Source organism: Shewanella pneumatophori (genome assembly GCF_023283895.1).
GTDB lineage: Bacteria > Pseudomonadota > Gammaproteobacteria > Enterobacterales > Shewanellaceae > Shewanella > Shewanella pneumatophori.
In genome coordinates this window covers 1-57,671 of the sequence record NZ_JAKILB010000002.1, presented here as the reverse complement: position 1 = coordinate 57,671, position 57,671 = coordinate 1, and the positions used below count along the sequence as shown (strand labels likewise).

Sequence of the window (57,671 nt, the reverse complement as noted above, 5' to 3'; positions counted from 1 at the left end):
AAAAAACTGACAAATTCAAATAAAAGCCACAGGCTTTCTTTTGCAGCTTTAGCCATTTAGTAAGTTTTTTTTCTACTGTTTTATCCATGTTATTCCAGACTAACGACAACAAGAGGGTGAGTTTGCAACTGCGCAGCGGCTTAAGCAAAAGTCCATGCTTTAAAGACTTTAATGGCTGATGTAAGTTCAATCTCTTTCACTTACCCAAGACGAATACAGCTCAATATCATTGCAGTATCGCAGGCATTAATCGCAGAATAAAACAACAATGTTGTAAATGTTATCGGACTCACAAAAATTGAGCTAGATCAATAAATCGCAGCCTACTAATCAAACAGCATGGTAAATCGTAGACATAAAAAAACCGCAATAAGCTAGGCTCACTGCGGTTTATCAATATGTTTAGCGCTTACTAAAACAAATTCTCTTGATTTAAGAGATTAACCCTCTGAGTCAGACTCATAATCTAGGTTATCTTCATCAAAATCTGATGACTTGCTTGGACGTGCATTGCGCCATGCATCAGCAGCAAGCTCTTTAGCGTCAGCAGCTTCGTTACGCTCTTCACGTGCCTTGGCTTTACGCTCGTTGCGCTTAATCAAGTTCTCTAAGAATGATTTAAGCTCAGTTTCGCCCCAAGCTTGTGCTTCAGCTTCAGTGGCAAAGCCTTTCTTCGCTTTAGAAACAACAATCTTTCTTGCAGTTTGGCGACGAGTAATTTGGCCAGTCCAAGTTGCGCCATCAGCAACTACGCGAAAATCATACTTCTTAGTTTGTGTCATGTTACTTTTTATCCTAACAATAATGCTAATACTTGAGCTAAACCGGCTATCAACATAAGGCCGCTATTAATAAATAGCCAACTCGATATCGTTATAGCAAAGCTCAATCGATACGCAAGACCAACACCCTAAGTATCACTCTCACGTTCATAATTCTGTTTCTAAATCGCTCAGCAATGATCACCTGAATCACTACGCAACTTATTCCACTTCCAAATCTCGTTCACACAGTTTGCAGTCCAGATTATAACCCAGCATGGCGTCTCTGCCTTGCTGGCTGGTTACCCAATTTCGTATCTCCCAAGGGGGACGATGACGAACATGCTGCGAGTGACCGCAAGACAAATTAGCAACCCAATGATCTTCATCATCTTTATGATAACTAACGATAGGTTGTTGCATGGCAAACCGCCGAAATAGGTAGCAATTTACCCAAATTTTGCTGGTGAAAATTGGAAGATGAACTTTCAGGGGCGCGAGATTAACACGTGCAGCGCTGAAACAACATCTTTTAATCGACCAAAAATCACACAATCGACAGGTTTTTGCAAAATTAGTCAATTTATCTCGGTAATAATTATCAATCAGGCCTGTTTCTTCTGCATCCAATCAATGTGCTTACCTTGGTTAACTGCCATACTCAATACAGTCAACAGTCCATTGGATATGCGGTTTATTTAGCAACTGATTGTTTATTAATTAGCGCTTTCTAAGCAGATCCTGTAAGCTGCACGGCCGCCAGCATCAGCAGGCCCCCTTAAACCGCTGCCAGTCGTACTTTAACGCCTATTTCGCAGCCGAAATGAGACCTATCTATGAGTTTTGCCTCACTGGGCCTATCAGCCCAAATTTTGAAAGCAGTTGCCAATAAAGGTTATGACACTCCTTCTCCTATCCAAGCACAAGCTATTCCGGCCGTGTTAGAAGGTAAAGATGTTATGGCTGCTGCGCAAACTGGCACCGGTAAAACAGCTGGCTTTACCTTGCCACTGTTAGAACTTCTTTCAAAAGGCAATAAAGCATCTGCAAAACAAGTACGCGCCTTGGTATTAACACCAACACGTGAACTTGCAGCTCAAGTAGGTGAAAGCGTAGAAACTTATGGTAAGAATTTACCATTAAAATCAGCAGTAGTTTTTGGTGGTGTCGGTATTGGTCCGCAAATTACTAAGCTTAATCGCGGTGTTGATATTTTAGTGGCAACCCCTGGTCGTTTGCTTGACCTATACAATCAACGTGCATTGAGCTTTAGCCAGCTTGAGGTACTAGTACTTGATGAAGCTGACCGTATGCTAGATATGGGCTTTATTCACGACATTAAAAAGATTTTGGCGGTATTGCCAGCCAAACGTCAAAACCTAATGTTCTCTGCAACTTTCTCTGACGAGATCCGTCAGTTAGCAAAAGGGCTTGTGAATAACCCAGTAGAGATCTCAGTGACTCCGCGTAACGCAACCGCCAATACGGTTCAACAGTGGATCTGCCCTGTTGATAAAGGCCAAAAAGCTGCGGTACTAGTTAAACTGGTTAAGCAAAATAACTGGCAACAAGTACTGGTATTTAGCCGCACTAAGCATGGTGCAAACCGTCTTGCTAAAAACCTTGAAGCTAAAGATATTACTGCTGCAGCAATTCACGGCAACAAGAGCCAAGGTGCAAGAACCAAAGCCTTGGCTGACTTTAAAAGTGGTGCTGTTCGTGTGCTAGTCGCGACTGACATTGCCGCACGCGGTCTTGATATCGACCAACTACCACAAGTGGTTAACTTTGATCTACCAAACGTGCCAGAGGATTATGTACATCGTATTGGCCGTACTGGTCGTGCGGGCGCATCAGGTCATGCTGTATCACTTGTTGGTGATGAAGAAATTAAACTATTGCGCGACATTGAGCTACTGATCAAGCAGAACTTAGAGCGCCGCGTAATTGAAGGTTTTGAGCCGACTTATCACCTGCCAGAGACCGATCTTACTGGTAAATCTCATGGGCAAAACAAAGGTCCACGTAATGGCGGTGGCCAAGGTCGTGGCAATGGCCGCTCACGTAGCCCTAATAAAGGTGCTAACTCTGGTGGAGCTAGCAATAAGTCAGCGAACCCACGTCGCCAAGGTAATAACCAAGGCGGTCAAAATGCTGCAGCTAAAACAGAGCACAGAGATGGTCAACGGAGCGGTGAAATGGCACGTGGCCACCAGGCAAGCGCAGACTCGCAGCCAAGTAAACCTAGACGCCAACGTCGACCGAATGCAGGCAATAACTCAGCTTCAACTCAAGGTAAGCCTTCAGGCCAACGCCGCCCTAATCCCAATAGAGCGAGTAATGGTAACCGAGCGACCAACAAGCCAAGCAATAACAGCTAAGCATTGAGTATCAACTAGATATCAAGGTCTCAACTGACCTTGATATAAGTGTTCCAGGCACAAATACCAAGGCTAACCATCCATGGGCCTTGGCATAAGTGTTCCAGACACAAATACCAAGGCTAACCATCCATGGGCCTTGGCATAAGTGTTCCAGACACAAATACCAAGGCTAACCATCCATGGGCCTTGGCATAAATGCTCCGGGCATTAAAAAGCAGCGCTTTAGCGCTGCTTTTTAATGCCTAATTGTTATTTAGGAAACTCAATCTCGTTGAGCCTCCACGCTAACAAAACCGGCTTAACGTAATTCCCAAGCGCGGTATGAACGGCCTTTTAACTTACCGTTGGTAATTTTATGCAGAGCTTTTTTAGCCACTTTACGGTTAACCGCCACATAAGATCGCATATCAGTGATCTTGATCTTACCCACTTCACAACCTTGAATGCCGTCTTCACCTGTTAGCGCGCCTAAGATGTCTCCTGGACGTAACTTCTGCTTTTTACCGCCATCAATTTGTAGCGTTGTCATTACAGGCTGCACCGGGAAAGTATCCAGTAAATGCTCAGACGGCAGTGCTTCGTTAACGATATCACGCTCTAGATAATCTTCTAGTAACGCAATTTTGTAGCCATCTTCATCATTATAGAAAGTATGCGCAGAACCTTTACTACCAGCACGACCAGTACGACCGATACGGTGAATATGTACTTCAGTATCGTAAGCCACGTGGTAGTTAATTACCGCGTCTAAGGCATCAATATCCAGACCACGGGCGGCAACATCGGTTGCGACCATAATAGACACACTCTTGTTAGCAAACTGCAATAAGGTTTGATCGCGATCGCGCTGCTCAAGATCGCCATGCAGTGCAACGACGCTAAAGCCATCGTTCTTCAACTGCGCTGCAACATCTTTAGTTTCACGCTTAGTATTACAAAACACTACCGCACTTTCAGGGCGGTATTGCAGTAACAATAATTTAAGCGCACGCATGCGATCGTTATTGTTACCTACTTCGTAAAAGTGCTGCTCAATACTGCTCGTTGCATGGGTTGAAGCCACTTTAACCATTACCGGCTTAAACATGATCTTGTCGGCAATCGACTGGATCTGCTCAGGGAAGGTCGCGCTAAATAGCAACGTCTGACGCTCTATTGGCATACGATCCATAATGCCTTCAAGTTCAACTTGAAAGCCCATCTCTAACATACGATCGGCTTCATCAAGTACTAGCGTATGTACGTTTTCTAAATCTAAACGGCCGCGATCTAAGTGATCGATAATACGCCCTGGTGTACCAACAATAATGTGCGCACCGTGTTCTAGAGAACCAATTTGTGGCCCCATTGGCACACCGCCACAAAGGGTTAGCACTTTAATATTGTGAATACCGCGCGCAAGGGTGCGGATCTCTTTGGCAACTTGATCAGCAAGCTCTCGAGTTGGACATAAAACCAAAGACTGAATACGGAAACGTTTAACGTCTAATTTGTGCAATAAGCCCAAGCCAAACGCAGCAGTCTTGCCTGAGCCAGTCTTACCTTGACCAATCACATCTTCGCCATTAAGAATCGCCGGTAAGCTTTGCGCTTGAATAGGGGTCATCGAGTCATAACCCATGGTTTTTAGGTTATCTAGCAGCTCAGTCTTAAGGTTAAGGCTTGAGAACGGCACTTGGTCATCGGTATTTGGGACTGTTTGAGTCAAAGTATCTTTCCTAAGTATGCACTGCTGGTTAGGGCGGTTTTCCCTATAGGACTCGATACCTTACTAAGGCTCATCAAATCTTGCGTTGCAGTGATAAAATCATGGTGACAAGACTCCAAATCATCTGGAGTAAAAGTTGTCGTTTGCTATCGCTATAAATTATAGCGCGCTATTGTAGCAGTTATTCTTTTAGTTGCAGCATGCTCAATAAAGGATAACTGATAAATATATTGCTACCGTTAAATTTTCGCTATTTCTAATCCGGCCTATCTTTCACTAAGCGCTATTATCCTTAGATAACTGAGTCACTAACTAGCACCTAAAGCCGAGCATAAAAAAGCTGACCGTATTATACCAATCAGTATAAACATTTAGTCACTCAGCGAGAGTTTAGCGGTTTTGAGGCAAGGCAACGAGTGAAGAGCATAGTTGTTCTACGTTCGAGCTCGTTAACACAGAATCTGAATCGCTAAAACTCGCCATTCTGGAACGTTTTTGGCTGCCTACTTCTGCGTTGAATAGCTTTATAAGGGAATAACCATTATTGCAGCTATTCGTCTTGAATTAGTTTGCCAAAAATCGTTCTGAGTTGATCAAATTCTTATACTGATTGGTATTGGTCAGCTTTTATGCTTTTCGATATAAACCTGCTGTTTAAGCGCTTACAAATTCTCGCCTCGTAGAGTGGCACCTAAACGCTCAACCCACCAGTCAACGGCATCTTTTGCGTCATCGGTTGAATCAATCATAGTGCCAAGATCTTTACTGCCCGCTTTACGGTCTATCACAGCCACAATAGGTTGGCCGCTATTGGCGTCACTTATCATCAGCTCAATAGTCGCACTGCCCACATTAGTGTGCTCACCGGTTACTACTTTTGAAATGCTAGAGATCCCCAGACCAAAAGGCAGAATACTACTGGTAACCGCAAGGATCGGATTTGGGGTTTCAATATTGGTTAAAGCAACACTCACTCTAAGTGTTTTTTCGCTTGGTTGCTTAAGTTCAATCAGCTTAAAGCGTTTACCGGCTTTAAGCTTAATTTGGCTCACTAGATAGCGCGATACTTCAACAATGTCTTCTTGATCTAGATTGTCGTAGCGGGTTTTATCATCTAAAACTAACCAAGCTTGGTCGACAATTACATTATCGTATTCACTTAGAATGGCATTAAGATCATTAACACTTTTAATTTTTGGCTGCGCCCAAACTAAATCACTACCGCCTGCAGGACCTGGGCGAAAATCTTCAAACGTACTAAACATTTGCGAATTTCGGTAATCTTGAATGGTGCCACAGCCGGTTAGTAGCAGGGTTAAACTCAGCAAAAAGATACGTGTTGCAGTCATGGTCGTTACTCACTTGTGGCAGTGCTAGCCTTACCGCCAGCAAATAATGAGCAAATTTTACACTAACATCTAAATTAAATACAGCAAAATACACAACTGTATACAAACTAATATTCAGATGGGTGATTTAATCAGGTGTAAACACACCAATTACTGCGCCAGAAGCTTTTTTAGCGACTTTCGCTTCAGTTTGTTGCTCACGATAATCACAATCAACGCACTCTACGGTTTCGATACCATTTTCTTTAAACAATACGATTGACTCTTTAGCGTGACACTTTGGACATTTAGCGCCAGCAACAAATCGCTTTTTCACTTTTTTAGTTGTTATTGTCATGATTTAAATTCCTATCCTTATTTGGTCAACATTTTGCCATAAAAGTCGGCTTATGACCGCACTTTTATGGCCTACGCCATAGAAGTAACTATGGGATCTGGGCTATCATCTCTCCCCAATATTTGCTACTTCTCTGACTTAAAGCCGACTTAAATGATCACCATCACTCAAGCTCAACTCGTTCGTGGCTCGAAAACCTTGCTCGATGAAACCTCATTAACTGTTTATCCGGGGCATAAAGTCGGTCTAGTCGGCGCTAATGGCAGCGGCAAATCTTCTTTGCTGGCCTTAATTATGGGCAAAATTAGCCTAGATAAAGGCGATTTTAGTATGCCGAGCGGCTGGCAAATTGCCACTGTTGCTCAGGAAACACCTGCGTTAGAAGTCTCTGCCATTGAATACGTTATTGATGGCGATAACGAATATCGCGAACTTGAAGCTCAGCTGCATGCAGCTCAAGACGCAGATGATGGTCACAACATTGCTTTGCTTCACGGCAAAATTGATGCCATTGGCGGCTATGCGATTCATTCTCGCGCTGCAAGTTTGTTAGCCGGTTTAGGTTTTAGTGAGCAAGAGCAAAGCAACCCAGTTAAGAGCTTTTCTGGTGGTTGGCGTATGCGCCTTAACTTAGCCCAAGCACTGCTTTGCCGCTCAGATCTATTGCTTCTCGATGAACCAACCAACCACTTAGACTTAGATACCATGTACTGGTTAGAAGGTTGGATTAAGGCTTATCAAGGCACACTGATCCTTATCAGTCACGACCGCGACTTTATTGATGGCATTGTCGACGAAATTGTTCATGTAGAAAACACTAAGCTCAACTACTACAAAGGTAACTACACCTCGTTTGAGCGTGTACGCGCCGAGCGCATGGCTCAGCAACAAGTGGCCTTTGAGCGCCAACAAAAAGAACGTGCACATATGCAGTCTTTTGTTGACCGCTTCCGCTATAAAGCCAGCAAAGCTAAACAAGCACAAAGCCGCTTAAAAGCCCTTGAACGTATGACAGAGCTATTGCCGTCTCAAGCTGATAGCCCATTTCACATGGCCTTTAGAGAGCCTGCAGCACTGCCAAACCCACTTGTTACTATGGAGCAAGTGTCGATTGGTTATGGCGAAACCGAAATTCTAAAAAAGGTGCACCTAAACTTAGTCCCTGGTGCACGCATTGGTTTGCTTGGCCGTAATGGCGCAGGTAAATCAACATTAGTAAAGCTGCTTTCTGGTGAGCTATCACCAATGAAAGGTAAGTATGAAACCAACCCTGGACTCAACATTGGCTATTTTGCTCAGCACCAACTTGAGTTTCTCAGCTTAGATGACTCACCGTTGCAGCATTTAGTGCGTCTAGCACCTAATGCAAGAGAGCAGGAGCTACGTAATTTCTTAGGCGGTTATGGCTTTAACGGTGATATGGCTCTTGCACCAGTGAGACCATTCTCTGGTGGTGAAAAAGCCCGTTTAGTATTGGCGTTACTTGTATGGCAACGCCCTAACCTATTACTACTCGATGAGCCAACCAACCACTTAGACCTAGAGATGCGTCATGCGTTAACCATGGCTTTGCAAACCTTTGAGGGTGCGATGATTATCGTATCGCACGATAGACACCTATTGCGTTTAAGCTGTAGCGATTACTATCTTGTCGATCAAGGTGAAGTGAATAGCTTTGAAGGTGATCTTGATGATTATCATCAGTGGTTACTCGATGCTGCCAAAGCTGCAGGCAAAGTCGAAGAAGACCCAGATACCAGCAAGCCGGTGCAAGATAAGAAATTGCAAAAGCGCTTAGAGGCTGAACTTAGACAAAAGCTGTCGCCACTTAAAAAAGTGCAAACTAAGCTTGAAAAAGAACAGCAAAAAGCCAATGACCGCCTAAAAGAGCTAGAAGAAATGCTAGCAGATACCAGCCTTTATGATGCTGATAACAAGGCTAAATTGACGCAAGTGCTTGCTGAGCGCACCACCTTGACTCAAGGACTAGAAGAAAGCGAAATGGAATGGCTTGAGATCCAAGAAGAGATCGAAAATATTGAACAAAGCGTGCGCGCTGAAGTCTTATAAAAATCTATTAAGGGAAGCATTGCTTCCCTTTTTGTTAGCTTGATTACCCTCTAAAGAGCAGTATTTCAATATATAGGACCGCTAACCTATGACATTACCGGGTCGTTTTAATGCCAATTTTTATCACAGCCTTTGGCAAGATTGTGATGCCATTTATATGCAGCAACAAGCAAGCTTGTTAGCACTGCAAGATGACCACCAGCTCAATATAAATCTATTATTGTTAGCCATTTGGCTCGATAGCCATCATCAATTACTCGCCTCATCAGATTGGCAGCAGCTACAACAAAGCCTGTTAGACTGGGAGCAAAAACTATTATTGCCCTACCGCAAGCTAAGACGATTAAGTAAAGCCGTGCTTGAACAAGCTGAATATCAACAAATGTTAGATGTGGAGCTGATGCTCGAGCGTAAGTCGCAAGCTAAAATCCTTGCAGCGCTAAGAACCATGATTTTAGACGAGGTAAATCCAGCTAAGCCCGATAGTAATGTTAGCCGTTACTTAGCTTTATTTAACCTCAATAGCCAAGATTATTACGAACTAACTAGCGAGTAGCAAAAACGAATAAAGAAATGTTTTCAGCGTGAAAAGCACCAATCATTATAAAAAGGCGAGCTATGCTCGCCTTTTAGCTAATATCAAACTCTACAACAACTTAAGCCGTTAACTTTTCAGCAAGACGAGTAGCGTTTCTAGCGGTAATACCGTAAATCGATAATTGCGGATTTGCCCCTAAACTGGTTGGAAATATTGAACCATCCATTACAGATAAATTTTCAAAGTAATGGGATTCACCATAGCTATTTACCATAGATAACTTAAGATCTTCCCCCATTGGGCAGCCGCCCATTACATGCGCTGAGGCCACAACGGTTTTTAACGGCGCTAAATCCATTTCTGCAATGACTTTTTTGGCTTCATTCCAGCTTGATAAATAAGGCATGCCCTCACTAATAGGCAACACCTGCTGAGCACCTGCGGCAAATTGCAATTCAGCCATACTGGCGTATGCACGTCTTGCCGCGCGCCAAAATGCATCGGTTAACGGATAATCTAAGGTACTAGCGTTATCCGTCAGTCTAACTTGACCACCTTGGCTGTTTTCATGGTAGCCATCACGTACTAAGGCAATAGTCACTTGTAACTGATTAAACTTCTCCATCAGCTCTGCATGACTTTTGCCATAACCTATGGTTTTTGAAGCGATCAAGATTGGGTGAATAGGTGGAACTTCAAGCTTATAACCGAGTTCGCCATCGGCGCCATCTTGCCACACAAACTGATCAGAATAGATAGACTGCGGCGCACCGCTATGACCATTAATCGGGTCGGCAAAAACAGCACCACTCAATAATGTAGGATGCAAAAAGGTGCGCTTACCGATTATTTCATGTGGATCTGGTAGTTTAGATCGCAACATAATTGTCGGTGTATGGATTGCACCTGCAGCCAAAATGTAATGCTTAGCTTTAAACATAAGCTCAATACCAACAGGCTTCATGTTACCATCGACAGCTTCAGCCTTAACCGCAAAGATTTTATCCTTGTGGTGCTCAAGCTTTATCACTTTTGCTTGGCTCACAAGGGTTGCACCCGCTGCAAGCGCTGTCGGAATCGTTGTCACTAACATAGATTGCTTGGCATTAACCGGACAGCCCATGCCGCAGTATCCCGTATTCCAACAGCCTTTTACGTTACGTTTAATAACTGTATATTGCCAACCTAGCTGCTCACAGCCTTGCTTTAACGCCTGATTATTACGGTTAGGTGCATAGGCCCACTCACTAATATTCAGCCGCTGCTCCATTTTCTCAAACCAAGGCTCGAGTTCAGCTTTTGATAAGCCTTGTACCGATTTAGCTTGCGCCCAATACGCTAATGCTGGTTCGGGAGTGCGAATAGAAGTGGTCCAATTAACGGTTGTTGAACCACCGACCGCGCGACCTTGAAAGATCCCTATCGCTTTGTCTGTAGTTTTCATGCCTGCGGCTTGCTGATATAAATCAGGGTAGGCGCGACGCTCTTCCATATTGAAGTCACTAGAGGATTTTAACGGCCCACCTTCAACGATAATCACTGACAGACCTGCTTGGGTGAGGATTTCTGCCGCCACTCCACCACCAGCGCCACTGCCCACAATCACAACGTCGGCTTCTAAAGTTTGGCTTTCGGTGAGCTTAGCCGCATTAATATGTGCCCAGCCAGAGTCGACACCAGCTTTAACCGGATCCTTAATAGCCATAGTCGATTGCCTTATTGCTCATCTCGTTTGCTCTGATATGCATTATTTCATGTCCTCGAGAAAGCTTGGCTTAGCATAATGTAAACGGCTCCAGTGCTCAGGGCTTGAGTAGTAGCTTGCCATTACCAGCTCTCGTAAGCCTTGGTAGGCTGTGACCATAAGATCAAGATAACTTGTGCGCCAACTTTGTAGCATATCAACCAGCTCAGATTGATTGCGCATCATTAATGGAGTCACGCTACCCGTTAAGATCAGCAAACCTAAACGTCCTTCAAGCATTTCAAATAACTGCTCAAGCTCTGCTTTGGTATCGAGTGGGAGAATGGAGATAGTGTGCTCAATAGCATCTAAGGTTCGATGAAGCGCATCACGCTTAAGTGCGGCGACATCAGGTAGAGCCCCGTCTAAAAATACAGGCAATAACACACTCAACAACAACCTATGATTGTTATCGAGATCCTTATTCACGCCAATATCATCTGCAGAGTAATAATTTACTCCCAGTGCTAAACAGGCCGTTCCCGCTATAGCGGTTGTGATAAAAGTACGTCGTTCCATCGCGTCCTCTATTGCTTATCGTTGCACGATTGAGCTGCGCAACCTTGTCTCTCATCATACCGTTTTTACGGCACTTACAACTGGAAACAATCTCAACAAAATTCAAGATTTCATTCTATGTTACACTCTGCAGACAATAACAATTAAACACACGTTTTAATTTTCAGCAATAGCCAATTATTATGAGCCAACAATTTTCACCACCTTGGTGGGCTAAAAACCCCCACGTGCAAACGATTCTTCCAGTACTGACTAAAGTGGACAGACCTGTCCTGCAACGTGAGCGTTTAGAGCTTGCTGATGGCGACTTTATTGATCTAGATTGGCAGGGCAGCCCACAAGCAAACCAAGCTATTTTGGTGATTATTCACGGCTTAGAAGGCAGCGCTGAATCCCACTATGCCAGGCGGATTTTAGCAGCCAGCAAAGCGTTAGGTTTATGCAGTGTTGTACACCATCACCGTAGCTGCTCTGGTGAGTTAAATCGCCTTGCTCGAGGTTATCACAGCGGCGACACTCAAGATCTTCAAACCACTCTTGAGCACATAAAAACTAAATACCCTAATAATCGTTTGCTCGCTGTTGGCTACAGTCTTGGCGGCAATGTATTAGTTAAATACCAAGGTGAGCAGCAAGATTTGAGCTTAGTTGATAAAGCCGTTGCCATTTCAGCGCCGCTGCAGCTTGGCTCTTGTGCAAATCGTCTTGAAAAAGGCTTTTCGAAGGTCTATCAAAGCTATTTGATTAAGCAGCTGCAGCAAAAAATGCGCGGCAAAGTCGCTAAACCTGATTTACAGCCATTAATGCCAATAAATCATGGCGATATTGACGGCCTGACAACCTTTTATGCGTTTGATGACAAAGTCACTGCACCACTGCACGGCTTTAGTGGTGTGGATGATTATTACACTCGCGCCAGTGGCATGCCTTACCTAAGTCGCATAGCTAAACCAACACTGGTGATCCACGCCAAAGATGATCCCTTTATGACTCCTGCGGTTATCCCTGCTCGAGACCAGCTCTCAGAGCATGTACAATACGAACTTCATGAGAATGGTGGCCATGTAGGTTTTATTAATGGCGGCAGTCCATGGCGACCTAAGTATTATCTAGAGCAACGTATTTTATCTTTTTTAACTTCATTGGAAGCACCAGTATGTTAGTCCCCTATGAGTCGCTTGCGCAGCTCCCTAGTGACACGTTTGACAACCTTATTAAAGAGTACCTTATTAGCCAAGTAGAAGATGGCAGCTTTTCTGGTGAAGGCGAGCACAGTATGGAACGTGCTATTTTGCAATGTAAAGCCGCGCTAAAGCAGGGTATTTTAGTGGTTGAGTTCAGCGAGGAAGATGAGTCGATTGGTATTCGACGTAAAGAAGATATTGTTATTCAAGAATATCAGCAGGACCAATGGTAATCGATATAAAGCAGCTCTTGGCTTAGGCGCAGATTGACCTAAGCCGAGTGAAGCCGTATAAATGAACATTATTAGCACACGCTTCTTACCTGAATCACTTTAATGCGTCATTAACAGACCTGTGTACAGGTGATAGTTAACTATCTTTTGGGTAAATACATGTCAGCGAAACATCCGATTATTGCAGTCACTGGCTCCTCTGGAGCGGGCACAACCACGACAACGACTGCATTCAACCATATTTTCAGACAGCTTGGTATCAACGCTGCAATCGTTGAAGGTGATAGCTTTCACCACTATACCCGCCCTGAAATGGCTGTGATGATCCGTAAGGAAAAGACTGAGAATCGTAACATCAGTTATTTTGGCCCAGAAGCGAATGACTTTAACCGTCTCGAACAGTGCTTTAGTGATTATGGTAATACCGGCCAAGGGGAAACCCGCGCCTATTTACACACGTTTGATGAAGCGGTGCCATTTAACCAAATGCCGGGCACTTTTACTCAGTGGCATCCATTACCTGAAAACACCGACATGCTTTATTATGAAGGCTTGCATGGCGGCGTAGTCACTGATGACTGCAACGTGGCTCAACATGTCGACTTGCTTATTGGCATGGTACCAATTGTAAACCTAGAGTGGATCCAGAAGATTATTCGTGACACTTCAGAGCGTGGCCATAGCCGTGAAAAAGTGATGGATTCAATTGTGCGAAGTATGGACGACTATATCAACCATATGACGCCGCAGTTCTCACGCACTCACATCAACTTTCAGCGTGTACCCACAGTAGATACCTCTAACCCTTTCAGTGCTAAAAGTATCCCCAGTTTAGATGAAAGCTTTGTGGTCATTCGCTTTCGTGGCATCAACAATGTCGACTTTCCGTATTACCTCAGCATGATCCAAGGCTCGTTTATGTCTCGAGTGAATACCATGGTGGTGCCGGGCGGCAAGATGTCATTAGCAATGGAATTAATTTTAACGCCTTTGGTAAAAGACTTGATGGATAAACGTATTCAGCTGCTTTCACCAGAAAATGAATAAAACAGGGTTAATTTAGCCTAGCTTAAGATTAGTTTAAGCCTATATAGGTAGACTTCAGTCATCGGGATTTCAGGCGAAAGAACGATAAGTTAGCATTCCCTTGGGAGTGAATTCCCCCATCTTGATCTGTTTGTTTCCTTGGGATTGCTAGCTGACCTAATCATAAAAACTGCAACATCACGCTGTTTGTCTATCTTACTGACTAAATCACTGCATTCCCAAAAGTGAATTCCGCATCCACGCTTGCTCTGTTTGTTTCCTTGGGATTGCTAGCTGACCTGATCTACGTTTAAAAAGCAATAAAGTGAATTCCACATCCACGCTTGATCTGTTTGTTTCCTTGGGATTGCTAACTGACCTAATCTACGTGTAAAAAGCAATAAAGTGAATTCCACATCCATGCTTAATTTTCTATTCTTTTAAGCGTTCACGCCCGCTATATACCTCGTTAACCTTAACAATCACACACCTTCTAAATGAGCTCTATCTTAGAACTGTCTAGCGGGCTAGACATAAAAAAAGCCCCTACGTATGAGGAGCTTTGTTCTGTGATGCTAATCGCTCTTTAGATTGCGAGCGCTATTAGCCATCAAGTTTGTTTAATAAAACTAGTTAGGCGCTAATGGCAAAATTTCACGATAAGGTTCTGAGTTCTGATACCTTTTTAAACGCTGTTTAAATTCAGCTGATTTACTTTTATCTGCACTTAGCTTTAACGCTTTAATCGCTTTTAGCTGGGTCGATATTGCGGCATCGAAGTTGCCAATTTCAGCATAGGCAGCTGCTAGGTTATCTAAGTTAGTTGGATCTTGCTTATCACTTTCAAGCAAAGTTAAAGACAACTCTAATGCTTTATCACCGTTACGGTATTGCGCTTCAGGACAAGTCGCTAGAATCCAGGCTACGTTCCCTAATGAAACTTCATCACCTACAGCATTAAATTGCTCAACGGCTTTACCGCAATTACGCTCGACACCTTCTCCACCCGCAGCGTAAATAAAGCCAAGTCTGAAATTAGCCCACTTATGACCTTGCTTGCTAAGCTCGCTATACCATTGCTCTGCAGTTGATAAATTACGCTCAATCAGGCTACCTTCAAACGATAAGTCAGCCATTGTTTGCTGCGCTTTAACATGCCCAGCACTCGCAGCTGCAGTTACCCATTTTGCGCCAAGCTCTCGATTTTGTTCAATATAACGACCTGATAGATACATAAGGCCTAGTAAATATTGAGCATCTGCATCACCCTGCGCAGCTTTAAGTTGAATATGAGCAGAGCGGCTCGCTTCTTCAGCACCTTTTGGCTGTGGAATCGAAAACGCGCTAGCAGCTTGGCTAAATGCCAAACAAAAGACCACTACAGTATTTAAAATCCAAGGTCTATTACTCACAACTGCCTCCAAGTACTCAAAAGTAACTCAAATCTAGGGTACGGCTACTTCACGTATTATTTTAGTTTTACCCAAGTTAGCCAGAAAACACTCAAAATGTCGAGTGTAAATCACTCGCCTTCGCTAATGAGAATCATTATTATTGACTAACTTCAAATTTCTGCATATTTAATGCACGTATAATTAAGCTGCTGTAATCACCAAAACTAACAGCACTTTAAACAAGATGTGATACACGCCTAATTGTGAGTGCAACAATGACCCTTAGTGGCGGATTCAGTTGACTTATATCACTAATGTATCAGAATACACTATATAAATGGTTATTCGCCTTTAGACTTGAGTCGAACGAAAGTAAGACTCTTATCAAGGTTTTAATAGCTTAATTGACGTAAGATACTTAATTAGCATATTCTTACTTTTAATGTAAATCAGCCGAGGAACATAGGCATGGCTCTGATTGGAAAGCCAAAACCAGATCCGACTTTGGAATGGTTTTTATCACACTGTCACATTCATAAATATCCAGCCAAAAGTACTTTGATCCACGCTGGTGAAGATTCAGATACCCTTTACTACATCGTTAAAGGCTCTGTAGCAGTCTTGATTAAAGACGAAGAAGGTAAAGAGATGATTCTTTCTTACCTTAACCAAGGCGACTTTATTGGTGAGCTTGGCCTGTTCGAAGAACAAGCTGAACGTACTGCGTGGGTTCGTGCTAAACAAGCTTGTGAAATTGCAGAAATTTCTTACAAGAAGTTCAAGCAGCTAATCCAAGTAAACCCTGAAATTCTGATGAAGCTTTCTTCTCAGATGGCGTACCGTCTGCACAGCACAAGTCAAAAAGTGGGCGACCTAGCCTTCCTAGACGTTGCTGGAAGAATTGCACAAACATTGCTTCACCTTGCTAAGCAACCAGATGCGATGACACATCCAGATGGCATGCAAATCAAGATCACTCGTCAAGAGATTGGCCAAATCGTTGGTTGTTCTCGTGAAACAGTTGGCCGTATCTTAAAAATGCTTGAAGAACAAAATCTTATTCAAGCTCACGGTAAAACAATTGTAGTTTACGGAACCCGATAAGCCAGTATTAAGCTCGGTTTAAGACAGCTTCTATAAAGTGGCCTGAGATTATCTCAGGCCATTTTTTTTATTAGGAGTTCAGCGTGAAAATAGCATTTTACTTATGCCTTTTGACTGCGATGCTACACCTGCCTACAGCATTTGCTAATCAAAAAATTGAAATTCAGCATTACGAAGCCCAAAGCTTAGTAAGTAGCGGTAAAATTCTATCTCTCGATGTAACCCTGACAAGCATTCAAGCTATGTGTCATGGCAAGCTAATTGACGCTCATTTATATCAAGACCAAGGCGACTGGCGCTACGAGATCCAGATCCGCACTAATAGTGGCCTGCTAGTGGAGCTATTACTTGACGCCAGCACAGGGCAACTTGCCCAACCTACTCGACTCCCGGCCAGCTGTAATCCCGAAACGCTGTAATAATAACGTTAAAAATCAAATCTAGTTGCACCGCAAAGCCATTTTTGAGTTAACATGAATTTATGATGTAAATCGCCAGTCAGTTTACACAGCAACATTGAGAGCATTCTATGAAATTACTTCTTGTTGAAGACAACACTTTATTAGTCGAAGAACTCGTTAAACAGCTTAAGCAAGCCGGTTATGTTACTGATACGACTGACAAGGTCAGCGAAGCTGATTACCTCATTAAAGAAACCAATTATGATTGCGTTATCTTAGATATTGGCCTGCCTGACGGTAACGGCTTAGAGTTGCTAGAAAAGTGGCGTGAGCAAGGTATCCATACGCCAGTCATCATGCTAACCGCCCGCAGCCAATGGCATGAAAAGGTCGAAGGTTTTAACTCAGGTGCAGATGATTATCTAGGTAAGCCATTCCACACTCAAGAGCTACTCGTACGCATTCAAGCGCTTATTCAGCGCGCCCACGGTAAAGCTAACACGCCTAATAAGCAGTTAACTTATGCCGGTGTTGCACTCGATGAAAGCCAGCAATCTGTTACCGTTGGCGAACAAACATTTGAACTCACTGCGATGGAATTTAGATTACTCAAAATCTTCTTAATGTCGCCTAAAAAACTATTATCAAAAGCCCAGCTTACCGATAAGCTATACCAGTTTGATGATGAAAAAGAGAGTAATGTCGTCGAAGTTTACGTGACTCATCTGCGTAAAAAGCTTGGTAAAACAGCCATTGAAACTCGCCGCGGACAAGGATATATCTTTCACGGTTTAGCACAATGATATCCATCCGCACCAAGCTAAGCCTGTGGTTAACAGGCTTAGTAGTGATCTCTACCGCTATCGGCATTATCTTTTTCGAATCAATGTTACGCCAAGCGTTTCACGACTCAATTATTGCCAGGCTTCAAGAAGACTTACAGCAAGTCCTGCTCGCCACCCATTTAGATGATGGCACATTCAGAATTGATGAAAATCAGCTCTCTAGCTTCTATCGCCCAGTTTATTCAGGCCGTTACTATCAACTAGACCTACCGGAGCAAGAGCTAAGATCACGCTCACTGTGGGATCAACGCCTTGAAGTTGTCGATTTAGAAAAAGGCGAAACGCGCGCTTGGCAAACTAAAGGCCCGCAAAATCACGATATTCAATTATTATCGATTGGCCTTAAATCTGAGACCTCAGGCCTTAGCGCCACATTAACCGTTGCTCAAGACTTAAGTATTGGCCGTAAAGTATTTACTGAAGTTTACGGTACTAAGTTTCTGGTTAATCTGGCCATGTTACTCGCCATGATTATGGGGATTTTCTTAGTCTTACGGCAATCGTTTAAGCCCGTAAATCAAATGAAGGATACCTTGGCGAAACTGCGTGAAGGCGAGATTTCATCATTCGATTTAAACTCTATTCCACTTGAATTGCAGCCGCTGGCTAAAAATTACAATGAGTTACTCACCTACTCAAGTAAACAAATTGAGCGTAGTCGTAATAACTTGGGTAATTTAAGTCACGGCCTTAAAACACCATTGGCAGTGATGCAGCAACAAGTTGAAGCGCTTTACTTAAAAGAACCTGAGTCAGCAGAAGCACTGCAAAAACAGCTCGATTTAGTACATAAGATGATTGAGCGCAAACTCGCTGCGGCACGCATAACAGGCGATATGCTGCCAGCTGCACAAATGCAGTTGCCAAAGGATATCGAAGACTTATCGCAAACACTCAACAAGGTGCATCGCACTAAATCAATTCACTGCCGCTTTGATATTCCTAGTGGCATCACTCGCCTGCCGATGCATCGTGAAGACGGTATGGAGCTACTAGGTAACTTACTTGATAACGCTTATAAGTGGGCAAGCTCTGAAATACGCGTATGTATTAGCCAGCATGAGCAGCAGCTAAAGCTAAGTATCGAAGATGATGGCCCCGGTGTTGAAACAGAGCAATTGGCGATGCTAACTCACAGGGGGAAACGCCTAGATGAGGCGACTATGGGGCATGGTTTAGGCTTATCGATTGTGAAAGACATTGCCGAGCAGTACAAAATCGAACTTAAGTTTGAACACAGTCAAAGCCTTCCCGGCTTAAAAGTAACGCTATTGTTCTAAAAATAAAAAACCGGAATTGCTTCCGGTTTTTTATTTCCAAGATTAACCTGTGACTAGTTAACGTTGGTGCTTTCAAAAATCTTATCCGCAGAGGCTGCGACAAAACCTGTATAAAGCTCACCGTCTGGTTTGGCATAACGTAAAGCAAACTCATAAAAACAGCTTGGGATCTCAACCACTGCGTCTGAGAAGCTAACGGGGATCTTATCTGCCATAGTTGATGATTGCTCTAGTAATACTTCAGGTGTGCCTTTCACTTCACCACCAGAGGCATTCAACACAAAGCCAGCCGCCTTTAGTGCATCGTTAACTTCAAAAATCGTCTCATAACCCGGTAAATGGTTAATTGAAACTGTAAAATGGTTAGCACGATAACCAAATGCTGCAACCCAAGCTGCATATTCACTTTCAGCTAAAAGCGCTTGATAAGTGTTACTGTCTAACTGCCAATGACGACCTGAGTATAGGAAGTTATCTGCAGTCGTTGCCTCGCTATCAATTTGCTCAATTAAGCCGTTAACCGTTGCTTGCAGCTCGTCACTGAACTCTTCAACTAATAACTCAGAGATAAACACTTTTGGTTGCGTGCTGTCTGGGTGCTCAAAGTGCTTAGCATTGAGCTTTTTAGCTTCAAACTTATAGTCGCCACATGCAACGTAGCCGATAGACTCGAAATGTGCGGCTAATACTTCAAGATTAACCTTGGCAATATTAAAGGTACGCAGTGCAATATGATCATTGATAATTGCATCGCCTTTCGACAATAACTGATGAACTTTTGCCGCCGATGGCGTCATTTCAATATAGTCTTGCCAAAGTGCTTCAAATAGCGCGTTTACATTCGTGTGCATGATTAACTCCTTTAAGCCTACGTGCTTACCTAGATATTTTGTTGGTTGGCTGAGCGCACGTGGCGGTACACGTTTTAAAATTACTGCTTGCTTGTTGGATACAACTTTTATAAAAAGGGGAAGCGCCCCCGAGCGCTTCCCCTTTGAATTAACGACCCGAGCTTAAATACTCAAGCCAGGACTTAATGTTGCTGGCAGGCTAACTGTGTCAGCCTCAACCGATGCGACTGGGTAAGCACAGTAATCCGCAGCATAAAATGCGCTTGCTCTGTGGTTACCTGATGCACCTACACCACCAAATGGTGCGGCGCCTGAAGCACCAGTGATCTGCTTATTCCAGTTAACAATACCTGCACGGATCCGTGCTAGGAAGTAGTCATAGTCTTCACGGCTATCAGCTAGAATCCCTGCAGATAAACCATAGCGAGTGGCGTTAGCTAGCTTAATGGCTTGATCAAAATCGCTGTAACGTACTACCTGCAGTAACGGGCCAAAGTACTCTTCATCAGGTAGTTCAATCACATCAGTTACATCAACAAGGCCTGGCGATACTAAACCCGTGCCAGTTTCAATATGAGTTAGTTCAACTAAAACGTTAGCCCCAAGGTTAACTAAGTTACGCTGCGCTTCAACCATACCTTTTGCAGCCGCTTCTGAGATCATTGAGCCCATAAATGGTTGCGGTTGTGCGTTCCATGGTCCAACTTGAATTTGCTTAACAGCGGCGACCAGTTGCTCGAGTAGTGCATCACCTGCTGCGCCTTTTTCTACATATAAACGACGAGCACAAGTACAGCGCTGGCCAGCAGAAATATAAGCAGATTGAATAATATCGTGTACCGCAGCTTTGGTATCCGCCACATCTTTGATGATAAGAGGGTTATTCCCCCCCATCTCCAGAGCCAAAATCTTACCTGGGTCGCCTGCATATTGCTGATGCAATATATGACCAGTGCGCGAGCTACCGGTAAAGAAAAGACCGTCGATTTGTGGGTGTGCTGCGAGTGCTTTACCTGTTTCAACTTCACCTTGCACTAGGTTAATTACACCTGCTGGCAAACCAGCTTGCTCCCATAGCTTAAGCATTAGCTCTGCCACTTTAGGTGTAAGCTCTGATGGCTTAAATACAACAGTGTTACCCGCAAGTAATGCTGGAACAATGTGACCATTTGGTAGGTGGCCTGGAAAGTTATAAGGGCCAAATACTGCAACAACACCATGCGGCTTATGACGCAGAACGGCACGCCCTGCTGGCGTGTCGTTTTCAGTCGTGCCAGTACGCTTATTATAAGCGGCTACTGACAAGCCAATTTTACCTATCATCGCGCCCGCTTCAGTGGCTGTTTCCCACTGTGGTTTACCGGTTTCTTGAGCAATAACTTCGGCCATTTCAGCTTTGTTAGCTTCAAGCTGGTCGCGGTATGCTTCGACTATAGCTAGACGCGCTTCAAAGCCCAGCATAAACCAATCAAACTGTGCATTACGCGCAGCATCTACTGCGTTAGACACCTGCTCTGGTGTTGCAGTCTTGCTGCTCCAAATCACTTCTTGGTTTGCAGGGTTAATTGATGTCACTTCGTGACCTAAACCTGCTACCCATTTACCTTCAATAAATTGTGTCATTTTCTATTCCTACATTGGCAATACGCGGATCTGACCACCGTCTTTAACCATTAAGGCTGCTGCGGTTTGGGCATCTAAGATCACGTCATCGCTATCGTCAGTGACAGCTAAATTCACAGCTGTTGCGCGGTAATTTTCTAGTTCAGTATTGGAAACAATATGGCTTGTGGCATCGCTTGGTGTGTCACCAATAGTGACAGTTAACAAGCGGCTTTCACGTACCGAGCGGATATCGTTTAAGTGACATTCAACGGTTGGGCCGGCATCAAAAATATCCACATAGCCGCGACATCTAAAGCCTTCGGCTTGCAGTAGATTAAGTGCTGGACGAGTATTTGTGTGTACTTCACCAATCACCTTCTGCGCCTCTTTAGGTAACAAGCACACATAAACTGCATTTTTAGGCATCATCTCAGCCATAAATGCTTTTTGGCTTAAACCTGACAGGTAATCAGCTCGAACAAAATCAATACCTAAGAAGTGCTCTTGTAGCCAACCATAAAATGGCGAGTTACCTTCTTCATCGCTTTCACCGCGCATTTCAGCAATCACAGTTTCGCCAAAGCGTTTAGCGTGCTGAGCTAAAAACAGAAAACGGCTTCTTGACAGCATGCGACCATTATTATTTTTACGGTAGCTGCTGCGTAAAAACAGCGTACAAAGCTCTGCTGCGCCGGTGTAGTCGTGACATAAGGTTAAGGTTTCTACTTCATTACGAACATCAATCTGCTCTGAATGATAAACCTCTGTGCCTAATCGATAATGATAAAAAGCATCAACCATGCCTACCGCAGCTTCAATACCACAAGTACCGACAACCTCACCGGTTTCGGTATCTTCTAGCACCATCAGGTAGCCTTCATCGAATGGAGTATCGACTTGCTTAGTAAATGATTCTTCTACTCGAGCAATTTTACTTCTGAGCAGTTCCTCATTCACTGGTAAAGATGTAAATCCGTGCCCTGACTCTTGGGCGATTTGATAAAGCGCTTCATAGTCAGTTGAGCGGATTGGACGTATAACTAGCATCTAGGAGTCTCCTCGCTATCACTTGTTGTTTTAGTTTGCCAGCCAAAGGCCAGCAATCTAAACGTTCAAGCTTTCCTAAAGACAAAAAAGGAGCGCTACCGACGGTAACACTCCGTTTGCCATTTAGGCTTCGACTACTTTCGCTACGGCGCGCTCAAAGCGTGCTAGACCTTCAGCAATATCTGCTTCAGGAATAACTAGAGATGGCGTAAAGCGAACAACATTAGCGCCAGCAACTAGGCTCATTACGCCTTCGCTAATACCCGCAACCAAAAACTCTTTAGCACGGCCTTGGAATTTTTCATTCATTACCGCACCAATCAATAGACCTTGACCGCGAACTTCAGAGAACACGTCATATTTATCATTGATCTTAGTTAAGCCGTCACGCAGTAGCTGCTCACGTACTTTCACACCGTTAAGTACTTCAGGAGTGTTCACCACATCAAGTACTGCATTGCCGATAGCACAAGCAAGTGGGTTACCACCGTAAGTAGAACCATGAGTACCAATCTTAAGGTGATCGGCAATCTCTTTAGTGGTTAGCATAGCTGCAATAGGGAAGCCACCGCCTAGTGCTTTTGCAGTAGTAAGTACATCAGGCACAACATCGCCACGCATATAAGCATAAAGCTCACCTAGACGACCAACACCAGTTTGCACTTCATCAAATACCAACAGGGCGTTGTGCTTATCACACAGTGCGCGTACCGCTTTTAGGAACTCAGGATCGGCATCGATAATGCCCCCCTCACCTTGCAGTGGCTCCATCATAATTGCGCAAGTTTTATCTGAAATGACCGCTTCTAACGCAGCGATGTCATTGAAAGGAACATGAGTGATGCTTTGTGGTTTAGGACCAAAACCATCTGAATAGGCTGCTTGGCCACCAACACTTACGGTGAAAAAGGTACGACCATGGAAGGCTTTGTCAAAAGCGATAATTTGATCTTTTTCAGCACCAAACTTATCCATTGCATAACGACGAACAAGCTTTAGTGCCGCTTCGTTAGCTTCTGCACCTGAGTTAGCAAAATAAACACGGTCAGCAAACGTTGCATCAACTAGCTTAGTCGCTAGCTCAAGTGCTGGCTCGTTAGTCATAACGTTAGCAAGGTGCCAAAGCTTCTCGCCTTGGGCCTTTAGTGCGCCAACAAGGGCTGGATGACAATGACCTAAACAGTTAACCGCAATACCACCAGCGAAGTCGATGTACTCTTTACCTTCTTGATCCCAAACTCGGCTACCTTCGCCACGAACTGGAATAACCGCTGAAGGCGCATAGTTAGGCACCATTACTTCGTCAAATTGGGCACGTGTAAGATTCATATTAACGCTCATTGCTTCTCATCCTTCTAAAAATCGGCTTTTTAAAAGCCGTATTCCCGCGTAATGTTTTTATGTTTCTGTAGGTAACATGGCGGTTGTTTGTCTAATCAAGAAGACATTATTAGCTAAAATGTGATCAAAATACCAGTTTTTAACAACCTTCAAGTGAGCTAGATCTGTAAACAGTGCATAAAGATTTGAGTTTTAGAATTAACAAAGCGTATATAGCGGGGCTTTAAGCATAAATAGTCATAAAAAAGTTATTCAACGCCTAGTTACACTAGTTATTCACAGTTATTGAATAACTAAATGCAATAAAAGTGTCTTTTTTAGCTAAGTTTTGTGCAGTAAATATAGAAAAATACAGTGAGAGAGTTAGATAGTTCAAGCGAACAAGAATTGTATATTATTTAGCTGTAGCGTTATCAGCTAACTATCAACATAGCCGTTTCTGCATAAAACCATCAAAGATGAGCCAAAACGGCTGGCAAACAATTAATCAATATTGATAAAAACCGTCAGATTTATGGGCAACAAATACGCATTCACCAACAAACTAATTACATACTTATATGTACGTTACTGCATTATCGATGACAAATACCTTAAAAGCGCTCATAGAAAAACCGTTATGCACCTATAAGGCGGATTTTAAAATAATGGCAATTTACGGAAGTTTTGCCCACTCAACCTGATTAACTCTTGCTCTGACAATTGATAATAATCAAACATCACTCGGCTTTCAGCTGTGGTTATCTTACCAACCTCTTGCAACAGGTAAACTTTGGCATAACAGTTCGCACGCTCAATCAAAGCTGAGTCTTCATCAAGATCTGCATATTTAAGGTGGGTGTCTATCGCCTTAAAGGTTTTAGCTAAGCGGCTATTTTTAAACTCAAGCAAGTAAAGTAATTGCCAATTGAGTGCATGACTATGAGCAAGCACTTGTTGATAGACATCGTTTGCAGGAAACTCTGTCGCCATCACCGCATCATAAAGGGCTTTATCACCACTGGCGCTAGCCTCTCTGAGCCAATTGCCCCACATATCATCAAACTCTTTACCACATTGATTGATAACACTCACAGTGCCAAGCTGACTCATCAAACTACAGCTATAAATAAAAGCCATAGGCTTGTTATGTAATTTAGCTAAGGTTTGCGCTGCAATGGCGGCCACCACGGTATAACGCCAAAGTTTTCGACTTAACCACAGCATTTGTGTTTGGCCACTAGGCATTAAGTTACGCAGACAAAAATAGGGAATTAATGCTTGTAAGTTCTCGACACCAATATAGTTGAGTACCAACTTAATATCAGTAACTTGGACATCTGATGATTTAGGGCGACGATGCCTAAAACTTGAACTGTTCAGCATGTTTATCAAGTCACGCTTTAGCCAAGGTAACGACTCCACCAGCGGCCTAATACGCGCTAAATCAACTTGGTCAGCGTAGAGGAACTCTAATAGCGCAACCTGTTTTTCATCAAGTTTGGATGCGGCTAATACTTGTTCTGGAGATGATAATTGATGTTCGATATTAGCATTAACGCTAGCGATAAGCTGGCTTGAAACAGCCTCAAACACTGCTTTGGCTTCATTTTGCTTTGCTAATCGCGCACGAATAGCTTCGCGCTCAACCGCAAGCTTATTGGCATCCATTTCTAGCTCTGAGTTGATATCGTCAGCCATCGCGGCCACTTTTTCCTTACCGATAATCAACCGCTTTAGCAGCCGCTGCTCTACTTCGATTATTTGCGCCGGCTTAACTCCACCAGCAACTGAAATTGCCACTAATTAATCTTCTCCTAACTGACCTAGACTCAGTTTACCTATTATAGGCCTAGGTATAAATCGTTAATTTTCCTTAGTCATTGCAATAAAAAAGGCTTCATCATGAAGCCTTTTTAAGCGAGTAGTTACTTAAGCTCTTGCTCAAATAACTTATGAATACGACGATATTCATCCAACCAGCTCGAAGGCTGACGGAAACCATGAGGTTCCACAGGATAAATGGCAGTTTCAAACATTGGTTTCTCAAGCTCGATTAGACGCTGTACTAAACGCACACTATCTTGGAAGAATACGTTATCGTCTAACACACCACTCATGATAAGCAATGGTTTTTGCAAGCCGTCTGCATGTTCAATCGGCGAGCTACGCTCATAAGCGATTGGATCGACATCTGGCGTATTGAGGATATTCGACGTATAAGGCGCATTATAATGTGCCCAATCCGTTACTGGACGCAGCGCTGCGCCAGCTTGGAATAACTCAGGCTCATTAAACAGTGCCATAAAGGTCAAGAAGCCGCCGTAAGAGCCACCATAAGTACCGACTTTACCCGCATCTACATTAACGTTAGCCGCCATCCAGTTTACGCCATCTTTTAGATCCTGCACTTCAGGCGTCCCCATTTGACGGTACACTGCTGTACGCCAATCTCGGCCGTAACCTTTTGAACCACGGAAATCCATATCCATCACCACATAGCCTTGCTGAGCCAGTAAGTTATGGAACATAAACTCTCTAAAGTAACCTGAGAAGCCGTAATGTGCATTTTGCAGATAACCTGCGCCGTGGTTAAAGATCACTGCAGGATATTTATCAGCGTTGTCTTTACTGTAACCTTGCGGCACATAGACTCGAGCGTAAACGTCACCCGCGCCATGGGTTGAAGGCACGGCGACAACTTCTGGTGCTTGCCACGCATAGTTTTTAAATGAATCGCTAGTGTAGTTAGTTAGCTGCTTTAACTCACCACCAATTGGTTGCACAAATAGTTCTGCAGGCTGAATACGGGTCGATGCATTTAATAATAGCGCGCTGCCATCTGGGCTTAAGCTGTAATCAAGTTGACCTTGCCATTGGGTTAATTGCTCATCTTTACCTGTGGCAATTTCAACGCGATAGACGTTATCAATACCTGGATGGGTCTTGTTAGCCTTGTAGTAAATATACTGAGCTTTAGGGCCTAAGGTGATATCGCTGACCACAAACTGACCTTGAGTAAGCGCCTTTGGCTTTTTACCTTGTTGCTTTAAGTAAAGCTGAGAAAAGCCCGTTTCTTCAGATAGGAAATAGATGCTGTCGCTATTCGGTAGCCAGCCATATTGATTAAAGGTGTAGTTGATCCAAGCGTCGTCATGTAGGCGATGCTGAGTAGTTAAGCTGCCCTTATCTAAATTAACGGTAGCAATCCAACGGTCTTTGTTATCAACCGCTTCAAGCATTACCGCAACACTATCACCTGCTTCTGACCATTGAATCGCACTTTGTGTCCAGCCCCAGTCTTGCATTAACTGGATGTTACGCGGAGCTTTTTCACTCTTATAACTTTCACCTTTAGCTTTGGCATTCTCAGCTTTTACCGCAGCTAATACATCTTCATCAAAGCCTGTTAAGCCCTCAATGGTGATATCTTTTTTACTATGGTTAGTTAAATCGAGTAGTACTAAACGCTCGCCGGGGTTGTTATCTTCAGCTACGCGAGCACGTGCAGGTACCGCATCAACATAACCATCTTTACCTAAGTAATTTGGCATAATGTCGTGCTCACCACGCCAGCTGTAGCTCTTATCTTTAAGTGCCACAATCACATAGCGACCATTAGGAGACAGGCTTAGATTAGTCACGACCTCTTTATCGCCCAAATACCATGTCTTAGCCGACATAGTTGGATCTGCTTTGGCAAGCTCAGCCTTATAGTCTTGTTTGGCTTTAGCATTATCATGTTGCATCGCAACATACTGGATGAGTCGGTGCTGCTGCTTAGCAAGATAGCTTGATGGATCTTTTACACCTGCAGGCTCAGCCGCCATTTTGATGTTAGCGATCTCTTCAACCAACCCTGAGTCTTGGTGAATTTTAAAAATATTATCACCCTGCCAATATGCAATATCACCATTAGTTAAAAAGCGTACCCCATCTACAGCAGTATTAAGACGAGTAAGCTGAGTTATCTTGCCGTTGTTTAAATCTTTAACAAACAGGTTGCCTTGATAGATATAAGCTTTGCGTGTTTTGTCATTGTTTAATACGCCACGGCGCTGATCAGCCGTATGAAGCTGATTTAGTGCTAACTCACTCGCTGCCGTGCTAGTTATCGCTTGCTGATAATAGGTTTTAGTTGGCGCACCATGGGCTTGCCTAGCAAAGTAGATCGATTGACCATCATCACTCCAGTAGGCACCTTGAGCAAATAAGCCCATCCAATCCGGATTGGCCATAATTTGGTTTAAGGTTAATGCTTGATCGACTTGTGGTGGTGCCGATAGAGCTACTTGAGTGGTTTGACTCGCTACCTGATTAGTAGCCAGAGCTTGATCTGTAGAGTTATTGGTTGTGCTACAACCGGCTAAAACTGCCAATGAAAGTGCACTTAAGCTGACATGACGAATCACGCTTTTCATATCCATCCCTATTATTATTGGTATTTTTGCGGACTTTTATACCACACTTTGGCAACGGGATTATCTGAAAAAGCGGTAAAATTTGTAACAGATGATAGGTTTTTCGCTGATATTGCTAAAACTTGCTAACAGTTCAAGCAACAAGATTAACTGTATTAAGGCGGTTAAGCTTGAGCCTAGGCAGATTCATCGCCATGCACTCATGGCCATATACTGCAGCTAGAATCGTCAAACCATTATATTTACTATAAAGCAGCAGAACCCTAGCCCATCACACATTGAGCAATTAGCATATCTTAATGAAATTTGCTAATAAATCATGACCTTGCTGAGTCAAAATAGATTCTGGGTGAAACTGCACGCCGTAGATCTTTTTCGCAGGCATACTCATCGCCATGATCTCACTGCCATGTAACGCGTCGTCATACCATGCATCAAGTACAAAGCCCTCAGGTACCTTATCCACCAGCAGAGAGTGATAGCGTGTGACAGTAAGTGGGTTCGCTAAACCACTAAATAAACCGCTATTGTTATGGGTTATTGCGCTAGTTTTGCCATGCATTACCCGCTTGGCGCGGATCACATTAGCACCAAACACTTGGGCAATCGCTTGATGACCTAAACAAACGCCGAGGATCGGCAACTTACCAGCAAAATGGTTAATTATCGCCAACGACAGACCGGCCTCATTAGGTGAGCAGGGGCCGGGGGAAATAACTAAATGATCTGGTGCCAGAGACTCTATCTCTGCGAGGGTGATTTCATCATTGCGCTTAACCAGAATATCTTGGCCAAGCTGCTGAAAATACTGCACCAAATTAAAAGTAAATGAGTCGTAATTGTCGATCATTAAGATCATAAAGATCTAAAAACCTATGCTGCTGGCGTTATTTTTCTAACGAATAGCTTATTGCCTTGCTAGACCAATAACACTCAATATGGATGATTTGGGCGCAGATGCTATCACAGCCATCCGCTTTGATCATCTGAGTTTCTCGTCAAACAGCACTAAGCTAGATAACCTTTGATTAAAAGCATCTGCAATCGTGGCAAACCCTGGTGTTTGCGCAAGCTTTCTGTAGCTCGCCTGCGCCTCAGGCCACAAGCCATCTAGCCAGTAACTTTGCCCTATTAATAATAAAGCCTGCCCTTGGAGTTGATTTCGGTGCTGACGAGCATGTTTTATCTGCGCGGCACTGCCTAATGGTAACGCTTGCAAACCTACTTTAGCCCACGCAAGACGCGCCTTGTCGCCCTGCTTTAATCCTGCAAACAACTGCCCTTGAAGTAGGTAAAAGTCATCATGCAGCTGGTTTTGGCTTGTGATATCAAAGCCCGCTAACATATCTAACGCTTGTTGATAGCGCCCTGACAGCCAAGTATATTGCGCGCAAGCAAAATTCGCTGCGCTAAACTCTGCGTGACTTGCTTTAGGATTAACTAACCTGCTGCAGCTTGCAGCTAAGTTGTAAGCTTTAATCTGCGCCAATAGCCCGGTGCTATCTGCTGCACCGCCGGTATTATCTACCAGCAAGCTTTCCGCAATATCATTGGCTACAGCAGCTTCAACAAGCTGGTTGAGTCCAAGCTCACTGCGCATTAATACTTGCCAAGCAGTGCGATTCACAGACTCTAATGTTAGCCATTGCTCAGCACTAGCTTTAGCTGCTTGCCACTGCTCTAAACCCAATTGACTGTAACTAATCAGCGGCCACCAATGTGGCTTAACCTGTTTGATGTCCTGGCGAAGCAGCTCTGTTAATACCGCTTTATATTGCGCGAGTTGATAATACGCGTAGCCGCGCATATAGCGCACCTGTGCCGCAATAGGTTGGTCAACATTTGCAAGGTTAACGCCTGCTAAACTGGTTATTGCAGCTTCAAATTGTTCAAACTGTAATTGTGCATGGGCGAGATTAATCGCGATATTGTCATTATTTGGGTAAAGCTTATACCCGCGTTGCCAGCAACCAAGCGACTCTGCTTCAGCTTCGGTATCAGCAATGGTTTTACAGGCATATTGAAATACCGTCGGGTGCGGGGTTGCTTGCTCAAGTAGCGGCTGCATTATCGTTAACGCAGCTCTATAGTCGTGACGATCTAATAAGCCACTCGCTTTATTAAGTAAATTTGATTCAAAGCGATTTAAGGCTCGTTCTTGCTTAGCAGCCCGCTCTTGTGCGTGACAGTTTAAGCTAACGAAAGCGCCTGTGAACGTAAGCAATAATGCTATTTTTTGAATGCACTTCATGGCTAACTCACCTTGAAATTAATCGGTACATCAACAAACACCTTAACCGCCTCACCTGCTAATACCGCAGGCTTAAAGCGCCATTTACGCGCCGCCTCTATCGCAGATTGATCAAATACTTGTTTGGGCTCAGCCTCTAACACCTCAGCCTGACTCACTACGCCATCGGCCTCCACAATCAGCCGCAGTAAGACTTTACCGCCTTGTTTAAATTTACGACCAGCTACAGGCATTTTTGGCTGAATAAAACGTAGCAATTCAGGCGCTTTATCAACATCTTTAATCCCAGCAATTACTGGTGCAATGCTAGGTAAACTTAAGCCGTTTAATGTAGGAGTTGCCATAACAGGCACTTGCAGCGGCATATCGGCAACGGTTGGCATAATCGGCATACTGGTTGCGACTGGTGTTACCGCACTTGAGGTTACTGGTTTTGACTGCACTTTTTCAGGTTCTGATTGACGCGGTTTATCTGGCGGTAACAAGGGCAGTGGTTGTGGCTCAAGCTGCTGACTCAGCAGCCCTACTGTTTGGCTTTGATTTAAACTATTGGGTAAATAGTAGCAAAGTAAAATCGTTGCCATTACCGATAAAATAAACCTTACGGACTTAACCCCAACCGCTTTCAATTGCACCGTAGCCATTATTGGATCTCTGACGCGACAGAGCTAAAACTAATGCCAGCTTGTTTGGCGATATCGAGTACTTTAATCGTTACCCCTGTTGGGCAGTTGGTATCCGCAACAACCAAGAGTTTAGCCTTTGGTGTTTGAGTCGCAATTTGCTGTAGCTTGCCCGGCAGATAGTAAATATCGATCTCTTTCGACTCAAAGTATACCCGGCCGGTGGTATCGAGCGTGACCACAATAGGACTACCATCAACACTAGTTGCCATGCTGGCTTGAGGACGCTTGATCTCAACTGACGCTTGCTGCACAAAGTTAGTCGATACAATAAAGAAGATCAGCAAAATAAACACCACATCCAGCATAGGTGTCATATTGATTTCAGGATCTTTATCTTGTCTAAATCGATCGCTAAGCATTAGCGCCTCCTGCTAATAAATTAGTATCGACACGATTTAATTTTCGTTGCCAGAAAAAGGCCAATATGGCGCCAGTTAACCCAACAAATAAACCTGTTTGTGTGGTCACCATTGCCATGGAGATCCCCGCAGAGATCACCGCTGGATCGTGAAAGCCATAATGAGCTCCCGCATCAAACATAGCGATCATTCCGCTCACTGTACCGAGTAAACCAAGTAGCGGTGCCACCATAGCAAGCAATTTAACCCCTTGAAGATCGCCATACTGCTGAGCCTGTGCCTGCCGTAGTGCTAACAAGCGCAAGCGCTGATTAAGCCAATCATACTCGGTTGTTCGGCCTGCTTTATCCAAACCTGAGCTAGGCTCTTTAAATAAAGCGCGACTCACTAACCACAACATCCATAAACAGCAGATAAATAGCGGCCACATCACTATGCCACCAAGCTCAATAAAGCCTAAAACAGCATTAAGAAAATGCGCTAGTGATGCTATAACACTACTTTGAACCATGGCCTGCCCCTTGCTCAAGATTGAGTGCTAGTAACAAGGCTGATTGCTGCTCCATATTCAAACTTAACGCTTGAGCGCGGCGCTTTAGCGGGTAATGCAGCAACAATAAAGGCAGTGCCACCAGCAAGCCTGCTTGAGTAGTAATCAGTGCTTTACTGATCCCTTGCGACAGCAATTTTGGATCGCTATTACCAAATTCAGTAAGTGATTGGAAAGTTTCAATCATGCCGGAAACCGTTCCCAACAAACCCAGCATCGGCGCCATTGCAGCAAGTAGCGCAATAAAGCCAAGACCTCGTTCAAATTGCGTCATCTGTCTCAACATCAACTGCTTGAGTCGCTGATCCATTGCGTCAACACTACTCCCCTCAACAATGGCATCGGCTAGTACTTTCGCTGCGGGAGCTCGAGACACACTCTGTAGTTGCTGCTTAATTTGTTGCAGATCTGCTTTAGTACTAGCATCGTTTTCAAGCTGAGCTAATGGGCGCCAATACAGTAAGACAACCGCACGCCAGAGGGCTATCAGTAAGCCAAACGCTGCCAAAATAAGAATAGGCCACAAAACTTCGCCACCATCTTTTACCCATTGGCCAAGACTTTGCTTTTGCGCCAAGCTTGGCAACATGCGACCTTGACTTAAATCCATTGCCAATAGTTGAGTTTCACCATCTATCCACGTTTTGAGTCGCTGGCTAACATCACTATCAACAGGTGCAATAGCGGTTGGCAGTTTGTCAGTAAAAGCAATGAAGCTCGGTAAATCAGTGTCTGTTATCGCCATTAAGCCACCAATGACAAATAGCTCTTTGGTGCTAACACTGCCATCTGCTTGACTTATTGCTGCTGAAGTACGGGCAACTTGTGCGGTCATTTGCATATCGTCAACAGCGTAATCTACAAGCTCATTAAGCTGCTTCAGGCTTGGAAAGCTTGAGTTAGCCTTAGCAACAGTTAAGCTTTGCTGTCGTTGGTCTTCAATTAAGCTGGTAGGACTTTGCTGCCATTGCTGCGATAAGCTACTCAGCGCTTTTTGATAAGCCCCTTGAACCAGCTGCATATCATCAACAGCGAGTTGATAACTGCTAGTCAATTGCTGCTTTTGCTGATTAAGCTCGACTAATTGCTCATTTAATGCTGCCAGTTGTGCGCGTTTACTGGCTAACCTTGTGCTTAACGCTTGTTGGTTAGATTTGACCTCATCGATCTCTTGCTTTAATTGAAGCTCCCAAGCGCTATTTTGCTGACGGATATCAGCCACTCGGTTATCGATTTGAGTCTTTTGCAGCTGATAATGACCAGCAGTTTTGTTCACTGTAGTGTCTGCAACAACTGGGCCTTGGGCAAAAACCTGAGCAGAAGCACTTAAAAGTAAAATGGCGATCACAGCTCTCATTGCTCTTGTCCTCCTAGTGGAAGATTGACAATCTGCGCCACCTGTTTATTAGCAGTAATTGCCATTGCTACTTTAATGTCACCTTGTTGATCAACAGGTAAGGGCCGCCACTGGCGAGACTCATTATCAAACCAACCTAGATGTTGCTCATCAGGGGTGATATAAAACCAAGATAAACGTCCTAGTCGCAATAAGTTCACCTGCACAGGTTGCTCATCGATTGCGATAACCTCCTGGGTTAACTGCTGGCCATAACCATAAGCAACCTCTATGGTCATCACATCAAGTAAGCGCCTAAAACGCTCGGCCAATGGCAGATCATGGCTATCCATTGCAGTGCGTAAAAATGCTAGGCGACGCTTACGCTCATCAAAGTCAAACGGAAGATCGCTGCTCACTTGACGCTCTAACATGGCATACCAGATCTCAAGCTGTGGCTCGAGCTCCTGCTTTAATGCCGTTATTGTGGCAATGTCTTGCTGCAACTGAGCAACCTCTGCTTGCAAGGAGGCTAAATATCTTTGTTGTTTTTGCAGCTGATACTCAGTCCAGTAAAGCTCACCTAAGTCTTGCTGCTGCTGCGACAAAGACTGTGCTTTTTGTTGTTGCCATGCCGCCGCCTCTTCACCAAGCTGCACTGCTTGCATAACAGGTTGTTGTATTTGTTCTCGCCAGCGCTCTGCTAAATTGCTGCTTGAATCAATCGCACCTGCCGTCGCATTCGCGTTGAAAGGCAATACACTACATGCGACCAATAAACTGATAGAAACTCGAGCTAGCATTTGCGGCCCCCTTTTTTGATTGAACGACGCCAAAACACCAACCCTTGTAACAGTAAACTCAGCAGCAATAGGCAGTAACAGATAAAGAAATAGTTAATGAGTGGGTTATGTACCGCTAGCACCTTAACTTGCACGCCTTTTGCCTGCTGTTGATACGGCACACGAAAATCCGTCACCGTGATATACAGATCGCCCCAATTGAATGGACGCAGGAAACCAGCATGACCACTGACGGTTTGCTCGCCATTGCTTACCTTAAAATAAGCATTGTTTATGCGCGGATCGAATACCTCTACGCTACGACGAGTGATACGGCCTGCAGGGCTAAAACCTTTTTCATCTTCAGTGATTTGGCTGGCATCGTTACGATAATCAACTTTGACTAACTCAATTTGATAGCGTCCACTGTTAAAGCGCTCTCCTTGATGCAGTACAACGCTGTCGTGACCATGAATAAACACTAAGTCGACACCATGAAAGATGAATACTAACAAGGTCAGAATATGGATCGGCAGCATCATGATCCGTGGGCTGCGCCAGCGCTTATGACGCCAAGTTGGTAACAGATCGCGCCAAGAACAAAGTGCAGTGTTTAACCCAAGTAGAAACATCAAACCAAATAGGCCAGCAAGCCAACTTGCCACAATAGGCGCGTTCACTAAACTCTGCATCCACTGCGACATAGGCAGATCATTAAGTGAGCGTAATACTTGTCGATAGGCATCTTGCTCACTCATGGAAACGCCTAGCGCAAACCACACAGATAGCAGCACGAGTAATACAAAGGCTAACCGCATTGAAAACAACCAATTCATCGTCATGACAGGCGATACCCCAACATCAATACACAAATAAAGCCAAGCACCGCAGCCTTGCCTAATGCCAGCGCTTTGCCATTAGCAAACCAAGCTTTGGGTAGGTGAAACACTAAGATAAATAACAGGTAAGTCAGCGCCGAGAAAAAGAAGTGGCCACTCCAACTCCAACTGCGCCCCCAGCCGATAAACGCCCAATAGCTCCCTGCAATTTCGCCGCCAAGAAACGCCGTACCCGCAAGTAAACTGAGAAGATGGCTATGACTTTCTAAGCGCAGATCACGAGCAAAAGCATGGATTAAGTAACCGACACAAGCAGCGATAGCTAAACCAAGTGCAATGGGTCTAGAAAGGAAAAACAGCTGCGCCCAAAGGGAGGTCAGCATGGCACTATCGCCCATTGGCGGCTCAAGGGTTTTACTATAGATAAGTAACAATAACGCAAAGCCGCTTACTATCCATGCATAGCGAGCCTGCAAAACATTACGGATAGGTAAAATGCACGCCGCTAACGAGCCAACAATGGCTGTGACCACTAAATATGTAGTCACGCTGCTACCAGGAAATAGCAAGCTATTAGCATTAATTAAGGTCAGTGCCGTCACCGCCAACGCGAACACGACCACACTAGCAAGACGCGCAGCGATAAAGCGCTGTTCAAGTGTAGTCGTTTGATTCAAGCTGACATCTTTCATTGGCTTTGCTCACTTACAAAGGCTGCAGTCTCTGCGTTGATAAACTGCATAAGCTTTTGAGGTAAATGCGCATCTTCGATATCGATAACTTCAGGGTTATGCAGCGACCAATGGCGACAAACTTGCTCAATCAAGTTTGGCCGCACCACCCAGATATGGCGGCTATTGGCCACTGCAAGTAGTGGCGCAATTTGCTTACCAAAGCCTTGACCACCAAGCTCCATCGGGCCAATTTCATCGACTATACAGATATCGCCTTGGTTAAAATTATTATGATCAAGGGCTTGTAAACCAAGGGCCAACCCTGCTTCAGTAAAACTAAAACGAGTGCCGGTTTTCTTATCCAACACGCCAGTGCGATGGCCAAATAGACAACGCTCACCTGTGGCGATATCAACAATGTCGCTACTAAAACGGCGACCATCTTTCATTACACCGGGGCAAAGCATGCCTTTTAATTTGATCTGTTGCTGTTGGCACTGCTCAATGAGTGCTGCTAAAGCGGTGGTTTTTCCGCTACCGCTTTCACCAGTTACAATCAGCACTTTGCTGAGGCTCAAGCCCAATACGTTTTGCGGCATAAAAAACTCCTGCGAGGCAACTGTATAGCTGGCAGTAGCCAAACCATATAGTCGACTGATATTTTTACTGGTCATTACAGCGCTGCGCTCGCCGTAATCCAATACCTTGCCGTGCTCCAACAGCAGTACTTTGTCTGCGTATAACTGAGCCAGATTTGGATCATGCAAAATCGCAATCACTGCGGTGTTAGATTCAACACAACTGCGTTTGACCTGAGAAAGAATTTGAAATTTATTGCGATAATCAAGATGATTAGTCGGCTCATCAAGTAGCAATAGCTGCTCACTCTGAAACAAGGCTCTGGCGAGCAAAACCAGTTGACGCTCTCCACCTGATAAGCGGTTATAGTCCGCCTTAGCTAAACCGCCGACATCAAGCAACTGCATAACTCTTTTAGCTTCATGAATGTCTTGCTCTGATGGTGATTCAAAAGTTGATAAAAACGGCGTCCGCCCCATTACCACCATTTCAAGCGCAGTAAAAGCAAAGGCGGTCTCTTGTTGCTGCGGCACTAAAGCCATCTGCTGTGCTATTTCTGCACGAGTCATATTGTTTAACGGCTTGCCATTGAGCTTAACTCGCCCTTGGCTTGGTTGATTTAAACCACACAGACAATTCATTAGTGTCGTTTTACCCGCACCATTAGCGCCTAGAACGGCTAAAAACTCGCCAGCAGCCAGCTCAAAGCTGACATCTTGTAATAGTTGCTTACCCGCAACAGCAAAGCTCACATACTCAACCGCTAGCATTAGTACGCGCCTCCCTGACGAAAACGAAACAGTAAGAAGGCAAATAAAGGCGCACCAACCAATGAAGTGACAATGCCAATGGGGATCTCCATGCTAAAGCTCGCCCTAGCAACACTATCTGCTAGTAGCAAAAACATCGCGCCCACAGCAGTCGATAACGGGATTAAGCGCATATTGTTAGCGCCTGTGAAGGTGCGCACCATATGTGGCACTACTAGGCCTATCCATGCGACAGAGCCTACAGTTGCAACACATGAAGCCACAATAAATGAACTAATTACTATCAGCACCATACGCAGCCTTGCAGGCTCAACACCAAGGCTACGGCATTGATGGTCACCTAAGCAGAGCACGTTGAGTCGATAACGTAGTGTATGGATAAGTCCATAACCTACAGCCACAGGCACGATAAGTTGCGCGACCGTACTCCAACTGCTTACCGACAAAGAGCCCATTAACCAAAATACAATCGCAGGTAACTCGCCATAGGGATCGGCTAAGGCTTTTAACATGGTCAGGCCTGCGCCAAATATCGAACCAACAATAATACCGGTCATAATCATTAGTAGCAGGCTGTTGCTACCAAAGCGCTTTGCCATGAACATAGCTGCACAAGCAGCGGCGAGTCCGCAAGCAAAAGCTAATAACTGCACCATCAACCAACTGCTTCCAGGCGAGATCAAGCCCATAGCTGCACCAAACATGCAGCCTGAAGCTACGCCTAAAATATCTGGTGATACCAGCGGGTTACGAAATACCCCTTGATACACGGCGCCAGATACGGCAAGGCCAGCACCTACTATCAGAGCTGTCAATAAACGCGGAAAACGAATAAGCAGAATAACTCGTTCTTCTTGGGTTAAATTATCTGGCACTTGCCCTGTAAGTATTAAGCTACTTAATACAGACGGCAGCTTTTGAATAGCGCTGAATAAATCGCTAGGGTTAATCGAAAAGCGCCCAGCACAAAGACCCACCAGACCAACTACAATGGCCACGCCAAGCCATTGCACTGGTTGTAGCGTGCGTTTTTTAGCTACAAACATTGGTTTATCTCTTGTAGCGGAGACAGGCAAGCATCACCAAAGGCGACTTGATAGTAGTGAGCTATTTCGGCATCTACATCGATGTTTTTAAATCGTTCAGGGTAAGCGTTAACTGCAATATAAAGTGCCCCTGCCATTGCCATCGGTGACGGCATATCCCAGAAACTGCCTTTAGGTATTTTGATCTGCGGTAGCTCAGCAATTTGTGCCATCAACGACTTTTTAAGTTGCTCATCAACTTTGGTTGAATCATTGGATTCGCGTACAAGCAATTGCGGCTGCCAAAGGAGTAACTGCTCTGCATTCACTTTAGGGTAAAAGCCCGGTACCCCGGTTGCGACATTTTTAAGACCAGCAACAGCCATTAGCTGATGTTGAAACATCTGCTCACTGGCGGTGCGGTATAGATCTGAACTATTGGCGTAATATGCTCGCAGACGCTGCTCATCACTAAGACCTTTAAGTCCAGTTTGAATAATCTCAGCTAAACGTTGATTTTCAGCCGCGATCTTAGCCGCCTTGTCTTCTGTGCCTGTTGCTTTTGCTAATAACGACAGCACAACTTCACTGTCTTTAAAGCTTTCAGGCTGAATAACTAAGCAAGCAATACCTAATGAGGTCAGACGGTCTGCCAATCTATAGCCATCTTTTTTACCAAAAACTAAAACCAGATCCGGCTTTAATGCGACGATAGTTTCTAAGCTAGTTCCAGCTGAGCGGCTGCCGATCACTAAAGGATCTCGTTCACCTAAAATACGATTAATAAATGGTGAATGCTTGGTACTACCACCAATACCGACCAATTGATCTTCAAGGCCAAGGCTTAGAGAGAAAAGGTTTGCAGGGGTAAACGTCGTCACAATGCGTGAGGCCGGCTTTGACAGCACGACCTCACGGCCTTGTTGATCAACCAAGTGTATCGGCGCCGCCGATACACTTGAAAGACCACAAAGGAGAATGACAACAGCACTAAATAGTCTGTTTAACATTCTAATTCCTTAGAAGCGGTACTTTACGCCAACTTCATAAGAACGACCTTCGTTTGGCTGGCCGTATCCTTCGTAGTGCGACTCATCGAGTAGGTTATTAAGGTTCACATAAGCAGAAAGCTGCGGTGTGATTGCCTTTTTAATACCCATATCGATAGTTAAAGTATCAGACTCCCACTCTTGTGAGCGTTCATCGATTAGGATATCAGTGCGGTAACGAACACGTAGGTTGCTATCAATATCTAACCAAGGCTGATACCAGTTGACGATCGCAGTAACTGAATCTTTTGGAATATCACGGAAGTAATCAGAGTCGCGGTTTTCGCTCTTATTACGTGCGTGAGTATAAGTGTAATCAAGTGATAAACTGATGTTTTCGGTCAGCTGACTTAAGGTGCTGATCTCAATACCGTAAAACTCTGACTTACCAATGTTTTGGTAAACTTCAAGATCCCAACCTGGATCATTCGGATCCGGTAGATAGGTTTCAACAATTTTGTCACTGATATCGTGATAGAACAGACCCACATCTATGCTATTTAACAAACTATGGCTAAAGTCATTTTTCCAGCCTAAGGTGTAACTCGTATTACGTTCAGGCTTTAGATCGTGACGTGCACCAGTATCGTCAAACATCTCGGTGAAAGTGGCAAAACGTGTTTTTTGCGCGATAGAACCGTAAACAAGCCCAGCATTATCAAAGGTGTAGCTCATACCTAGCATAGGATCTAAGGTATCTGAGCCATCTTCACCCGGTGTTGCATCATTACCACGGTCTTCAACAATCGTTTGCTTATGCCAAGCAATACCTGCCACTACATTTAGCGCACCAAAGGTCATAGTATCTTCGGCTGCAACACTGATGGTATCAAGCTGAGAGCGCTCATAACCGTGAGAACGGTCTACATCTACGTAGGCAACATTCTTCTTTTTGTGCACATCATTTTTGTAGTTAACAGACAGGCTTAAGCTATTCCAGTCTGCTAATGCCATATCAGTGAATAAAGCGCCACCGGCAGTGTAGTCACTGTAGCTACTGGTTGCTAATTTAAGGTCTTTGTCAGGATTATCATATGAATCGTAGCTGTCGTTATGCATGTGGTAATAACCTAATGCACGCACTGTTAGCCAATCATTTACGCGGTGTAAACCACTTAGATCCATACCGGTATCTTTGTACTCTGAAATATCAGCAAAGCTACTAAAATCACTAAACACTTTGTTATAGCGAGTGTTGTATGGCAGCTCACGATCAGAGTCTAGGCTAAATACGCTGGCAAAAAGTTCTGTACTTTCATTAACATAGCCACCACGTACCCAAATATTAGTCGATTCGTAAGCTGAATTTTCGCGCTCCCCACCATCTTCAACAACCATCTGCTTAGGTAGATCGCCAAACTTGTCTTTAATATCAGAAAGAACTGGTTCAAAGTCATTCGACATACGCATCGCATCACGACCGCGGTGATCAACTGAAGCAAATAAGCTAAAACCATTTTTACCTAGACTGATTGAACCAGCCTGGTGGTTTTGCCCCATTTGACCAAATGAAGCGTTAATGTCACCACTAACACCTTCTTGGCCTTTCTTAGTGATAATGTTAACCACACCGCCCATGCCATTTGGGCCGTAAAGCACTGAAGATGCGCCTTTTACCACATCAATTTTAGCAATGATGTTAGCTGGAATTTGGTTAAGATCTAACTGACCATAGTTAGTTTCGTAATATGGCACACCGTCAAGTAAAATAAGCACTTTATCTTGCTCAAAGCCCTGAATAGTTAGGAACTTCTCACCTTTACTTGACTGAGCAACATGTACACCAGGTACATAATCCAAAGCATCGGCCGCAGTTTTTGCGCCAATCAGTTCGATCTGCTCTGCAGTCATAGTGTTATTGATAGCGATATCTTTAACACCGGTTTGCTCTGATACGACAATTTCACCAAGTGAAAACACGTCATTAGCTTCGTTAGCCAGTACAGCTTGGCTTGATAGTAGGCCGCTGATGATAATTGCGATTTTAGTATTTCTTGTTCTGATCACCTAAGACTCCGATCTGCTCGTTGTAGTGGCCAAGCTAACTTCTGTGGAATGTTATTTAGCCAAAAATTCGCGCGTATCTTAGACTTATTCTGCGGTTGCGAGTTATTACAAAGCTGAACTCTAGACAGTCATCACCTAATAAAAAACCAATTACGACATGACGACTTATTATTACATGACAGAAAGGACAAATAGTCACAAGTGGACAGATTGGGAGCATAGTTTGTCTACAAAACCTAAGAGCTCAGAGATGATTAATTTTTAGCTGCAATCAAGTGCGATAAATAATCCCTAATTTACAGGCACAAAAAAAGCCAGTCGATAGACTGGCTTTTAAATATCTTAAACCTAATAAACTAGATTTACTTCACCAAAGTAAGGTGACCGCGACGCTTAGGCTCTTTCGCCTCTGCAGTTTCGGCTTCAGGTTCGCTGGTTTCAACGACCGGCTCTTTCACTACTGAAAGTCCCGATTCTTCTTCGATGTCATCGTCAAGCTGATAAGCTTCTTCTAACTCAAAGACTGTACCTGCACCATTCTCTCTGGCATAGATAGCTACAATAGAAGCCATCGGCAATAGTACCTGCTGAGGAACTCCACCAAAACGCGCGCTGAACTCAATAAACTCATTAGTGATCTGTAGGCCACCTACAGCACTTTCAGTAATATTCAGTACAATTTGACCATCTTTAACATATTGCTGCGGAACTTGCGTGCCAGGCACATAAGCGTCTACAACAACATGGGGCGTTAACTGGTTATCCATCAACCAATCATAATAAGCCCGCAGCAAGTATGGACGGTTCGGGGTTAGCTCTTTCATTAGATACCCATGCGCATTTCGCGCTCAGTCTCAGTCAAAGATGCTTTAAATGATTCACGGTCGAATAAACGTGTCATGTAAGCTTTGATATCTTTAGCTGTACGGCTATCTAGCTCAATACCTAGAACAGGTAAACGCCATAATAGTGGGCCAAGGTAGCAATCAGCTAAACCAAACTCTTCGCTCATGAAGTAAGGCACTTCACCGAAAATTGGTGCAATAGCTGTTAAGCCTTCTTGAAGCTCTTTACGAGCTGCGTCAGCACGGTCGCCTTTACGGATACGCTCTACAAGTGCGTACCAGTCTTCCTCGATGCGGTGCATCCATAGGCGTGTTTGACCACGTGAAACCGGATAAACAGGCATTAGTGGAGGATGAGGGAAACGCTCATCTAGGTATTCCATAATGATACGAGAGTTATAAAGTACTAGCTCTCTGTCTACCAAAGTTGGCACTGTGTTGTACGGGTTAAGCTCGATCAAGTCTTCAGGGATCTCATTTGGATCAACTTGCAGAACGTCAACTGTTACACCTTTTTCAGCAAGCACGATACGTACTTGGTGGCTATAAAGGTCGTCTGCACCTGAATACAGGGTCATGATTGAGCGTTTATTGGCAGCAACAGCCATTGATACCCTCCGGGATTCACAAGTAAAAAGCAAAAAATGCAAACGTAAACGAGGAGCAAGGCTCCCCGTTTACAATTTGCGGATAATACATTCTAACCTTTATTTTAGGTTAGTGTACATCTTTCCAGTACTCTTTCTTTAAGAGGTAGGCCACAATAAAGAAAATAAATAAGAAGCCTAACACCCACCAACCTAGTCTTTCGCGCTCTAGCTTAATAGGGTCACCTGAGTAAACCAAAAATCCTGTGATATCACGAACCACTTGGTCATACTCTTCGGCAGATAATGCTCCACCGCTAGCGACGATTGTTCCATCTTCTTGTTTAACCGGAAGACCTTGAAGATCTTCTAGTACATGCGGCATACCAACCATAGGGAAAATTGTATTATTTACGCCAAATGGACGGCTTTCATCTTTATAAAAACCATGCAGATAAGAGTAAATCCAATCTTCACCACGCACTCGAGCAACTAAAGTTAGATCCGGTGGCGCCGCACCAAACCATTTAGCCGCGTCAGCGTCAGGAATGGCATTTTCCATTAGCTCGCCAATTTTAGCGCCTTCAGGAAGGTACTTAGCACGCATCTCATCAATCGGGATATTTAAATCCTCAGCAACGCGGCCATAGCGTTGATATTGAGTACTGTGACAACCTGCGCAGTTTTCTTGGAATAACTCCAACCCACGTTGCAGTGACTCAGTATCATTAAGATCGATATTAGCTTTATCAAGTGGGGCGCCACCACCAGCGGCAACCGCTAGTGTTGGAACCAATGCAACTAATGCTATAAGTAGTTTTTTCATTAGTGTGTCAACCTCTCTGGTACAGGCTTAGTCTTTTCGTTCTTACTGTAAATCCATAGGAACAAGAAGAAACCAAAGTAAGTTATCGTGAAGATACGCGCAGCGATTGTTAGAGCTGGAGTCGCTGGTACTGCACCTAAGTAACCTAATACTAAGAATGAAACTGCAAACTGACTGATGTTCAATTTGTGCGTCAAGCTACGGTAACGGATTGACTTAACGTTACAACGATCTAGCCATGGCAATATAAACAGCACGCCAATTGCCAAGCCCATACCGATAACACCCATCAGCTTATCTGGGATAGCACGTAAGATTGCGTAGAAAGGTGTGAAATACCAAACCGGTGCAATATGCTCTGGTGTCTTCATCGGGTTAGCCGCTTCAAAGTTCGGCTTTTCAAGGAAGTAACCACCACCTTCAGGCATAAAGAACAACACATAACAGAAAACAATTAGGAAGCCTGCGACGCCCATGATGTCTTTAACTGTGTAGTAAGGGTGGAATGGAATGCCATCTTTTGGCCAGCCATTTTCATCTTTGTTCTTTTTAATTTCGATACCGTCTGGGTTATTTGAACCCACTTCATGCAGTGCAATTAGGTGTAAGAACACCAACACAACAAGCACTAGTGGCAATGCAATTACATGCAAGGCGAAGAAACGGTTTAGGGTTGCGCCAGAGACAACAAAGTCACCGCGGATCCACAATGTTAGGTCATCGCCAATAACTGGGATTGCGCCAAACAATGAAATAATTACCTGTGCACCCCAGTAAGACATTTGTCCCCAAGGTAGCAAGTAACCCATAAATGCTTCAGCCATCAACACTAGGAAGATAAGCATACCGAATAGCCACAGAAGTTCTCTTGGCTTTTGGTATGAACCATAGATAAGACCACGGAACATATGCAGATAAATCACCACAAAGAAAGCGGAGGCCCCCGTGGAATGCATATATCTGAGTAACCAACCGTATTCAACATCACGCATGATGTATTCGATAGATGCGAATGCACCTTCGGCTGTTGGTACGTAGTTCATAGTTAACCAAATACCGGTCAGCAATTGGTTAACAAGTACTAACATGGCTAATGAACCAAAGAAGTACCAAAAATTAAAATTTGATGGTGTCGCATATTGGCCAACATGACGGTTGTAGGTTGCAGTCATGGGGATGCGTTCATCAATCCAGCTAACAATGTTCTTAACCATTACGCTGCTCCTTTATCAACACCAATTAGCACAGTGCTATCATCAAGATACTGATGCGGTGGGATAACCAAGTTCAACGGCGCTGGTACACCTTGGAATACACGACCAGCCATATCGAACTTAGAACCATGACAAGGACAGAAGAAGCCTGAAGCGACACCCTCTACTTGCTCACCAAATGTGTCTGGTAGGTAAGTTGGAGAACAACCAAGATGAGTACATAGGCCAACGGCTATGAAAAACTCAGCCTTAATTGAACGAACAGTATTCTGTGCATATGCAGGCTGCTGTGGTTCTACAGAGTCTGGATCGCGAAGTTGACCATCGATTGCTGGAAGACCATCCAAGATCTCCTGCGTACGGCGAACAACCCATACAGGTTTACCACGCCATTCAACTCGAATAAGTTGACCTGGCTCTACTTTACTAATGTTTACTTCTACCGGCGCACCTGCTGCTTTCGCTTTGGCACTCGGATTCCATGACTTTATAAACGGAACCGCTACAGCAGCGGCACCAGCACCACCAACTACGGCGGTGGCTGCGGTCAGAAATCTGCGACGTCCGGTATCGACTGGCGCATTGCTCATCCACTTGTCTCCAGAGAGTGTTGGAATTTTTGTTTTATCTGTCTTCTTCTAAGTTGAATCGAACTTAAATCGGATCCTAAACTTGAAGCGCGGCTCATTATAGCCAAAAATTAGAACCAGATCATAGTTAAAACGCTCAACTTAGTTAACTATGTTGCTTTTAGTGCTACTTCTGCATAAAAAGACCGCATCTGAACCAACATAATCGCTAAAAATTCGTAGCAGAACATTGCAAAATATTTCATTCATAGTCCACTAAATTAGCAACTTAGCTCATATTAGTGATTTTTTTACTGGCTATAATGCAATAGTTGACTCAATAGGTAGGAATTAACGCTAGCAAATAATATGGCGATTTTAAGACACAAAAAAGGCCTAACTAAGCGTTAGGCCTTTTAATTAACTATAAAGCTGACTATTTGCCAGTTGAGCTATTCATATATCTAAAGAACTCGCTGTTAGGCTCAAGCACCATGACGTCATTTTCGCCAGAGAAACTTGCTTTGTAAGCATCTAAGCTACGCATGAAGCTAAAGAACTCAGGGTCTTTAGTATATGCATCAGCATAAATCTTAGCAGCTTCAGCATCACCTTCACCACGAGTAGTCAGTGCTTTACGCTCTGCTTCTGCAGTTTGAATGGTTACACTTGCATCAGTCTTAGCACGAATGATTTCTGCTTGCTCTTGACCTTGAGCGCGGTGCTCTTTAGCCACAGCTTGACGTTCTGCACGCATACGCTGGTAGATACTAGTACTCACGTTTGCAGGTAAGTTAATTTGCTTAACTCGCACATCTACAACTTCAACACCTAAGTCTTCAGCACTCTCTGCTGCATTTTTAAGTGCGTCAGATTGCAGCTCATCACGGCTACCAGATACGATTTCTTTAATCGTACGACGACCGAACTCTGTGCGAAGGTCGTTGTTGATTTTACGCTGTAGCAACGTTTCTGCGTTCGCCTTAATACCGCCATTGGTAGAAAGATAGTAACGTTCGAAATCTTTAATACGCCATTTCACGTATGAATCGACCATTAAATCTTTCTTTTCAGAGGTAACAAAGCGATCTGCTGCGCCATCTAATGTCTGCACCCTTGCATCCATAAACTTGATCTTATCAAGCATAGGGATCTTAAAGTGAAGACCAGGGCTATAAACGCGCGTTACACCGTCATCTTTAAGTACTTTACCAAATCGAGAAACAATCGCTCTTTCGCCTTCGTTTACCACTAAAATTGAAGTCAAAGAGATAGCAATAAGTATTGCTACTATAATCGCTGTAAATCTACCCATTGCTTAGTTCCTCCCCGACGAGCGTTCACCACGTGATGGACGACCATCTAGTGGCATGCTGCTGTTATTATGAGTTGTACTATTAACTGACATAACAGGCGTAGCCGGTTTGCTCTTAGCACTTGCAGACTTATTAGACTGACTATTTTGCATCAACTTATCTAACGGCAGATACATTAAGTTGCCGCTATTTTTAGCATCAATAAGCACTTTGTTTGTACCACTCATAACATCTTGCATCGTATCGAAATACATACGTTCACGAGTGACTTCAGGTGCATCTTGATACTCAGGCAATAGCTGCTCAAAACGAGCCACTTTACCTTTAGCTTCTAGAATGACTCTTTGCTTATAAGCAATAGCTTGTTGGTCCATACGCTGTACAGTACCGCGAACCTTTGGCTCTAACTGACGAGAGTATGCTTCAGCCTCACGAATGAAACGTTGCTCATCCTCTTGCGCGGCAATCGCGTCATCAAAGGCATCTTTTACCTCTTCTGGTGGACGAGCTGGCAAGAAGTTAACGTCAACAACCGTAATACCTAGCTCGTATGGCTTGATAATACGTTCAATTTCATCCCAAGTATCACGACGAATTTTATCTCGACCTGTAGTCAAAATATCATCCATAGTGTTGTGACCAATAACATAACGTAACGCACTGTCTGTCGCTTCACGCAAACTCGCATCCGCATCAACTACGCTATAAAGGTAATCTTTTGCCTTACTAACACGATACTGAACGTCAAGTTGTACTAAAACCACGTTCTCATCGGCTGTTAGCATGCTGCCAGATGCAGGGATAGAGCGTACTGTTTGTACGTTTACCGGTGTCACTTCATCTATAAAAGTGGCTTTCCACTGAAGACCTGGATCGACTTCACCGATATATTCACCGAAACGTAGCGCAACACCTTTTTCAGCTTCTTTTACTGTATAGAAACCCGAAAGGCCCCACACAACAACCGCGATCACCAAAACAATAACTAAGCTAGCACCGCTTACGCTGCCACCAGAGCCATTGCCTTTGCCGCCAAAGCGCTTTGAAAGGTTACGAAAAACTTCATCTAAATCCGGTGGTCCTTTATCGTTACCACCTTTATTGCCATTTCCCCAAGGGTCTTGACCCTTGTTACCGGGCTCGTTCCAAGCCATTTAGTACTCCATAAGTGTATGAAATAAACGAGATTACTAAAATACTTAATTATGCGACGACTGGGTCGACCACAAAAGTCTCTATTTCACCTTGGCTCTGTTTTACCAATCGGCGCCAATCGGCATCCAATAAGCGAACAGAGATCATACAGTTCCCCAGATCGTCATACGCTTTCTGCTGTATTACATCCAGTTTATAAAACTGGCCGAGATAATGCCCTGCCGAAGCTGGGATTTGCAAGGTTAGCTCTTGAACCGCTTTACCAACGAGTTGATTAATCGCTTCTTCAACTAATTCCAAGCCTTTTTGCTGCTGAGCAGAAACCCAGACTCTAATCGGTGTCCCCTCATCATCGTAGTCGATGCGAGGTTTTACCTCATCCAATAGATCGATTTTATTGCAAACGATCAACTGTGGAATGTCATTAGCATCGATTTCTTTGAGCACTTTTTGCACTTGCTCAAAGTTATCCCCCATGTTTTCATCTGCGCTATCAACCACATGCAAAAGTAAATCTGCTTGTCGTGTCTCTTGCAGTGTTGCTTTAAAGGCCGCAACTAAATCATGGGGCAAATGCCGGATAAATCCAACGGTATCAGCTAAAACCACATCACCGTCAGGTAAATCTAATTTACGTAACGTTGGGTCTAACGTCGCAAAAAGTTGATCTGCAGCGTAAACATCTGACGAAGTTAAGCCATTAAACAGTGTCGATTTACCAGCATTGGTATAACCAACTAACGACACTGTCGACATCTCACTACGTTGTCTGGCTCTGCGACTCTGGTCGCGTTGCTTATCAACTTTTGCTAAACGACGGTTAATGGTGCTGATCCGGCCTCTCAACAAACGTCTATCCGTTTCTAGTTGAGTTTCACCGGGTCCTCGCAGACCAATACCACCTTTTTGACGTTCTAAGTGCGTCCAACCTCTGATTAGGCGTGTCGACATGTGGCGCAATTGCGCTAGCTCCACCTGTAACTTACCTTCAAATGTTCGCGCTCGTTGAGCGAAAATATCCAAGATCAAAGTCGTTCTGTCGAGTACCCTGCACTGACACAACTGCTCAAGATTTCGTTCTTGAGCTGGACTTAATGCGTGATTAAAAATCACCACATTGGCATCAGTAGCCGCAACCATCGCAGCCAATTCTTCTGCCTTACCTGAACCAACAAAAAACTTGCGGTCAGGTGAACGACGACTTGCTGAGATCACTCCAATTGACTGAGCACCTGCCGAGTCGACGAGCAACTTTAGTTCGTCTAAATCTTCTCGGTTGTTATCATCAGTAAAGTCGATATGGACAAGTACCGCTTTCTCTCCCGCCTCATAACGATCAAACAAAAAGCAATCTCCTTAACAAGTTACTTATCGTCGCCATCGTCATGCTGTGCGTTATAGCCAGCTTGAGCGTTTGTCGCTTGGTGGTTGCTCACGTTAAATGGACGTGAAGGCACCACTGTAGAAATGGCATGCTTGTAAACCATTTGGCTCACAGTGTTTTTAAGCAAAATAACAAACTGATCAAAAGACTCAACTTGTCCTTGTAGCTTAATGCCGTTAACAAGATAAATAGATACTGGAACGCGTTCACGACGCAATGCGTTCAAAAACGGGTCTTGTAAAGATTGCCCCTTTGCCATTTTCTAATTTCCTTTTTAATTAAAATTAATAGTTATTCTAAGCATACTAAAACTTTTATCTTTGGTTTTAGTATTATACAGCTACAGCTAATAAGCTAGCGACTATGTCGCATTACTGTAGCAAGATTATTTTCAGCCCCGCTTTCTAGCCAGATTAAATCAGGCCAACCGCGTAACCATGTTAATTGACGCTTAGCCAATTGCCTAGTAGCAACAATAGCTTTTTCGACCATAGTTTCATAGTCAATTTCACCATCAAGATACTGCCAACACTGACGATATCCTACACAACGCATAGAGGGCAGATCCAAATGCAAATCACCGCGAGCCTTTAATTGCTCAACCTCGCTAGTAAACCCTTGTGCTAACATGGTGTTAAATCGTTTCTCTATAGCCCTATGTAACACCTTTCTATCACTTGGTGCAATCGCAAATTGCACTGCTTGATAAGGGAATGCATCAGATTTTATTTTTGTTAGCTCAGTTAAAGACTGACCAGAAATACGATAAACCTCTAATGCTCGTGCTAAACGCTGCGGATCATTAGGGTGAATTCGCTCAGCAGAAACAGGATCAATTTCTCTTAACTGGTCGTGCATTACCTGCCAGCCAAGCTCCTCTGCTTCTTCTGCAATTTGTTTTCGAACGTCTTCATCTGCCGCTGGTAAAGGCGACAAACCTTCTAACAACGCTTTGAAATACATCATGGTACCGCCAACAAGTAGCGGCGTTTTACCACGACTAAGAATATCTTCTATTTGCGCTAACGCATCGCGTCTAAAGTCTGCGGCAGAATAGCTCTGCTGTGGATCAATTATATCGATCAGTTTATGCGGCGCAGCAGCTTGCTCAGCAGCATCAGGCTTTGCGGTGCCAATATCCATCTCTTTGTAGATCAACGCTGAGTCTACTGAGATAATTTCACAGTCGTACTGCTTTACAAGCTCAATCGCTAATGCGGTTTTCCCTGAGGCTGTTGGCCCCATTAAGGTGATAACCTTTTGTGATTTTTTATCGCTCACTGTGACTTTTCTTTTATCCATTGCTCCCAAGGTAACTCTTGAGATTGACTATGAAGCTCATGCTGCGTTTCTTCAGGCAACGTATTGAGCGCATTCCACGCCTCTTTTGCAGAGGTAAAACGATTAGCGCCTTGCTGCGCCAGCCACTTAACTAAGGCTTCATCGCTCGGTAACTCAAATCTAATCCATTGCAACAACTCAGGAATTAGACTCGCCAATTGGCTATCTCTTAGATATGGGGGCACTTTCTTAATAATCAACTGCCCCAAGCGAATAGATAGCTCAATGCCTAACTTTCGCAGCAATTGCTCACGTTCATCGATAAGGGACTGCCAGTCATCATCGGCAGTAACAGCAACGGGCATTAATAGCGGCTGACCAACAAGCCCTTGAGAAAATTTTGCTGCAATCTCGGCTTTCATCGCAACATTTGCCACCAGCGCTATCTTTAGCAGAGAAATTTTATCGTCTTTCGCTAACAGCCAATACTCTCCGGCAATAACTGCTGGCATAGCAATGACATTTGCGTCATCAGCCAACATACCACTCTGCCTTGTGGGTATGTGTCCAGAGTAGCTATGATTTTGCTGGCTATTGGCAGTGCTAGCCGGCGTATTTTGTTGCTGATAGCCTTGAGTTGTTAGCAGCTCACCATAAGCTCGAATGCTGCTTTGAGAAGGTAAATTAACCTCTGGGCGTGCTGTTGATTTTAACGGGCTACGGTAGCTTGAGCCTGATCCACTTGAGTAATCTTGCTGACTTCTTCCTGATTGACTGTCGCGAACTTCTGACGAAGCGAAAGACTCTCGAGGCTTATGCTCATTCAAACTTTCGCCGCTAGACTCATCTGGGTATTGGACAGTGCTATGCTCACTCACAGCGCCTCGAGTGGCTCCTTGCTGCTCAGTCCAAAGTGCATCGTTATCACTACTCGGCAAAACCTGCACGGATTGCGACATTGCAGATTGCAAGGCTTGTAAAATAAAGTCATGTACATAACGACTTTGATGAAAACGTACCTCATGCTTGGCCGGATGCACATTAACATCAACTTGATGAGGATCAAGATCGAGCATAAGCACGTAGCCAGGCGACACGCCTTCTGCAAACTGTGCAAAAGCTTGCCGTACAGCATGATTGACCAATCTATCTTTTACTAGGCGACCATTTACATAAAAATATTGAGTTTCACTGTAACCATTTGCAGCACTCGGTGACTGCAAATAACCACTTAGCTTTAGATCGTTATGCTCGCATTCAATGCGCAAGCAGGTTTCTGCAAACGCTTTGCCACAAACTAAACCTAAACGCTGAACATATTGGATTTCAGTATTAGCTGGGCGATAATTTCGAACTGTTTTACCGTTATTTTTTAGGGTGAAGTGGATATCACGTCTTGCCAAGGCAATTCGCTTTAACCACTCATCAATATGGGTAAATTCGGTTTTATCGCTTTTTAAGAAACGGCGTCTAGCTGGCGTGTTGAAAAACAGGTCAACCGCTTCAACTGTTGAGCCTACTGGATGCGCAGCAGGTAACACCTTAACTGCCATCTCAGTGCCTTCTGCGTGCGCTTGCCAAGCTTCTGTTTGCTCAGCGGTACGCGAGGTCAAAATAAGCCGTGAAACCGAGCTAATACTTGCCAGCGCTTCGCCGCGAAACCCAAAACTCAAAATAGCTTCTAAATCATCAAGAGATTTAAGCTTAGAAGTAGCATGTCGAGATAAAGCTAAGCTGAGATCTTCTTTAGGGATCCCCGAGCCATTATCTCGAATTCGAATAAGTTTGGCACCGCCCTTTTCAATCTCGATATCTACGCGAGTTGCCCCCGCATCGAGACTGTTTTCAACTAGCTCTTTGATCACTGACGCTGGTCGTTCAACAACTTCTCCAGCAGCGATCTGGTTTGCAAGTTGTGGCGGTAACTTTTCTATAGCCATGGTTTACTCTTAATACAGCCTAAGCTCTTGGAATTATCAGTTTTTGACCAATGCGAATACTATTTGATTTAAGGTTGTTAGCTTGCTTAAGTTTGCTAACCGAGATCTGATAGCGCTGAGCAATTACAGATAAAGATTCACCACTACGTACCTTGTGCTCGATGCTACTTTTGCTCGCCAATAGTGAATTCACCGGCGGATTTTGTTCGAAGTATTTCAGCACACCTTTATGGATAGCATTAGCAACATTGTTTTGGTGATCTCTTTGCGACAATAAACGCTCTTCTTTTGGATTAGAGATAAAGCCCGTTTCCACCAAAATAGAAGGAATATCTGGCGATTTAAGCACCGCAAAACTTGCTGACTCAGGTTTATGTTTGTGTAATTTTGTCACACGCCCTAAGTTCGACAATACATCACCAGCAATATTGTGACTAATTGCCATTGAGCGGTCCATAGACATATCAAGCAAAGTCATCGCAAGATATTGCTCATTATCAGTATTTTGAATAATTTCGCCCGCACCGCCGAGTAGTTCTGAATGCTTCTCTTTTTGTTCTAACCAACGACCGATTTCACTGTTTGCACGGCGCATAGATAACACCCACACAGAGGCGCCCCGCGGTTGCGGTGAAGTAAATGCATCTGCATGAATAGAAATAAGTAGATCAGCCTTACTGTTACGGGCAATTTCAGAGCGTTTATTTAAATTAACGAAATAGTCGCCGGTACGCGTCATTACAGCACGCATCCCTGGAGTGGCATTAATCTTTTGAGCTACTTTTTTCGATATTTCTAACACTAATTTCTTTTCGTAAATCCCGGTAGGGCCAATTGAACCTGGATCCTCACCACCATGACCAGCATCAATAGCAATAACCACATCTCGCAATTTGGTTGTGGCTTTAGGTTTACTGATTGCAGGTTGTTTTGCTTTAGCACCGCCGCTATCAAGATCGACCACTAGGCGATTGCCATAAGGCGCTGTTGGTGGCAATGCAAATAAACTTGCTTTTACAGGTTTATTTAAGTCAATAACTAAACGTAAAGTACCTTTTTCAGGCGGCGTACTTTTACGGACTTTTTTAACCAGTTTGCTGTTATTTTTGATTTTTCCAAGATCGACTTTACTAGAAGACTTTTTCAAATCTACCACTAAACGATCTGGGTTTTTCAGGGTGAAATAGCTGTAATCAGGCGACTGACTTAAGTCAAATACCAGACGTGTCGATTCCGGAGCAGCCCAAATTCTTACGCTATCGAGCTTATTGGCACTCTGCGCAAAAAATGACGTCCCAAGACTAACTAAAAGTAAAAATAATCTAAATATATTACTGTTTCTTATCATTATTATTTAAAGCCACTAATATCTTTTCACCTACAGACGAAAGTGCTTGTAATTCCACCTCTCGCTCAGTATTAACATATTTAATATGGATATGTATATCAGCAGCAGGTAATAAACCATGACCACGATCGGGCCACTCTACAATACATAGGCTACGCTCAGTGAAGTAATCACGGATCCCCATAAACTCTAATTCTTCAGGATCATACAAACGATATAGATCGAAGTGATACACATCTAGGCCACTTAACTCATAAGGTTCAACTAAGGTATAAGTCGGACTTTTTACCGCACCTTCATGGCCTAAACTTTGGATCAGACCACGACTGAATGTGGTTTTTCCTGCGCCAAGATCACCACTTAAATAGATAGTTAACGGTGGAGTAATCAGAGCCGCAAGCTTAGTTCCTAGCGCAACAGTATCTTGTTCGTTTTTTAAATTTAATATCATTGATTGCGTATTCATTCCGAATCGAAAAGCGCCCTAATAGCATTACTGGTAGAATGCGGTACTTTAACCTAATCACCTAGATTTCTAAACTAGATTTGATTAACTAACTGGCGAATGTAAGGCATTAAATCACTGGCTAGCATACCCCGCTCACCAGATACTGCGGCAATATCAGCTGCTTCACCATGAATAATAACGCCCAAGTAAGCCGCGTCAAAGTTAGTAAAACCCTGCGCCATTAAACCGCCAATTATCCCCGCAAGTACATCACCACAACCACCACTCGCTAACCCGGGGTTACCAACAGCAGCGACAACACAATTGGCATCATCGCAAATAATAGTGCCAGCTCCTTTTAATACGATCACACCGCCGTACTTTTGTTGCAATTGTCTAGCGGCTTTATATCTATCAAGCTCAACTTCAGCTGTTGTGATCCCTAAAAGCCTTGCCGCTTCGCCAGGGTGTGGCGTTAGCACCCAACTTTTCCCCGTCATGGGAACTGTTTTTAATTGGTTTAGACCGTCTGCGTCGATAACACAGGGCTTATCTGTTAAATCCACCGCCTTTAACAAGTTATAACCCCAATCGTTGGTGCCAAGACCAGGACCAATAACAAGCACTGATGCCCAGCCTAACTTTAGGTAAACCTCCATATCAACTAACTCACAGCCCCAAAACATTAACTCAGGTCTTGTAGCACTGATAATAAATTGATGTTCAGGTCGTGATATTACCGTCACTAATCCTGCGCCACTGCGTAAACAGCCTTCAGCAGCAAGACGCACAGCACCAGCCATACCATAGTCACCGCCTATAATAGAAACCTTACCGTGGCAGCCTTTATGTGCATCTCTTCTTCGGGGTAGAAAGCATCCATCGAGTGCTACCTTGGTAACTTGCCATGCACTTGGGTTAGGTAAAAACTCAGTAAGTCCGATATCGGCAAGTTCTATCTCAGGACAACAGTGTCGAGCCTTACCTGTTAACAAGCCTTGCTTTATCGCACCAAAGGTTAACGTTAAATCAGACTCAATCGCGATAGCTTCATAACAGCCAGTATCTGGGTCTATGCCTGATGGCACATCTAAACTTAATACCCAAGCAGCACTTTGATTTACCGTTTTAATTATTTGTGCATATTCAGTAGATAATTCACCACAAATACCGGTGCCCAATAGCCCATCAAGTATGATGCTAGCACTTTTGATATCGGCATGATTAAACTCAGCGATGACACCGCCTGCTTGAATAAAGCGCTCAATTGCCAAAGTTAACTCATGAGTTGGATGACGCCCCCTGCTGCACTGGAGCTGCACATTGACGCCAGCTTCGAGTAATAGTGCTGCGGTAACAAATGCATCGGCGCCATTATTGCCATGACCAGCTAAGACTAAAACATCGCTGCAAGAGGCTCGGCGCGCTTGTAGTAACTCAAAAGCTGCGCGTGCCGCTTTCTCCACAAACTGGTATAAACTCACCCCACCATGATCAACAGCATCTATTTCAGCTTGCCTGACTTGCTGATTCAGATATAACGGTGTTGATAGTCGGTTAAGTTCACTCATTTTCTCAGCTCCTGATTCTGCTTTACAGATACTGTAATAGCTTATAAGTCGTGGATTAATTGCATATGAAAGCTGACAGTCTTGACCACGCCTAAATGTGATCTTGACCAATTGTAGCCAAATTGATTCATTTATAGTCTTGCGATAAAAAAGGCACCTTTCGGTGCCTTAGTATCATCAAACTCATTAGCCTTAAATATCATCCATGCGAATGCTGCTATGGACTAGGCGCTGCTGCTGGGTTCTTTTAGCTCTGACAAGATCTTCTAAAGCACCTTTAGTTTCTTGGGTTGCTGAAGAGCCTGCCGTTTTCTCGATGAGATCGATCAAAAGGTTATCTAAGGCCAAGTGCTGCTCAAGCACATCTTCTTCTGTCATATTTCCAGGTAAGTTCAATTTCTGACATCTAGCAATAAAGTCTTCAAATACAATGTCTTTATACCAAGTATCTAGCACTCTCTTCGGAGCATCATCAATATAGTTTTCTAACTTCTCTGCAGCTTCTCGCTCATGTTGCTGGAAGTACTCCAACATTAATTTCACTCTAGAAGAGTCTGCTTGAGCATGCAGTCGTCCATATAGTTTTGCCATCTCTATACGACATGACACAACATAGTCTAAAAGTTCACTCAATTGTTGAATTCGCATCTATCACTCCCTAGATAGCCTGTTTGAATAGGCTGCTGAAATATAACTCTGTACTGATTATGGTATGAAAAAACATCCATAAATTTGAGCAACATCAAGTTTTAGTCCTAGCAAAGCTATTTAGTTTAGCGTTTGTTAAAGAAACACAACATTGATCACACGATAAAAATAGCTTAGGAGAAAGTTATAGTCACTTTAGGTTTGAACAACTGCGATGTTATAGAACGTGTTTTTTTATCGACTGTTTATGCACGCAGGCTATAGATTGGCAAATATAGCAGCAGGATTTCTACGGGAAAACAGAGCTAATGCCGCATAAAACTATGGTTTTACTAAGGTTTGATTTGAGATATTTGAGAATGTGCAGAGGAAGATTGGAGCGACTTTAGTTTTAACAAGAGTGATTTAAACAAGAGTGGGTTCGAACCGACTGCTTATAAAAAATAGGGCTATACCTTGGCAAAAAACAGGTATCAACATTTCTACGAGCGCAACTGAGCTAATGCCGCATAAATATTTTGGTTTTATTCAAGTTTGATTTGAGATATCTGAGAATGTGCAGAGGAAGATTGGAGCGAGCTTTTGATTTAAACAAGAGTGGGTTCGAACCGATGACCTATACCTTGGCAAAAAAAAGGTATCAACATTTCTACGAGCGCAACTGAGCTAATGTCGCATAAACAAGGTCTGTGACTATCTTCTTAAGTTTGGTTTGGAATTTAAACAGAATAACACAAGGAGGAAGATTGGAGCGACATATCGGGTTCGAACCGATGACCTATACCTTGGCAAGGTATCGCTCTACCAACTGAGCTAATGTCGCATAAATCTTTTTTACTTACCGGACTTGGTGTTCCCATAAGCTTTAATTGGAGCGACATATCGGGTTCGAACCGATGACCTATACCTTGGCAAGGTATCGCCCTTTTGCTCTAAATAAAGAGTCAACTGAGCTAATGTCGCACAATCTTTTAAATTTGGAGCGACATATCGGGTTCGAACCGATGACCTATACCTTGGCAAGGTATCGCTCTACCAACTGAGCTAATGTCGCGTAAATCTTTTAAATTTGGAGCGACATATCGGGTTCGAACCGATGACCTATACCTTGGCAAGGTATCGCTCTACCAACTGAGCTAATGTCGCGTAAATCTTTTAAATTTGGAGCGACATATCGGGTTCGAACCGATGACCTATACCTTGGCAAGGTATCGCTCTACCAACTGAGCTAATGTCGCATTTCAACTTTTAAAAATTGGAGCGACATATCGGATTCGAAATAAATAACCGATGACTTATACCTTGGTAAGGTATCGCCCTTTTGCTCTCATAAAGAGTCAACTGAGCTAATGTCGCATAAATCTTTTTTACTTACCGGACTTGGTGTTCCCATAAGTTTTAATTTGGAGCGACATATCGGGTTCGAACCGATGACCTATACCTTGGCAAGGTATCGCTCTACCAACTGAGCTAATGTCGCATTTCAACTTTTAAAAATTGGAGCGACATAT

At 43.8% G+C, this 57,671-nt stretch carries 53 protein-coding genes and 7 tRNA genes (1 of these 60 running past the window's edge); 10 read left to right on the top strand and 50 right to left on the bottom strand.

Features of this window, described 5'->3' with window-relative positions; genetic code table 11:
- The 3 genes from cydD to L2740_RS21500 form a co-directional block, all read right to left on the bottom strand.
- Nucleotides 1–88, bottom strand: partial view of a heme ABC transporter permease/ATP-binding protein CydD gene (gene cydD, locus L2740_RS03295; protein ID WP_248948657.1) — the 5' portion only. Its footprint begins 1,745 nt before the window's first position; 88 of the gene's 1,833 nt are visible here — the first part of the coding sequence; it begins with the start codon at nt 86–88; its stop codon lies off the left edge, out of view.
- 352 nt (nt 89–440) lie between these two features.
- On the bottom strand, nt 441–782 hold the full coding sequence (locus L2740_RS03290) for a DUF3622 domain-containing protein (RefSeq protein ID WP_248472557.1): 342 nt from the start codon (nt 780–782) through the stop codon (nt 441–443).
- Between the two features lie 201 nt (nt 783–983).
- Complete coding sequence (locus L2740_RS21500) at nt 984–1,391, bottom strand: DUF3565 domain-containing protein (protein ID WP_420833502.1); 408 nt, start codon at nt 1,389–1,391, stop codon at nt 984–986.
- 206 nt (nt 1,392–1,597) lie between these two features.
- Between L2740_RS21500 and L2740_RS03280 the strand changes: the two genes are divergently transcribed.
- Nucleotides 1,598–3,142, top strand: coding sequence for a DEAD/DEAH box helicase (locus L2740_RS03280; protein WP_248948656.1), 1,545 nt, complete (start codon nt 1,598–1,600; stop codon nt 3,140–3,142).
- 301 nt (nt 3,143–3,443) lie between these two features.
- Here L2740_RS03280 and dbpA read toward each other — a convergent pair whose 3' ends face one another.
- The 3 genes from dbpA to L2740_RS03265 form a co-directional block, all read right to left on the bottom strand.
- On the bottom strand, nt 3,444–4,820 hold the full coding sequence (gene dbpA, locus L2740_RS03275) for an ATP-dependent RNA helicase DbpA (protein ID WP_248949072.1): 1,377 nt from the start codon (nt 4,818–4,820) through the stop codon (nt 3,444–3,446).
- A 695-nt stretch (nt 4,821–5,515) separates the two neighbouring features.
- Nucleotides 5,516–6,202, bottom strand: coding sequence for a DUF3313 domain-containing protein (locus L2740_RS03270; protein ID WP_248948655.1), 687 nt, complete (start codon nt 6,200–6,202; stop codon nt 5,516–5,518).
- Between the two features lie 127 nt (nt 6,203–6,329).
- Nucleotides 6,330–6,539: a YheV family putative zinc ribbon protein gene (locus L2740_RS03265; RefSeq protein WP_248472549.1), complete on the bottom strand. Its 210-nt coding sequence runs from the start codon at nt 6,537–6,539 to the stop codon at nt 6,330–6,332.
- Between the two features lie 153 nt (nt 6,540–6,692).
- On the opposite strand from L2740_RS03265, the gene L2740_RS03260 reads away from it, so the two are divergent.
- The gene (locus L2740_RS03260; protein WP_248948654.1) at nt 6,693–8,609 is read left to right on the top strand and encodes an ABC transporter ATP-binding protein; all 1,917 of its coding nucleotides are present in this window, start codon (nt 6,693–6,695) and stop codon (nt 8,607–8,609) included.
- An 88-nt stretch (nt 8,610–8,697) separates the two neighbouring features.
- Entirely contained in the window at nt 8,698–9,165 is a 468-nt protein-coding gene (locus tag L2740_RS03255) for a TIGR02444 family protein (RefSeq protein ID WP_248948653.1), read from the top strand.
- A gap of 100 nt (nt 9,166–9,265) precedes the next feature.
- On the opposite strand, the gene L2740_RS03250 is transcribed toward L2740_RS03255, so the two are convergent.
- Together L2740_RS03250 and L2740_RS03245 are read right to left on the bottom strand one after the other, a co-directional pair.
- Nucleotides 9,266–10,852 carry a GMC family oxidoreductase gene (locus L2740_RS03250; RefSeq protein ID WP_248948652.1) on the bottom strand — a complete coding sequence of 529 codons (1,587 nt, stop codon included), beginning with the start codon at nt 10,850–10,852 and terminating at the stop codon, nt 9,266–9,268.
- Between the two features lie 42 nt (nt 10,853–10,894).
- On the bottom strand, nt 10,895–11,410 hold the full coding sequence (locus L2740_RS03245) for a TAT leader-containing periplasmic protein (protein WP_248948651.1): 516 nt from the start codon (nt 11,408–11,410) through the stop codon (nt 10,895–10,897).
- Between the two features lie 182 nt (nt 11,411–11,592).
- On the opposite strand from L2740_RS03245, the gene L2740_RS03240 reads away from it, so the two are divergent.
- The 3 genes from L2740_RS03240 to L2740_RS03230 all read left to right on the top strand — a co-directional run bounded on the left by L2740_RS03240 (nt 11,593) and on the right by L2740_RS03230 (nt 13,874).
- A complete protein-coding gene (locus L2740_RS03240) occupies nt 11,593–12,573 on the top strand; it encodes a hydrolase (protein ID WP_248948650.1) in 981 nt (326 codons plus the stop codon).
- Complete coding sequence (locus L2740_RS03235; RefSeq protein ID WP_248472539.1) at nt 12,567–12,827, top strand: YheU family protein; 261 nt, start codon at nt 12,567–12,569, stop codon at nt 12,825–12,827. Before L2740_RS03240 ends, L2740_RS03235 begins: the two co-directional genes overlap by 7 nt.
- Before the next feature lie 159 nt (nt 12,828–12,986).
- The gene (locus tag L2740_RS03230) at nt 12,987–13,874 is read left to right on the top strand and encodes a phosphoribulokinase (protein ID WP_248948649.1); all 888 of its coding nucleotides are present in this window, start codon (nt 12,987–12,989) and stop codon (nt 13,872–13,874) included.
- A gap of 608 nt (nt 13,875–14,482) precedes the next feature.
- Here L2740_RS03230 and L2740_RS03225 read toward each other — a convergent pair.
- Nucleotides 14,483–15,265, bottom strand: a complete 783-nt coding sequence (locus L2740_RS03225; protein WP_420833501.1) for a tetratricopeptide repeat protein — start codon at nt 15,263–15,265, stop codon at nt 14,483–14,485.
- Between the two features lie 450 nt (nt 15,266–15,715).
- Between L2740_RS03225 and crp the strand changes: the two genes are divergently transcribed.
- From crp to L2740_RS03205, 4 genes are all read left to right on the top strand, one after another.
- A complete protein-coding gene (gene crp / locus L2740_RS03220; protein WP_012156707.1) occupies nt 15,716–16,351 on the top strand; it encodes a cAMP-activated global transcriptional regulator CRP in 636 nt (211 codons plus the stop codon).
- Between the two features lie 83 nt (nt 16,352–16,434).
- On the top strand, nt 16,435–16,770 hold the full coding sequence (locus tag L2740_RS03215; protein WP_248948648.1) for a PepSY domain-containing protein: 336 nt from the start codon (nt 16,435–16,437) through the stop codon (nt 16,768–16,770).
- A gap of 110 nt (nt 16,771–16,880) precedes the next feature.
- The gene (locus L2740_RS03210; protein ID WP_248472534.1) at nt 16,881–17,555 is read left to right on the top strand and encodes a response regulator transcription factor; all 675 of its coding nucleotides are present in this window, start codon (nt 16,881–16,883) and stop codon (nt 17,553–17,555) included.
- On the top strand, nt 17,552–18,877 hold the full coding sequence (locus L2740_RS03205; protein ID WP_248948647.1) for an ATP-binding protein: 1,326 nt from the start codon (nt 17,552–17,554) through the stop codon (nt 18,875–18,877). The genes L2740_RS03210 and L2740_RS03205 overlap by 4 nt, the downstream gene beginning before the upstream one ends.
- 53 nt (nt 18,878–18,930) lie before the next feature.
- On the opposite strand, the gene L2740_RS03200 is transcribed toward L2740_RS03205, so the two are convergent.
- From L2740_RS03200 to L2740_RS03000, 41 genes are all read right to left on the bottom strand, one after another.
- Entirely contained in the window at nt 18,931–19,728 is a 798-nt protein-coding gene (locus L2740_RS03200; protein ID WP_248948646.1) for a DUF1338 domain-containing protein, read from the bottom strand.
- A gap of 162 nt (nt 19,729–19,890) precedes the next feature.
- The gene (astD, locus tag L2740_RS03195; protein WP_248948645.1) at nt 19,891–21,351 is read right to left on the bottom strand and encodes a succinylglutamate-semialdehyde dehydrogenase; all 1,461 of its coding nucleotides are present in this window, start codon (nt 21,349–21,351) and stop codon (nt 19,891–19,893) included.
- 9 nt (nt 21,352–21,360) lie between these two features.
- A complete protein-coding gene (gene astA / locus L2740_RS03190) occupies nt 21,361–22,380 on the bottom strand; it encodes an arginine N-succinyltransferase (RefSeq protein WP_248948644.1) in 1,020 nt (339 codons plus the stop codon).
- Nucleotides 22,381–22,503: 123 nt separating this feature from the next.
- A complete protein-coding gene (locus L2740_RS03185; RefSeq protein ID WP_248472526.1) occupies nt 22,504–23,721 on the bottom strand; it encodes an aspartate aminotransferase family protein in 1,218 nt (405 codons plus the stop codon).
- A 639-nt stretch (nt 23,722–24,360) separates the two neighbouring features.
- Nucleotides 24,361–25,503 carry an HDOD domain-containing protein gene (locus tag L2740_RS03180; RefSeq protein ID WP_248948643.1) on the bottom strand — a complete coding sequence of 381 codons (1,143 nt, stop codon included), beginning with the start codon at nt 25,501–25,503 and terminating at the stop codon, nt 24,361–24,363.
- Between the two features lie 125 nt (nt 25,504–25,628).
- Nucleotides 25,629–28,121, bottom strand: coding sequence for a S9 family peptidase (locus tag L2740_RS03175; RefSeq protein WP_248948642.1), 2,493 nt, complete (start codon nt 28,119–28,121; stop codon nt 25,629–25,631).
- Nucleotides 28,122–28,407: 286 nt separating this feature from the next.
- Complete coding sequence (locus L2740_RS03170; protein WP_248948641.1) at nt 28,408–28,980, bottom strand: anthranilate synthase component II; 573 nt, start codon at nt 28,978–28,980, stop codon at nt 28,408–28,410.
- 123 nt (nt 28,981–29,103) lie between these two features.
- The gene (locus tag L2740_RS03165; protein WP_248948640.1) at nt 29,104–30,372 is read right to left on the bottom strand and encodes a tetratricopeptide repeat protein; all 1,269 of its coding nucleotides are present in this window, start codon (nt 30,370–30,372) and stop codon (nt 29,104–29,106) included.
- Between the two features lie 2 nt (nt 30,373–30,374).
- On the bottom strand, nt 30,375–31,016 hold the full coding sequence (locus tag L2740_RS03160; protein ID WP_248948639.1) for an energy transducer TonB: 642 nt from the start codon (nt 31,014–31,016) through the stop codon (nt 30,375–30,377).
- A complete protein-coding gene (locus L2740_RS03155) occupies nt 31,016–31,417 on the bottom strand; it encodes an ExbD/TolR family protein (RefSeq protein WP_248948638.1) in 402 nt (133 codons plus the stop codon). Before L2740_RS03155 ends, L2740_RS03160 begins: the two co-directional genes overlap by 1 nt.
- A complete protein-coding gene (locus L2740_RS03150) occupies nt 31,410–31,928 on the bottom strand; it encodes a MotA/TolQ/ExbB proton channel family protein (RefSeq protein WP_248948637.1) in 519 nt (172 codons plus the stop codon). The genes L2740_RS03155 and L2740_RS03150 overlap by 8 nt, the downstream gene beginning before the upstream one ends.
- Nucleotides 31,915–33,324, bottom strand: a complete 1,410-nt coding sequence (locus L2740_RS03145; RefSeq protein ID WP_248948636.1) for a MotA/TolQ/ExbB proton channel family protein — start codon at nt 33,322–33,324, stop codon at nt 31,915–31,917. The genes L2740_RS03150 and L2740_RS03145 overlap by 14 nt, the downstream gene beginning before the upstream one ends.
- On the bottom strand, nt 33,321–34,106 hold the full coding sequence (locus L2740_RS03140; RefSeq protein WP_248948635.1) for a DUF3450 domain-containing protein: 786 nt from the start codon (nt 34,104–34,106) through the stop codon (nt 33,321–33,323). Before L2740_RS03140 ends, L2740_RS03145 begins: the two co-directional genes overlap by 4 nt.
- Complete coding sequence (locus tag L2740_RS03135; protein WP_248948634.1) at nt 34,100–34,927, bottom strand: hypothetical protein; 828 nt, start codon at nt 34,925–34,927, stop codon at nt 34,100–34,102. The genes L2740_RS03140 and L2740_RS03135 overlap by 7 nt, the downstream gene beginning before the upstream one ends.
- Nucleotides 34,924–35,616: a hypothetical protein gene (locus tag L2740_RS03130; protein ID WP_248948633.1), complete on the bottom strand. Its 693-nt coding sequence runs from the start codon at nt 35,614–35,616 to the stop codon at nt 34,924–34,926. Before L2740_RS03130 ends, L2740_RS03135 begins: the two co-directional genes overlap by 4 nt.
- Nucleotides 35,613–36,947 carry an ATP-binding cassette domain-containing protein gene (locus L2740_RS03125; RefSeq protein ID WP_248948632.1) on the bottom strand — a complete coding sequence of 445 codons (1,335 nt, stop codon included), beginning with the start codon at nt 36,945–36,947 and terminating at the stop codon, nt 35,613–35,615. Before L2740_RS03125 ends, L2740_RS03130 begins: the two co-directional genes overlap by 4 nt.
- Nucleotides 36,947–37,993: a FecCD family ABC transporter permease gene (locus L2740_RS03120; protein ID WP_248948631.1), complete on the bottom strand. Its 1,047-nt coding sequence runs from the start codon at nt 37,991–37,993 to the stop codon at nt 36,947–36,949. Before L2740_RS03120 ends, L2740_RS03125 begins: the two co-directional genes overlap by 1 nt.
- The gene (locus tag L2740_RS03115) at nt 37,984–38,982 is read right to left on the bottom strand and encodes an ABC transporter substrate-binding protein (protein ID WP_248948630.1); all 999 of its coding nucleotides are present in this window, start codon (nt 38,980–38,982) and stop codon (nt 37,984–37,986) included. The genes L2740_RS03120 and L2740_RS03115 overlap by 10 nt, the downstream gene beginning before the upstream one ends.
- A 9-nt stretch (nt 38,983–38,991) precedes the next feature.
- On the bottom strand, nt 38,992–41,028 hold the full coding sequence (locus tag L2740_RS03110; protein WP_248948629.1) for a TonB-dependent receptor plug domain-containing protein: 2,037 nt from the start codon (nt 41,026–41,028) through the stop codon (nt 38,992–38,994).
- A 362-nt stretch (nt 41,029–41,390) separates the two neighbouring features.
- Nucleotides 41,391–41,852: a ClpXP protease specificity-enhancing factor gene (locus L2740_RS03105; RefSeq protein ID WP_248948628.1), complete on the bottom strand. Its 462-nt coding sequence runs from the start codon at nt 41,850–41,852 to the stop codon at nt 41,391–41,393.
- Nucleotides 41,852–42,481 carry a stringent starvation protein SspA gene (gene sspA, locus L2740_RS03100; RefSeq protein ID WP_012156731.1) on the bottom strand — a complete coding sequence of 210 codons (630 nt, stop codon included), beginning with the start codon at nt 42,479–42,481 and terminating at the stop codon, nt 41,852–41,854. The genes L2740_RS03105 and sspA overlap by 1 nt, the downstream gene beginning before the upstream one ends.
- A 109-nt stretch (nt 42,482–42,590) precedes the next feature.
- Nucleotides 42,591–43,286 carry a cytochrome c1 gene (locus L2740_RS03095; RefSeq protein WP_248472500.1) on the bottom strand — a complete coding sequence of 232 codons (696 nt, stop codon included), beginning with the start codon at nt 43,284–43,286 and terminating at the stop codon, nt 42,591–42,593.
- Nucleotides 43,286–44,500, bottom strand: coding sequence for a cytochrome b (locus L2740_RS03090; protein ID WP_248472498.1), 1,215 nt, complete (start codon nt 44,498–44,500; stop codon nt 43,286–43,288). The genes L2740_RS03095 and L2740_RS03090 overlap by 1 nt, the downstream gene beginning before the upstream one ends.
- Entirely contained in the window at nt 44,500–45,090 is a 591-nt protein-coding gene (petA, locus tag L2740_RS03085; protein ID WP_248472496.1) for a ubiquinol-cytochrome c reductase iron-sulfur subunit, read from the bottom strand. The genes L2740_RS03090 and petA overlap by 1 nt, the downstream gene beginning before the upstream one ends.
- A 415-nt stretch (nt 45,091–45,505) precedes the next feature.
- Complete coding sequence (gene hflC, locus L2740_RS03080; protein WP_248948627.1) at nt 45,506–46,384, bottom strand: protease modulator HflC; 879 nt, start codon at nt 46,382–46,384, stop codon at nt 45,506–45,508.
- 3 nt (nt 46,385–46,387) lie between these two features.
- A complete protein-coding gene (gene hflK, locus L2740_RS03075) occupies nt 46,388–47,539 on the bottom strand; it encodes an FtsH protease activity modulator HflK (RefSeq protein WP_248948626.1) in 1,152 nt (383 codons plus the stop codon).
- 49 nt (nt 47,540–47,588) lie between these two features.
- The gene (gene hflX / locus L2740_RS03070; protein ID WP_248948625.1) at nt 47,589–48,884 is read right to left on the bottom strand and encodes a ribosome rescue GTPase HflX; all 1,296 of its coding nucleotides are present in this window, start codon (nt 48,882–48,884) and stop codon (nt 47,589–47,591) included.
- Nucleotides 48,885–48,904: 20 nt separating this feature from the next.
- On the bottom strand, nt 48,905–49,183 hold the full coding sequence (gene hfq / locus L2740_RS03065) for an RNA chaperone Hfq (RefSeq protein ID WP_028766005.1): 279 nt from the start codon (nt 49,181–49,183) through the stop codon (nt 48,905–48,907).
- Nucleotides 49,184–49,278: 95 nt separating this feature from the next.
- Entirely contained in the window at nt 49,279–50,205 is a 927-nt protein-coding gene (gene miaA / locus L2740_RS03060) for a tRNA (adenosine(37)-N6)-dimethylallyltransferase MiaA (RefSeq protein WP_420833507.1), read from the bottom strand.
- The gene (mutL, locus tag L2740_RS03055; RefSeq protein ID WP_248948623.1) at nt 50,202–52,145 is read right to left on the bottom strand and encodes a DNA mismatch repair endonuclease MutL; all 1,944 of its coding nucleotides are present in this window, start codon (nt 52,143–52,145) and stop codon (nt 50,202–50,204) included. Before mutL ends, miaA begins: the two co-directional genes overlap by 4 nt.
- Before the next feature lie 19 nt (nt 52,146–52,164).
- Entirely contained in the window at nt 52,165–53,493 is a 1,329-nt protein-coding gene (locus L2740_RS03050; RefSeq protein WP_248948621.1) for an N-acetylmuramoyl-L-alanine amidase, read from the bottom strand.
- Nucleotides 53,477–53,944 (bottom strand): tRNA (adenosine(37)-N6)-threonylcarbamoyltransferase complex ATPase subunit type 1 TsaE, encoded by a 468-nt coding sequence (gene tsaE, locus L2740_RS03045; RefSeq protein WP_420833500.1) that lies wholly within the window; start codon nt 53,942–53,944, stop codon nt 53,477–53,479. Before tsaE ends, L2740_RS03050 begins: the two co-directional genes overlap by 17 nt.
- Nucleotides 53,945–54,033: 89 nt before the next feature.
- Entirely contained in the window at nt 54,034–55,512 is a 1,479-nt protein-coding gene (locus L2740_RS03040) for an NAD(P)H-hydrate dehydratase (protein WP_248948613.1), read from the bottom strand.
- A gap of 192 nt (nt 55,513–55,704) precedes the next feature.
- Nucleotides 55,705–56,160, bottom strand: coding sequence for a hypothetical protein (locus L2740_RS03035; protein WP_248948612.1), 456 nt, complete (start codon nt 56,158–56,160; stop codon nt 55,705–55,707).
- 747 nt (nt 56,161–56,907) lie between these two features.
- Nucleotides 56,908–56,983 (bottom strand) — tRNA-Gly (locus L2740_RS03030).
- A 47-nt stretch (nt 56,984–57,030) separates the two neighbouring features.
- A tRNA-Gly gene (locus L2740_RS03025) sits at nt 57,031–57,123 on the bottom strand.
- 15 nt (nt 57,124–57,138) lie between these two features.
- Nucleotides 57,139–57,214 (bottom strand) — tRNA-Gly (locus tag L2740_RS03020).
- A 16-nt stretch (nt 57,215–57,230) separates the two neighbouring features.
- Nucleotides 57,231–57,306, bottom strand: a tRNA-Gly gene (locus L2740_RS03015).
- Nucleotides 57,307–57,322: 16 nt separating this feature from the next.
- Nucleotides 57,323–57,398, bottom strand: a tRNA-Gly gene (locus L2740_RS03010).
- Nucleotides 57,399–57,416: 18 nt separating this feature from the next.
- Nucleotides 57,417–57,516: transfer RNA gene (locus L2740_RS03005), tRNA-Gly, on the bottom strand.
- Between the two features lie 48 nt (nt 57,517–57,564).
- Nucleotides 57,565–57,640, bottom strand: a tRNA-Gly gene (locus L2740_RS03000).
- Nucleotides 57,641–57,671 lie beyond the last annotated feature (31 nt).

Coding starts and splice junctions, on each gene's coding strand:
- sspA (WP_012156731.1), bottom strand. CDS start 42,481: ATGGCTGTTGCTGCCAATAAACGCTCAATCATGACCCTGTATTCAGGT.
- hfq (WP_028766005.1), bottom strand. CDS start 49,183: ATGGCAAAGGGGCAATCTTTACAAGACCCGTTTTTGAACGCATTGCGT.
- hflK (WP_248948626.1), bottom strand. CDS start 47,539: ATGGCTTGGAACGAGCCCGGTAACAAGGGTCAAGACCCTTGGGGAAAT.
- astD (WP_248948645.1), bottom strand. CDS start 21,351: ATGACACAATTTATTGAAGGTAAATGGGTAGCAGGTTTAGGTCACGAA.
- hflC (WP_248948627.1), bottom strand. CDS start 46,384: ATGGGTAGATTTACAGCGATTATAGTAGCAATACTTATTGCTATCTCT.
- L2740_RS03160 (WP_248948639.1), bottom strand. CDS start 31,016: ATGGCTACGGTGCAATTGAAAGCGGTTGGGGTTAAGTCCGTAAGGTTT.
- L2740_RS03165 (WP_248948640.1), bottom strand. CDS start 30,372: ATGAAGTGCATTCAAAAAATAGCATTATTGCTTACGTTCACAGGCGCT.
- L2740_RS03205 (WP_248948647.1), top strand. CDS start 17,552: ATGATATCCATCCGCACCAAGCTAAGCCTGTGGTTAACAGGCTTAGTA.
- L2740_RS03040 (WP_248948613.1), bottom strand. CDS start 55,512: ATGAGTGAACTTAACCGACTATCAACACCGTTATATCTGAATCAGCAA.
- L2740_RS03090 (WP_248472498.1), bottom strand. CDS start 44,500: ATGGTTAAGAACATTGTTAGCTGGATTGATGAACGCATCCCCATGACT.
- L2740_RS03235 (WP_248472539.1), top strand. CDS start 12,567: ATGTTAGTCCCCTATGAGTCGCTTGCGCAGCTCCCTAGTGACACGTTT.
- L2740_RS03240 (WP_248948650.1), top strand. CDS start 11,593: ATGAGCCAACAATTTTCACCACCTTGGTGGGCTAAAAACCCCCACGTG.
- L2740_RS03290 (WP_248472557.1), bottom strand. CDS start 782: ATGACACAAACTAAGAAGTATGATTTTCGCGTAGTTGCTGATGGCGCA.
- mutL (WP_248948623.1), bottom strand. CDS start 52,145: ATGGCTATAGAAAAGTTACCGCCACAACTTGCAAACCAGATCGCTGCT.
- L2740_RS03250 (WP_248948652.1), bottom strand. CDS start 10,852: ATGGCTATTAAGGATCCGGTTAAAGCTGGTGTCGACTCTGGCTGGGCA.
- L2740_RS03155 (WP_248948638.1), bottom strand. CDS start 31,417: ATGCTTAGCGATCGATTTAGACAAGATAAAGATCCTGAAATCAATATG.
- L2740_RS03125 (WP_248948632.1), bottom strand. CDS start 36,947: ATGCTAGCGGTTGAGTATGTGAGCTTTGCTGTTGCGGGTAAGCAACTA.
- L2740_RS03035 (WP_248948612.1), bottom strand. CDS start 56,160: ATGCGAATTCAACAATTGAGTGAACTTTTAGACTATGTTGTGTCATGT.
- L2740_RS03095 (WP_248472500.1), bottom strand. CDS start 43,286: ATGAAAAAACTACTTATAGCATTAGTTGCATTGGTTCCAACACTAGCG.
- L2740_RS03200 (WP_248948646.1), bottom strand. CDS start 19,728: ATGCACACGAATGTAAACGCGCTATTTGAAGCACTTTGGCAAGACTAT.
- L2740_RS03145 (WP_248948636.1), bottom strand. CDS start 33,324: ATGAGAGCTGTGATCGCCATTTTACTTTTAAGTGCTTCTGCTCAGGTT.
- L2740_RS03120 (WP_248948631.1), bottom strand. CDS start 37,993: ATGTTTGTAGCTAAAAAACGCACGCTACAACCAGTGCAATGGCTTGGC.
- L2740_RS03280 (WP_248948656.1), top strand. CDS start 1,598: ATGAGTTTTGCCTCACTGGGCCTATCAGCCCAAATTTTGAAAGCAGTT.
- tsaE (WP_420833500.1), bottom strand. CDS start 53,944: ATGATATTAAATTTAAAAAACGAACAAGATACTGTTGCGCTAGGAACT.
- L2740_RS03270 (WP_248948655.1), bottom strand. CDS start 6,202: ATGACTGCAACACGTATCTTTTTGCTGAGTTTAACCCTGCTACTAACC.
- astA (WP_248948644.1), bottom strand. CDS start 22,380: ATGCTAGTTATACGTCCAATCCGCTCAACTGACTATGAAGCGCTTTAT.
- crp (WP_012156707.1), top strand. CDS start 15,716: ATGGCTCTGATTGGAAAGCCAAAACCAGATCCGACTTTGGAATGGTTT.
- petA (WP_248472496.1), bottom strand. CDS start 45,090: ATGAGCAATGCGCCAGTCGATACCGGACGTCGCAGATTTCTGACCGCA.
- L2740_RS03140 (WP_248948635.1), bottom strand. CDS start 34,106: ATGCTAGCTCGAGTTTCTATCAGTTTATTGGTCGCATGTAGTGTATTG.
- L2740_RS03210 (WP_248472534.1), top strand. CDS start 16,881: ATGAAATTACTTCTTGTTGAAGACAACACTTTATTAGTCGAAGAACTC.
- L2740_RS03260 (WP_248948654.1), top strand. CDS start 6,693: ATGATCACCATCACTCAAGCTCAACTCGTTCGTGGCTCGAAAACCTTG.
- L2740_RS03185 (WP_248472526.1), bottom strand. CDS start 23,721: ATGAGCGTTAATATGAATCTTACACGTGCCCAATTTGACGAAGTAATG.
- L2740_RS03175 (WP_248948642.1), bottom strand. CDS start 28,121: ATGAAAAGCGTGATTCGTCATGTCAGCTTAAGTGCACTTTCATTGGCA.
- L2740_RS03115 (WP_248948630.1), bottom strand. CDS start 38,982: ATGTTAAACAGACTATTTAGTGCTGTTGTCATTCTCCTTTGTGGTCTT.
- L2740_RS03135 (WP_248948634.1), bottom strand. CDS start 34,927: ATGACGATGAATTGGTTGTTTTCAATGCGGTTAGCCTTTGTATTACTC.
- L2740_RS03170 (WP_248948641.1), bottom strand. CDS start 28,980: ATGATCTTAATGATCGACAATTACGACTCATTTACTTTTAATTTGGTG.
- L2740_RS03050 (WP_248948621.1), bottom strand. CDS start 53,493: ATGATAAGAAACAGTAATATATTTAGATTATTTTTACTTTTAGTTAGT.
- L2740_RS03230 (WP_248948649.1), top strand. CDS start 12,987: ATGTCAGCGAAACATCCGATTATTGCAGTCACTGGCTCCTCTGGAGCG.
- L2740_RS03255 (WP_248948653.1), top strand. CDS start 8,698: ATGACATTACCGGGTCGTTTTAATGCCAATTTTTATCACAGCCTTTGG.
- L2740_RS03130 (WP_248948633.1), bottom strand. CDS start 35,616: ATGAAAGATGTCAGCTTGAATCAAACGACTACACTTGAACAGCGCTTT.
- L2740_RS03150 (WP_248948637.1), bottom strand. CDS start 31,928: ATGGTTCAAAGTAGTGTTATAGCATCACTAGCGCATTTTCTTAATGCT.
- L2740_RS03265 (WP_248472549.1), bottom strand. CDS start 6,539: ATGACAATAACAACTAAAAAAGTGAAAAAGCGATTTGTTGCTGGCGCT.
- L2740_RS03245 (WP_248948651.1), bottom strand. CDS start 11,410: ATGGAACGACGTACTTTTATCACAACCGCTATAGCGGGAACGGCCTGT.
- L2740_RS03105 (WP_248948628.1), bottom strand. CDS start 41,852: ATGAAAGAGCTAACCCCGAACCGTCCATACTTGCTGCGGGCTTATTAT.